This is a genomic window from Marinobacter sp. F4206, from assembly GCF_019392195.1.
GTDB lineage: Bacteria > Pseudomonadota > Gammaproteobacteria > Pseudomonadales > Oleiphilaceae > Marinobacter.
In genome coordinates, this window is sequence record NZ_JAHXKI010000006.1 from 1 (window position 1) to 57,671 (window position 57,671).

At 57.4% G+C, this 57,671-nt stretch carries 48 protein-coding genes and 1 riboswitch (1 of these 49 running past the window's edge); of the genes, 18 read left to right on the plus strand and 30 right to left on the minus strand.

Translation table 11 applies throughout. The features are described from left to right. From KZO34_RS17360 to KZO34_RS17395, 8 genes are all read right to left on the minus strand, one after another. Positions 1-1,124 (minus strand): ATP-binding protein (locus tag KZO34_RS17360; protein WP_219478143.1); only part of this gene is annotated, 1,124 nt, incomplete at its 3' end. A 53-nt stretch (positions 1,125-1,177) separates the two neighbouring features. Then, entirely contained in the window at positions 1,178-2,272 is a 1,095-nt protein-coding gene (gene aroB / locus KZO34_RS17365) for a 3-dehydroquinate synthase (RefSeq protein WP_219478145.1), read from the minus strand. Continuing rightward, positions 2,265-2,831, minus strand: coding sequence for a shikimate kinase AroK (gene aroK / locus KZO34_RS17370; RefSeq protein WP_219478147.1), 567 nt, complete (start codon positions 2,829-2,831; stop codon positions 2,265-2,267). The genes aroB and aroK overlap by 8 nt, the downstream gene beginning before the upstream one ends. 137 nt (positions 2,832-2,968) lie before the next feature. Further along, positions 2,969-5,032 (minus strand): type IV pilus secretin PilQ, encoded by a 2,064-nt coding sequence (pilQ, locus tag KZO34_RS17375; RefSeq protein WP_219478149.1) that lies wholly within the window; start codon positions 5,030-5,032, stop codon positions 2,969-2,971. A 65-nt stretch (positions 5,033-5,097) separates the two neighbouring features. Beyond that, the gene (locus KZO34_RS17380) at positions 5,098-5,646 is read right to left on the minus strand and encodes a pilus assembly protein PilP (protein ID WP_219478152.1); all 549 of its coding nucleotides are present in this window, start codon (positions 5,644-5,646) and stop codon (positions 5,098-5,100) included. A 2-nt stretch (positions 5,647-5,648) separates the two neighbouring features. Next, positions 5,649-6,260: a type IV pilus inner membrane component PilO gene (locus tag KZO34_RS17385; RefSeq protein ID WP_219478154.1), complete on the minus strand. Its 612-nt coding sequence runs from the start codon at positions 6,258-6,260 to the stop codon at positions 5,649-5,651. Then, complete coding sequence (locus KZO34_RS17390) at positions 6,260-6,823, minus strand: PilN domain-containing protein (protein ID WP_219478155.1); 564 nt, start codon at positions 6,821-6,823, stop codon at positions 6,260-6,262. Before KZO34_RS17390 ends, KZO34_RS17385 begins: the two co-directional genes overlap by 1 nt. Beyond that, complete coding sequence (locus KZO34_RS17395; RefSeq protein ID WP_219478156.1) at positions 6,823-7,887, minus strand: pilus assembly protein PilM; 1,065 nt, start codon at positions 7,885-7,887, stop codon at positions 6,823-6,825. Before KZO34_RS17395 ends, KZO34_RS17390 begins: the two co-directional genes overlap by 1 nt. Before the next feature lie 195 nt (positions 7,888-8,082). On the opposite strand from KZO34_RS17395, the gene KZO34_RS17400 reads away from it, so the two are divergent. Beyond that, complete coding sequence (locus KZO34_RS17400) at positions 8,083-10,581, plus strand: penicillin-binding protein 1A (protein ID WP_219478157.1); 2,499 nt, start codon at positions 8,083-8,085, stop codon at positions 10,579-10,581. 85 nt (positions 10,582-10,666) lie between these two features. On the opposite strand, the gene KZO34_RS17405 is transcribed toward KZO34_RS17400, so the two are convergent. Both KZO34_RS17405 and rpmE read right to left on the minus strand, forming a co-directional pair. Then, a complete protein-coding gene (locus KZO34_RS17405; protein WP_219478158.1) occupies positions 10,667-11,932 on the minus strand; it encodes a malic enzyme-like NAD(P)-binding protein in 1,266 nt (421 codons plus the stop codon). A 216-nt stretch (positions 11,933-12,148) separates the two neighbouring features. Continuing rightward, positions 12,149-12,373 carry a 50S ribosomal protein L31 gene (gene rpmE, locus KZO34_RS17410; protein WP_218637502.1) on the minus strand — a complete coding sequence of 75 codons (225 nt, stop codon included), beginning with the start codon at positions 12,371-12,373 and terminating at the stop codon, positions 12,149-12,151. A 263-nt stretch (positions 12,374-12,636) separates the two neighbouring features. Here rpmE and KZO34_RS17415 point away from each other — a divergent pair, with 263 nt between their 5' ends. From KZO34_RS17415 to hslU, 5 genes are all read left to right on the plus strand, one after another. Further along, a complete protein-coding gene (locus tag KZO34_RS17415; RefSeq protein ID WP_219478159.1) occupies positions 12,637-14,811 on the plus strand; it encodes a primosomal protein N' in 2,175 nt (724 codons plus the stop codon). Between the two features lie 119 nt (positions 14,812-14,930). Beyond that, entirely contained in the window at positions 14,931-16,616 is a 1,686-nt protein-coding gene (gene argS, locus KZO34_RS17420) for an arginine--tRNA ligase (RefSeq protein WP_219478160.1), read from the plus strand. A 9-nt stretch (positions 16,617-16,625) separates the two neighbouring features. Further along, on the plus strand, positions 16,626-17,261 hold the full coding sequence (locus tag KZO34_RS17425) for an SPOR domain-containing protein (RefSeq protein ID WP_219478162.1): 636 nt from the start codon (positions 16,626-16,628) through the stop codon (positions 17,259-17,261). A gap of 112 nt (positions 17,262-17,373) precedes the next feature. After that, positions 17,374-17,904, plus strand: a complete 531-nt coding sequence (gene hslV / locus KZO34_RS17430; RefSeq protein ID WP_219478164.1) for an ATP-dependent protease subunit HslV — start codon at positions 17,374-17,376, stop codon at positions 17,902-17,904. 12 nt (positions 17,905-17,916) lie between these two features. Beyond that, positions 17,917-19,245 carry an ATP-dependent protease ATPase subunit HslU gene (gene hslU, locus KZO34_RS17435; protein WP_219478167.1) on the plus strand — a complete coding sequence of 443 codons (1,329 nt, stop codon included), beginning with the start codon at positions 17,917-17,919 and terminating at the stop codon, positions 19,243-19,245. A gap of 45 nt (positions 19,246-19,290) precedes the next feature. Here hslU and KZO34_RS17440 read toward each other — a convergent pair whose 3' ends face one another. The 3 genes from KZO34_RS17440 to KZO34_RS17450 form a co-directional block, all read right to left on the minus strand. After that, a complete protein-coding gene (locus tag KZO34_RS17440; protein WP_219478169.1) occupies positions 19,291-20,532 on the minus strand; it encodes a patatin-like phospholipase family protein in 1,242 nt (413 codons plus the stop codon). Positions 20,533-20,650: 118 nt separating this feature from the next. Further along, positions 20,651-22,957 (minus strand): phosphoenolpyruvate--protein phosphotransferase, encoded by a 2,307-nt coding sequence (ptsP, locus tag KZO34_RS17445; RefSeq protein WP_219478171.1) that lies wholly within the window; start codon positions 22,955-22,957, stop codon positions 20,651-20,653. A gap of 15 nt (positions 22,958-22,972) precedes the next feature. Continuing rightward, on the minus strand, positions 22,973-23,503 hold the full coding sequence (locus KZO34_RS17450) for an RNA pyrophosphohydrolase (RefSeq protein ID WP_219478173.1): 531 nt from the start codon (positions 23,501-23,503) through the stop codon (positions 22,973-22,975). Positions 23,504-23,676: 173 nt separating this feature from the next. On the opposite strand from KZO34_RS17450, the gene KZO34_RS17455 reads away from it, so the two are divergent. After that, a complete protein-coding gene (locus KZO34_RS17455; protein ID WP_219478175.1) occupies positions 23,677-24,333 on the plus strand; it encodes a histidinol-phosphatase in 657 nt (218 codons plus the stop codon). Between the two features lie 20 nt (positions 24,334-24,353). Here KZO34_RS17455 and KZO34_RS17460 read toward each other — a convergent pair whose 3' ends face one another. The 3 genes from KZO34_RS17460 to KZO34_RS17470 form a co-directional block, all read right to left on the minus strand. Continuing rightward, on the minus strand, positions 24,354-25,550 hold the full coding sequence (locus KZO34_RS17460) for a class I SAM-dependent rRNA methyltransferase (protein WP_219478176.1): 1,197 nt from the start codon (positions 25,548-25,550) through the stop codon (positions 24,354-24,356). 120 nt (positions 25,551-25,670) lie between these two features. Beyond that, positions 25,671-26,063, minus strand: a complete 393-nt coding sequence (gene gcvH / locus KZO34_RS17465) for a glycine cleavage system protein GcvH (protein ID WP_219478178.1) — start codon at positions 26,061-26,063, stop codon at positions 25,671-25,673. Between the two features lie 47 nt (positions 26,064-26,110). After that, positions 26,111-27,001 (minus strand): LysR family transcriptional regulator, encoded by an 891-nt coding sequence (locus tag KZO34_RS17470; protein WP_219478180.1) that lies wholly within the window; start codon positions 26,999-27,001, stop codon positions 26,111-26,113. Between the two features lie 130 nt (positions 27,002-27,131). Here KZO34_RS17470 and metE point away from each other — a divergent pair, with 130 nt between their 5' ends. Continuing rightward, a complete protein-coding gene (metE, locus tag KZO34_RS17475) occupies positions 27,132-29,411 on the plus strand; it encodes a 5-methyltetrahydropteroyltriglutamate--homocysteine S-methyltransferase (RefSeq protein ID WP_219478181.1) in 2,280 nt (759 codons plus the stop codon). Here the strand turns inward: metE and cpdA are convergent. The 4 genes from cpdA to thiC all read right to left on the minus strand — a co-directional run bounded on the left by cpdA (position 29,405) and on the right by thiC (position 33,628). Beyond that, positions 29,405-30,211 carry a 3',5'-cyclic-AMP phosphodiesterase gene (cpdA, locus tag KZO34_RS17480; RefSeq protein WP_219478183.1) on the minus strand — a complete coding sequence of 269 codons (807 nt, stop codon included), beginning with the start codon at positions 30,209-30,211 and terminating at the stop codon, positions 29,405-29,407. The two genes, metE and cpdA, sit on opposite strands and share 7 nt — an antisense overlap. A 204-nt stretch (positions 30,212-30,415) precedes the next feature. Then, positions 30,416-30,901, minus strand: coding sequence for a DUF1249 domain-containing protein (locus KZO34_RS17485; protein WP_219478186.1), 486 nt, complete (start codon positions 30,899-30,901; stop codon positions 30,416-30,418). Next, positions 30,898-31,518, minus strand: coding sequence for an NUDIX domain-containing protein (locus KZO34_RS17490; protein ID WP_219478188.1), 621 nt, complete (start codon positions 31,516-31,518; stop codon positions 30,898-30,900). The genes KZO34_RS17485 and KZO34_RS17490 overlap by 4 nt, the downstream gene beginning before the upstream one ends. 232 nt (positions 31,519-31,750) lie before the next feature. After that, the gene (gene thiC / locus KZO34_RS17495; RefSeq protein WP_219478189.1) at positions 31,751-33,628 is read right to left on the minus strand and encodes a phosphomethylpyrimidine synthase ThiC; all 1,878 of its coding nucleotides are present in this window, start codon (positions 33,626-33,628) and stop codon (positions 31,751-31,753) included. Positions 33,629-33,721: 93 nt separating this feature from the next. Beyond that, a riboswitch (TPP riboswitch) is annotated at positions 33,722-33,841 on the minus strand. Positions 33,842-34,022: 181 nt separating this feature from the next. On the opposite strand from thiC, the gene KZO34_RS17500 reads away from it, so the two are divergent. After that, complete coding sequence (locus tag KZO34_RS17500) at positions 34,023-35,405, plus strand: TolC family outer membrane protein (protein ID WP_219478191.1); 1,383 nt, start codon at positions 34,023-34,025, stop codon at positions 35,403-35,405. Between the two features lie 32 nt (positions 35,406-35,437). On the opposite strand, the gene waaA is transcribed toward KZO34_RS17500, so the two are convergent. Beyond that, positions 35,438-36,691, minus strand: coding sequence for a lipid IV(A) 3-deoxy-D-manno-octulosonic acid transferase (gene waaA, locus KZO34_RS17505; RefSeq protein ID WP_219478193.1), 1,254 nt, complete (start codon positions 36,689-36,691; stop codon positions 35,438-35,440). A 123-nt stretch (positions 36,692-36,814) separates the two neighbouring features. Here waaA and lpxL point away from each other — a divergent pair, with 123 nt between their 5' ends. From lpxL to KZO34_RS17525, 4 genes are read left to right on the plus strand one after another with little or no spacing between them, the layout of a single operon-like run. Beyond that, positions 36,815-37,762 carry an LpxL/LpxP family Kdo(2)-lipid IV(A) lauroyl/palmitoleoyl acyltransferase gene (gene lpxL / locus KZO34_RS17510; protein WP_219478195.1) on the plus strand — a complete coding sequence of 316 codons (948 nt, stop codon included), beginning with the start codon at positions 36,815-36,817 and terminating at the stop codon, positions 37,760-37,762. Between the two features lie 41 nt (positions 37,763-37,803). Then, positions 37,804-38,790 carry a mitochondrial fission ELM1 family protein gene (locus KZO34_RS17515; protein ID WP_219478197.1) on the plus strand — a complete coding sequence of 329 codons (987 nt, stop codon included), beginning with the start codon at positions 37,804-37,806 and terminating at the stop codon, positions 38,788-38,790. Then, entirely contained in the window at positions 38,787-39,902 is a 1,116-nt protein-coding gene (locus KZO34_RS17520; RefSeq protein WP_219478199.1) for a glycosyltransferase family 4 protein, read from the plus strand. The genes KZO34_RS17515 and KZO34_RS17520 overlap by 4 nt, the downstream gene beginning before the upstream one ends. Continuing rightward, entirely contained in the window at positions 39,899-40,960 is a 1,062-nt protein-coding gene (locus tag KZO34_RS17525) for a glycosyltransferase (protein WP_219478202.1), read from the plus strand. The genes KZO34_RS17520 and KZO34_RS17525 overlap by 4 nt, the downstream gene beginning before the upstream one ends. A 22-nt stretch (positions 40,961-40,982) precedes the next feature. Here the strand turns inward: KZO34_RS17525 and KZO34_RS17530 are convergent, their stop codons facing one another. After that, positions 40,983-41,771 (minus strand): glycosyltransferase family 2 protein, encoded by a 789-nt coding sequence (locus tag KZO34_RS17530; protein ID WP_219478204.1) that lies wholly within the window; start codon positions 41,769-41,771, stop codon positions 40,983-40,985. A 132-nt stretch (positions 41,772-41,903) separates the two neighbouring features. On the opposite strand from KZO34_RS17530, the gene KZO34_RS17535 reads away from it, so the two are divergent. From KZO34_RS17535 to KZO34_RS17545, 3 genes are all read left to right on the plus strand, one after another. Continuing rightward, positions 41,904-43,319, plus strand: coding sequence for a mannose-1-phosphate guanylyltransferase/mannose-6-phosphate isomerase (locus KZO34_RS17535; RefSeq protein ID WP_219478206.1), 1,416 nt, complete (start codon positions 41,904-41,906; stop codon positions 43,317-43,319). After that, positions 43,316-44,221 carry a lysophospholipid acyltransferase family protein gene (locus KZO34_RS17540; RefSeq protein WP_219478208.1) on the plus strand — a complete coding sequence of 302 codons (906 nt, stop codon included), beginning with the start codon at positions 43,316-43,318 and terminating at the stop codon, positions 44,219-44,221. The genes KZO34_RS17535 and KZO34_RS17540 overlap by 4 nt, the downstream gene beginning before the upstream one ends. 63 nt (positions 44,222-44,284) lie before the next feature. Continuing rightward, complete coding sequence (locus KZO34_RS17545) at positions 44,285-46,303, plus strand: O-antigen ligase family protein (protein WP_219478210.1); 2,019 nt, start codon at positions 44,285-44,287, stop codon at positions 46,301-46,303. 102 nt (positions 46,304-46,405) lie between these two features. On the opposite strand, the gene KZO34_RS17550 is transcribed toward KZO34_RS17545, so the two are convergent. From KZO34_RS17550 to KZO34_RS17565, 4 genes are read right to left on the minus strand one after another with little or no spacing between them, the layout of a single operon-like run. Continuing rightward, entirely contained in the window at positions 46,406-47,431 is a 1,026-nt protein-coding gene (locus KZO34_RS17550; protein ID WP_219478212.1) for an alpha-2,8-polysialyltransferase family protein, read from the minus strand. A 34-nt stretch (positions 47,432-47,465) separates the two neighbouring features. Continuing rightward, the gene (locus KZO34_RS17555; protein ID WP_219478214.1) at positions 47,466-48,542 is read right to left on the minus strand and encodes a CDP-glycerol glycerophosphotransferase family protein; all 1,077 of its coding nucleotides are present in this window, start codon (positions 48,540-48,542) and stop codon (positions 47,466-47,468) included. After that, positions 48,543-49,661, minus strand: coding sequence for a glycosyltransferase family 4 protein (locus KZO34_RS17560; protein ID WP_219478216.1), 1,119 nt, complete (start codon positions 49,659-49,661; stop codon positions 48,543-48,545). After that, complete coding sequence (locus tag KZO34_RS17565) at positions 49,658-50,332, minus strand: 3-deoxy-D-manno-octulosonic acid kinase (protein ID WP_257900511.1); 675 nt, start codon at positions 50,330-50,332, stop codon at positions 49,658-49,660. Before KZO34_RS17565 ends, KZO34_RS17560 begins: the two co-directional genes overlap by 4 nt. Before the next feature lie 196 nt (positions 50,333-50,528). Between KZO34_RS17565 and KZO34_RS17570 the strand changes: the two genes are divergently transcribed. Then, entirely contained in the window at positions 50,529-51,566 is a 1,038-nt protein-coding gene (locus tag KZO34_RS17570) for a glycosyltransferase family 9 protein (RefSeq protein WP_219478220.1), read from the plus strand. Between the two features lie 48 nt (positions 51,567-51,614). On the opposite strand, the gene KZO34_RS17575 is transcribed toward KZO34_RS17570, so the two are convergent. The 3 genes from KZO34_RS17575 to glnE form a co-directional block, all read right to left on the minus strand. Further along, positions 51,615-52,019, minus strand: a complete 405-nt coding sequence (locus KZO34_RS17575) for a DUF6165 family protein (protein WP_219478222.1) — start codon at positions 52,017-52,019, stop codon at positions 51,615-51,617. A 90-nt stretch (positions 52,020-52,109) separates the two neighbouring features. After that, positions 52,110-53,036: a branched-chain amino acid transaminase gene (locus KZO34_RS17580; RefSeq protein ID WP_219478224.1), complete on the minus strand. Its 927-nt coding sequence runs from the start codon at positions 53,034-53,036 to the stop codon at positions 52,110-52,112. Positions 53,037-53,116: 80 nt separating this feature from the next. Further along, positions 53,117-56,020, minus strand: a complete 2,904-nt coding sequence (glnE, locus tag KZO34_RS17585; RefSeq protein ID WP_219478226.1) for a bifunctional [glutamate--ammonia ligase]-adenylyl-L-tyrosine phosphorylase/[glutamate--ammonia-ligase] adenylyltransferase — start codon at positions 56,018-56,020, stop codon at positions 53,117-53,119. Between the two features lie 80 nt (positions 56,021-56,100). Here glnE and KZO34_RS17590 point away from each other — a divergent pair, with 80 nt between their 5' ends. Beyond that, positions 56,101-57,258 (plus strand): potassium channel family protein, encoded by a 1,158-nt coding sequence (locus KZO34_RS17590; RefSeq protein WP_219478228.1) that lies wholly within the window; start codon positions 56,101-56,103, stop codon positions 57,256-57,258. A 7-nt stretch (positions 57,259-57,265) separates the two neighbouring features. On the opposite strand, the gene KZO34_RS17595 is transcribed toward KZO34_RS17590, so the two are convergent. Continuing rightward, positions 57,266-57,671, minus strand: partial view of a CYTH domain-containing protein gene (locus tag KZO34_RS17595; RefSeq protein WP_219478230.1) — the final stretch only. The gene runs 458 nt beyond the window's last position; 406 of the gene's 864 nt are visible here — the last part of the coding sequence; its start codon lies beyond the right edge, outside the window; the stop codon is at positions 57,266-57,268.

A 57,671-nucleotide genomic window follows, 5' to 3' on the forward strand; every position in this document is an offset into this window, starting at 1 on the left:
TCAGGCTCAGGCTCAGGCTCAGGCTCAGGCTCAGGCTCAGGCTCAGGCTCAGGCTCAGGCTCAGGCTCAGGCTCAGGCTCAGGAAGAGTATCGTCGGCAGCGGCCGCCAAGCCTACCTCTTCGACAGCCGCGCGCTCTTCAACGGGCTCGCTTTCCGCAGGGGACTCCGGGCCCACCGTTATGCTTTTGCGGACTGGCTCCTTTTTCGATGATTTCGAAGCGTCGGCCGAGACCGATTCATCGTACTGCATGGAGACAAACCACCAGGAACCGGCGAGCAGTGCCAATGCCAGCATCGGCCAGCCGAGCTTTCTCAACGAGGACGCAGAACGCCGCCCGACCCCGGGCACTGCTGAAACCATGTCCAACCAAACCCCTGGCGTGATCCGCTTGAGCCGGCCAAAACTGCCCTGGCTCAGAGCGTGAATCATGGACACATTGGCGTGATTCAACAATTCACCGGACTTACCGCCCGCCAGCTGGATTCTGGGCTCCAGGTAGGCCACCACCTCTTCCCTGGTCAAAGGGCGGAGGTGGATCTGGTGCACATTGGCTGAGACCGGATCCAGCGCCAGGCGACCAACCAGGTCATCACTCCCTGAAAACACCGGCACCGCAGCCGAGGCTCGTTCCGACGCCAGAAAACCTGCAAGGATGAGTTTCAGCAATTCCGTCGGCGCACGATCTGCATCGTCTATCAGCAAGACAATCCGCTGCCCTTTTCGAGCCCGCGACTCGGACCAGTGAAAAAAGCTGTAAACTGCCTCACGGGGGCTTTGCTCAGCGCGAGACGATGACGGCGCCAAGGACTTGAGGGCGATTGCAAGCGACCTGGAACTGGCGAGCGCAGAAGCTGGGATTCGATGAAAATCGAGACGAGCCGACTCACTTCGGACAAGCTCTGCCAACAGCCGGGTCTTGCCGGATCCCGGCGCCCCGGTCAGAAGCAGTGCCATATCGCCAAAACCGCAGAGGTGGCGCAGTGTTTCCAGGGCGTGGTGGCGCATCGCGTCCGGAAAAAAGGGCGTTTCCATTTCCAAAGGATTGGCCCGCAACCCATACCGCTGCTGCAGGCGAGGAAAAAGCCCGCCACCATCCAGACTGTTCAAGCTCTCTTCAGTCACCACGGCTTCCCTGTTGTTAGACCTGACCCTCTCCGAGCCACCAGTAACGGGCTTTAACCAGAACGGCAGAACCCGGCAAGAGTTGCAGCAAGGTTGTCGGCCGTCGCATCGCTCGTTACGACGGCATGACCAATGCCATCGAGAAGCACAAGGCGCAGCTTGCCATCAACGTTCTTCTTGTCCACCGCCATCAGCTCCATAAAATCACCCGGCGCCATACCCTCTGGTGGCAATTCGGGGAGGCCCGCACGGCGAATCAGAGCTGCTGCCCTGTCACACTGTTCGCGACTGATCATCCCTTCACGAGCCGAGAGGTCGGCAGCCATGATCATCCCGGTCCCTACGGCCTCGCCATGCAGCCAGTTGCCATAGCCGGCATAGGTTTCGATTGCATGACCAAAGGTATGACCCAGATTCAATATCGCCCGAAGCCCACCCTCACGCTCGTCACGGGCCACCACGTCCGCTTTGCAGACGCAGGAACGGTAAATGGCCTCCGCAAGTGCGGACGCTTCTACTGCCACAAGCCGGTCCATCTCCGTTTCAAGCCAGCCCAGGAACCCGATATCTCGAATCAGCCCATACTTGATCACTTCGGCAAGACCGGCCGATACTTCCCTGGCCGGAAGCGTAGTGAGACTGTCGGTATCGATTAAAACAGCCTCAGGCTGGTGAAACGCACCCACCATGTTTTTCCCAAGCGGGTGATTGATGCCGGTCTTGCCTCCCACTGACGAGTCCACCTGGGACAGCAGCGTCGTTGGAATCTGAATAAAGGGCACCCCCCTTTGGTAACAGGCCGACGCAAAACCGGTCATGTCTCCGACCACACCTCCGCCCAGCGCGACGAGGGTGGTTTTCCGGGTATGCCTGTTCTCGAGCAAACCGTCAAAGATCTTGTTGAGGGTTTGCCAATCCTTGTATTTTTCACCATCCGGCAATACCACCGTGTCGATTGCCTTTCCAGGAAAGCAGGCAAGGGCGCGTTTGAGATAGAGTGGCGCCACGGTCTCGTTGGTGACGATCATCACCTGGGAGCCGGTCACGAAGGACGAAAGATCATAACTGCCGAGAAGCCCGTGACCGATGATAATCGGATAACTGCGCTCACCGAGCTCTACAGTAAGCTCATGAAGTACCTTAGACATGATTCCGTCCTTCCTTGCGTACTTGCCTCTTGTGGCGAGGGGTTCGGGGATTCATTCTGTTGACAAGCTGCCGGACGACGAGCCGTGGGCTTTTCCGATCCGTGTGCATCGTGATGTCTGCAAGTTCTGAATACAAAGGGTCCCGGATCGAAAACAGCTTACGCAGCACCGCCTCAGGATCATCATTCTGCAGTAACGGGCGGTTGCGGTCTTTTCGGGTGCGTTCGACCTGCTGTTCGATTGAGGTCTTGAGATAAACCACGACCGCATCCTGCTTGAGCAACCGGTGATTTTCCGGCCGCATCACTGCACCACCGCCAGTCGCGAGCACCGTTTTCGGCTCGGAAGAAAGCTCTTCCAGCATCGCAGTTTCACGTTGCCGAAAGCCTTCTTCCCCCTCCACATCAAAAATCCACGGAATGTTTGCGCCACAACGCTCCTCAATGATGCGATCAGAGTCCAAAAAACGATAGCCCAGCTCTTTGGCAAGCATCCGGCCAATCGTACTCTTTCCGGCTCCCATGGGGCCGACCAGGACAACGCGTTTGGGCAAAGACATAACTTCCGCTCGATTGTGTTCAGGCGGGTGAGAATATCACAGCGCCACTGATTCCATAAATTTCACTGGCGCTATACCGACTGAGGGACACAAAAAAGCCGCCGGTGTTAAGCGGCGGCTTTTTTGTCAGCGCTGAATCACTGAATCAGGTCGTTCTTGATGATCTTGGGAGTGATGAAGATCAACAACTCACTGCGCTCATCAATGTGCTCTGTACGCTTGAAGAGACGACCAAGGTAAGGAATATCACCAAGGAACGGGGTCTTCGTGGTCTGGGTAGCGACCTCGGACTGGAAAATACCGCCCAACACGACCGTCTCGCCATTGCCAACCAGCACTTGCGTTGTCACTTCGTTCGTGTTGATGGAAGGAATACCGGCCGTTACCTCACCGCGAGAATCCTGATTCACCACCAGATCCATAATAATCTTGTCATCCGGAGTGATTTGCGGCGTCACTTCCAGTGACAGCACGGCTTCCTTGAAGGAAACAGAGGTTGCACCGCTGGAAGAAGCCTCCTGGTAAGGAATTTCTTCACCGGACTTGATGGATGCCGTTTGACGGTCTGCGGTCACAACCCGCGGCTGCGATACCACTTCCGCCTGACCATCGCTTTCCAGAGCTGACAGTTCGAGATCCACCAGGAAATCGTCGCTGCCCCAGCCGATGGCGAATGAGGACGCACCTTCGCCGGTTACACCCAGATCGACCGCCAGTGCGCCCGGGAAGGTGATGGTATTGTTGGTACCCCCGGCAGCCTGACGAGCTTCTTCAACGGCCCCTTGCGAACCGCCAACAGAAAACACGTTATCACCACTTACGTTATAGGCCGCACCACCCCAACGGATACCGAGGTCTTCCGCGACGTTGGTCTGGGCGCGCACGATTCGGGCCTCAATGGAGACCTGGCGCACGGGTACATCCCAAGTGGAGACCAGGCGACGGATCTCTTCAAGCTTTTCCGTGGTTTCGCGCACACTGATGGTATTGGTGCGAACGTCGGAGGAGACGAAGCCGCGGTCCGAGATCAACTCTTTATCGGCCTCGATCAAAGCAACAACGTCGGCGGCCTTGGCGTAATTCACCTGGATGATATCCAGGCGCACCGGCGCAAGTTCAGCAATCTGCTTGGTGGTCTCGAGTTCAAGTTTCTCGCGAGCAGCAATTTCGTCCGCTGGCGCAACCAGCAGCACGTTACCGATCTGACGCTTGTCCAGCCCCTTGGTCTTGAGAATAAGATCAAGCGCCTGGTCCCAGGGCACATTTTGCAGGCGAAGGGTGATGCTTCCACCCACTGTATCACTGGCCACCAGATTCAGGCCGGTGAAGTCGGCAATCAACTGCAGAACCGACCGGACCTCGATGTCCTGGAAGTTCAGGGAAAGCTTATCGCCGGTGTACGGGAACTTCTCCTCTCGACGCGCCTCGGCTTCCTGCTCGGTCAGCTTCTCGACGCTCACCGTGAACTGACTGCCGGACTGATACGCGATGTAGTCGTAATTACCCTCGGGGCGAATCTCGACAACGGCATTACCATCCTGCACAAAGGTATCGATGCGATTAACCGGGGTTGCGAAATCGGTTACATCGAGACGGCGACGGAGGTTCTCCGGAACCGCCACACCGGACATGGTCAGGCGAATTTTGCCACCAAGTTCAGACAGATCAACGGGCGTGCTCTCGCTACCGAGATCCACGACCACTCGACCCTCGCCATCCTTACCTCGACGGAAATCGACGCCCGCCAACGTGTCCGGGCGAGTAGACCTTGAAGGCTGCGCGGAAGTCGTTCCAGTAGACTGCATAGTCTGCTGCACACTTCCCTCACCGCCAATGGTCATAACCAGGGAGTTACCAGAGCGAACTGTGTCGTAAGGCACAAGCTCAACCAGGTTGAAGATCAGTCGCGTCCGATCCTTGGTCTCAACGACGGTCATGCTCTGCGCGTTACCAGACCCCAGCGGCATGCTGCGACTGTCCAGGCCGCTGGTGGTGTCACTGAGATCAACGGCAATCCGGGCTGGACGCTCGATGGTATACCCCGTTGGTTCCGGCGGCTGGCCATCGAAGGCAAGCGTCACTTCCAGGCGATCTCCCGGTAGCGACGAAAATGACACGTCTTCCAGCGTGACCGCATTGGCCAGGCCGGACAACAACCCAAAAGCAATCACGCCGACGTATACATTGAGTTTCTTAAACATCGCTAGCCTCGACCCCAAACTTTTTTGTTCGTGCATGTTTCTTTCATTCTTCATACTGCCGCTCCTTAGCCTTCTTCCTCGTTCAGTGTCAGGGAGCGCGGACGCTCAACCCATCCACCCCGGCCATTCGGAACGATCTCAATCAGTTCTATGCGGGTTTCATTCACGCCGACAATCCGGCCGTAATTTTGCCCCATATAGTTACCGGTACGAACCCGGTGTATACCGCCGGCCCCATCCTGGATCAGTGCAAACAGGTTACCGGACGTACCCTGCAGCGTTCCCACCATATCCAGCTCTTTCAGATCGAAGTTTTCAAGAACCTCTCGAGGCCTGTCCAGGTTCGGCTCCACGTCACTCACCGGCTGCTCGTCAACCATGGTGAGCTGAACGTCGACAGGTGGCTCGAACGGCGCCCGACGATCGGCGGCCGAATAGCTGAACGCTTCATAGGCCTTGAACTCCGGTAACGGCTCGACGTGACCTCGAGGCCGGTCCCGCGTATCCGCCATGAACTTGTCGAGATCCGAGAAACCACTGCCCTGGGAACAGGCTGTCAGTAGAGATACCAGACACACACTCAGCCAGGCCTTTCCCGCATGCTTTGCTGCCATGCTCATTCTCCAGCCCGGTAGCGGTAGGTACGGGCAAGAACTTGCATATCAAGCTGCTCTCCGTCTCCGCCAGTTGGTTTAATGGTTAAGTCGTGCAGCGTCACGATCCGCGGAAGGCTTGCGACACTGCTCACGAAGGATGCCAGCTCGTGATAGGAACCGGACACCCGGATATTAATTGGAAGCTCGGCATAGAAATCGCGCTGCTGCTCAGGCTGGAGCTTCACCTCACGCAATGAAAGACCGCTACCCAGAGCGGTATTGGTAATATCTTCCAACAGGCCGGGAACTTCCGTCTCACTGGGCAGCTGACGCACCAGAGCCCCGAACGTTTCCTCCATTTCAGCCATCTGCGCCTTGAAGACGTCAAGGTTAGCGACCCGATAGGCCTTCTCCTCGTATTTCTTGCGCAAATCCTGTTCAGTCTTCTCCACCCGATCCAGCTGGATGTACTGATCCTTGATAAAGAACCAGTAACCACCACCAATAATCAGACCGAAAATGATGAGTACGACAATGGCTTTGACCGGTGCCGGCCAGATCCCTGCGTTGTTGACATCCAGATCATTGATGTCGAATTCATTCAGGCTTTTGAGAGAGTCCGCGAGGCTCATTACTTATCCTCCCCTTCGGGCTCGGGCGTTTTCTGTTGCACCGACAGGTTGAACTGGCTGTATCCGGCACGACGGTTGTCGGCTTCCGATACGTTGGAAAGGCTCGGATCGGCAAACCAGTCAGACTCCTCGAACTGACGCATCAGTGTAGAGATTCTGCTGTTGGACTCCGCCATGCCGACGATGGATACCCGGTCCCCCGATTTCTTGAGATCCGTGTAGAACAGACCGTCTGGCAATGTACGAACCAGCTCATCGAACACTCGTACGATCACCGGCCGCTTGCCCTGCAGATCCTGAATCACTTTCATGCGGGCCAGCAGCTCATCGCGCTTGCGCTTGAGGCTTTCGATTTCCCGAATCTGTTCATCCAGTTTCTTGGTGGCGGTCTCGATGTAGGCATTCCGCGACTGCTGATAGGCAATGCGACTGTCCATATCAGTCTTCCAGAGGAATACCAGGCCGGCCGCGATAATCGCCGCACCCAAGATCATGACTACAAACTGTTTCTGCTTTTCTGCCCGGAGCTCTTCGCGCCAGGGCCTAAGGTTGATATTCGCCATCAGTCGAAGCTCCTCATTGCCAGGCCACAGGCAATCATCAGTGAGGGGGCATCGTTACTGAGCGAAGACGCATTGACCCGTGATCCCACCGCCATGTCCGCAAACGGATTTGCGACAAGGGTGGGCGTTCCTGTTTTTTCCTCGACCATTTCTGTCAGCCCCTGTATCGAGGCAGTACCACCTGCCAGAACCACATAGTCGACAGCATTGTACTGACTGGCACCAAAAAAGAACTGCAGCGCCCGGGCAACCTGCTGAACCACCGCTTCCCGGAATGGCGTTAGCACCTCGGACTCGTAATCATCAGGCAACCCGCCCTGCTTCTTGGCAAGCCCCGCCTCTTCCAGTGACAGGCCATAACGGCGCTGGATCTCCTCGGTAAGCTGCTTGCCTCCGAAGATCTGCTCCCGGGTATAAACGGTCTTGCCTTCGGCAAGCACACTGAGCGTGGTCATGGTGGCGCCGACATCAACGATGGCAACCACCAGCTCTTCGCCCTGGGAATCGAGCTGAGGCTCGATCAGGGAGAAGGCCCGCTCCAGCGAGTAGGCTTCGACATCGACGATCTTTGCGGTTAGAGAGGCAATCTCCAGAGCGTCTTCCCGGATATCAACGTTCTCCTTACGGCACGCTGCCAGAAGAACATCGACCTGGTCCGGATTGTTTTCCGACGGTCCCTGAACCTCAAAATCTATCGCGACTTCGTCAAGCGGATATGGAATGTACTGATCCGCTTCAAGAGCGATCTGATCTTCCATTTCAAACTCGTTGAGGCCGCCATCCATTTGGATAGTCTTGGTTATCACAGCCGAACCCGACACCGCGACCGCGACCTGCTTTACGCCGGTACGCGACTTGGAGGCGACGCGCTTCAGCACCTCACCAACGGCTTCGACATCCGTGATGTTTTTCTCAACGACGGCGTTGGCCGGCAACGGCTCTACCGCGTAGCTCTCGACCTTGAAGCGGTCGCCCTGCTTTGACAGCTCCAGAAGTTTGACCGAACTGGAACTTACGTCCACGCCCAGCACTGCACTGGATTTCTTTCCGAACAATCCGAACACGCGCTCACCCTTTACCTGGTTAGATGCACCCGGTTAAGTTACTTATGTGTTTTTTATTTAAGAGAATTTCTTCAGATTTCCGTCTACAATGCCCTTTCTTCTTTAATTGAGAAGCATTGCAGCGGTGAAGCGACTCATCCTTCCTAAAGCAATTTCTCAAATGATAGACCTATATCCAACAGTTGTCAGAAAAAAATGTCTCATTTGTTGCGCACATCTCGCCTTTTTGCATGGTTCTTTCTCACCGGACTGAGCGTCACTGTAATCGTCACCTCAGGATTCTATCTTTATCTTCGCCCCGGACTTCCACCGGTGGAGCAACTGCTCGATATCAAGTTGCAGACGCCTCTTCGGGTGTATAGCAAAGACAGCAGATTAATAGCAGAATTCGGTGAAAAGAGAAGGGCACCGATCACAATCGAACAGATCCCAACAATTCAGTTACAAGCCTTTTTGGCGGCTGAAGACGCGCGCTTCTATGAACACTTCGGGGTCGACATCAAAGGCCTGGCGCGGGCTGCAATCGAACTGATCTCCACCGGCTCAATCCAGTCCGGCGGCAGCACCATCACAATGCAGGTTGCAAAAAATTACTTTTTGTCACGCGATAGGACCTTTATACGGAAGTTCAACGAGATACTTCTGGCTCTTCAGATAGAGCGTGAACTCGACAAAAACCGCATTCTGGAGCTCTACCTCAACAAGATCTACCTGGGGAATCGCGCCTACGGAATCGCAGCTGCTTCGCAGGTGTACTACAACAAGCCCGTTGTCGAACTCTCACTGGCTCAAATGGCAATGCTTGCCGGCCTGCCCAAGGCTCCATCGGCATTCAACCCGCTTGCCAACCCCGACCGGGCACTCATCCGGAGAAACTGGATCCTGGGCCGGATGCGAGACCTCAACTACATCACCAATGACGCCTACGATCTTGCCGTCACCGCGCCACTGACCGCCGGGTACAACGCAACGGATGTCGAAGTGGATGCCGACTATGTGGCGGAAATGGCACGCTCTGCCATTGTCCAGCGTTTCGGCGATGGCGCCTATACCGACGGATACACGGTGACCCTCACCGTGGACAGCCTCAAGCAACAGACGGCTACAGATGCGCTCCGGGACGGACTGGAGGCCTACGATCGCCGGCATGGTTTTAGGGGACCGATCGGACAGATCGACCAGGAAACCCTCGAAGAGAGCACACCCTCTGATCTCGTACTCAACTACCCCAGGGTCGCATCACTCATCCCGGCACTGGTAACCGGCATCAAGGACGAAACTCTGAGCGTGCAGGTTCATGCCCGGGGCATCGGCGATGCGGTGATGCCCTTTGACACCATGACCTGGGCACGGCGATACAAGACGGAAGACCTCCGAGGACCCGAACCGGAAAAGCCGTCGGACGTTCTCGCCGTTGGCGATGTCGTTTATGTTCACAATAATGAGAAAGCACCCGGCGGGGAGGGATCGGAAACGCTGCCGACCGTTGCTCTCGCACAAGTACCCCGCGCTGAAGGCGCGCTTATCTCGCTGGACACTGACACGGGAGCGATTCAGGCGCTCGCGGGCGGCTACAGTTTCCGGCAAAGCAAGTACAATCGTGCAATCCAGGCCAAACGGCAGCCAGGTTCGACATTCAAGCCCTTCCTGTACCTGAACGCCCTGGAAAACGGGATAACGCCGGCGACCATATATAACGATGCGCCGATCGTGTTTGACGACTCCGAGCTGGAAACCGCCTGGCGCCCACAGAACTCATCCGGCCAGTTCTATGGCCCCACCCGACTCCGCGAAGCCCTTTACCGGTCCCGGAACATCGTTTCCATCCGGCTACTCAGGGATGTCGGCATCCAGAAGACGCTGGACTACCTGGAACAACTGAAGATCCCGGTAGACAACATGCCGGACAACCTCTCGCTGTCTCTCGGAAGCGGCCAACTGACCCCAATGGAACTGGCCAGAGGCCTCGCCGTTATTGCGAACGGTGGCTACGACGTCCAGCCATACCTCATTGAGCGCATTGAGGATGTCAACGGCGAAACTGTCTACCAGGCACCAGACACCATACTCTGCGACCAGAACTGCGACGAGACAGCGGAATCGACAGCGCCAACACCTGTCGAATCACTCAATGCAGATGCCGAGTCTGAGCAGAAAAACAAACCCGCCGCCAACGAGTCGACGCCGGAAGTTCGAGTGATGCGACGCCTGGCGGATGAACGCTCGGTATACATCCTTCACTCCATGATGCGGGACGTTATCCGCCTCGGCACAGGACGACGGGCGCTAGCCCTCGGGCGTACCGATATAGCCGGCAAAACCGGCACGACCAACGAACAGAAAGACACGTGGTTTGCGGGTTTCAACCATGAAATCGCCACCACGACCTGGGTTGGCTTTGATCAGCCTGCCCCGCTGGGACGACGGGAGTTCGGCGCCAGCACTGCCCTGCCGATCTGGATCGACTACATGGAAGTCGCACTTAAGGGGACGCCACCGGCCACGATGCCGCGCCCCAACGGAATTGTGAACATACGGATCAATCCGGAAACCGGCAAGCGCGCACGGCCGGGAGAAGATGGTGTCTTTGAGGTCTTCAAGGAGGAAGAAGCTCCGGCCCCGCTCGCTGCAGAGGATGAGGACGACCGCAACGGCAACGGTAATGGCGACGGCCTCTCACGCCAGATATTCTGAACCTTTGGCGCGCGATAGAATATTGAAGACGGACACAAAAAAACCGGCGGGATCACCGCCGGTTTTTTTATACCTTGAACGACGCTTAGATAATGTCGTCCATGGACTTCAGCGGATAGTGCGCCGGATAGGGGTTACGGGCAACCCCGGAATCCACCGCTGCGCGAGCAACCGCCGCAGGCACCACTTCCAACAGACGAACGTCCATCGGCTTGGGAATGATGTACTCCTTGCCGAACTCGAAGCTCTCCACCCCGTACGCCTCGCAGATTTCCTGAGGCACTGGCTCTTTGGCCAACTCGCGAATGGCGTTTACCGCCGCCACCTTCATCTCTTCATTGATCGCAGTAGCACGAACATCCAGCGCACCCCGGAAGATGAACGGGAAGCCGAGTACGTTGTTTACCTGGTTCGGATAGTCGGAACGGCCGGTCGCCATAATGAGGTCATCACGGGTGGCCAGCGCCACTTCCGGACTGATCTCCGGATCCGGGTTTGAACAGGCAAACACGATCGGGTTCGGAGCCATCTTTTTGAGCTGGTCTGCAGTCAGCAGATCCGGACCCGACAGCCCGAGGAATACATCCGCGCCATCAATCGCGTCATCCAGGGTGCGCCTGTCGGTATCATTGGCGAACATCGCCTTGTACTGGTTCAGATCATCACGACCAGAGTGGATCACACCCTTACGGTCGAGCATGAAGATGTTTTCAGAGCGAATACCGCAGCTGATCAGCAACTTCATGCAAGCGATAGCTGCCGCGCCTGCACCAAGGCAAACAACTTTCGCTTCTTCAATTTTTTTGCCCTGCAGCTCAAGGGCATTGATCATACCGGCTGCAGTTACGATGGCGGTGCCGTGCTGGTCATCGTGGAAGATGGGCACATTGCACTTTTCAATCAGCGCACGCTCAACCTCAAAGCATTCCGGTGCCTTGATGTCTTCCAGGTTGATACCACCAAAGGTATCAGCAATACGCTCGACCGTTTCAATAAACGCCTGCGGGCTTTCGGAATTGACTTCGATATCGAAGACATCAATTCCGGCAAAGCGCTTGAACAGTACGCCCTTGCCTTCCATAACCGGCTTGCTTGCCAGCGGACCCAGGTTGCCCAGACCAAGAATCGCGGAACCGTCAGAGATTACAGCTACCAGGTTGCCCTTGGCAGTGTACTTGTATGCGTTCTCCGGGTCCTTTGCGATCTCGCGGACCGGTTCTGCAACCCCGGGGCTATACGCCAGAGAGAGATCGCGGGAGGTCTTGGTCGGCTTGGTGATTTCAACACTCAGCTTACCAGGCCGCGGCTTGGCGTGATATTCAAGGGCTGCTTCTTTCAGATCTTGAGACATTGCCACTGTTCCGTTTGTCACGTTTAAAGGTAATGAACCGCAAAGCACTGCTCAGCGGAGCGCGCCATTATGGCGCGACGGCCCCCAAACGACAAGTGGCAGCCGGCCATTTTGTGAACAGTCAATAGTGCAAATTGCGTATGTATCATTTGGCGATAAATATGATTTCCGGCACAAAAAAAGCGCCCGAAGGCGCTTTCTTTCCGACCATAGCGATCAGTCTTTCTTGCCACCAGCGATGCGGCCACCGAAACGCTTCTGGAAACGGTCGATACGACCACCGGTATCCATAACCTTCTGCTTGCCCGTGTAGAACGGGTGGCACTGGGAACAAACATCCAGCTGCAGGTCATGTCCGATTGTGGAACGGGTCTTGATTACGTTGCCGCAAGAGCAGGTCGCGGTGACGTCTTCGTACTTGGGATGGATACCTTCTTTCATGGCGAACCTCGTTAGGTCATGCCGCTACATGGTCACGGGGCTTTCGACTGCCCGGGTGCCAGGCACCGCATGTTTGAATCAATTGAGAAGACGGGGCACAATCATGCCCTGCCGGAAACAGACCGCGAATCTTACTTGCAAATCCGACAACAGGCAAGCACCGCGGGGATTTCCGCCCCTCCTGCACCAGCAACGGCCACGCAAAGCTGGGCATATAAAGGATACGCAAATACCGTGACCCCCGACCCTCACTGGAGCAATCTGTGTCGTCCATTGCACGAATCGCCCTGAACCGCCCACTGAGGCGGCTTTTCGATTACCGGATTCCCGAGGGCATGGACCTTGTTCCGGGGCAGAGAGTCCGGATACCGTTTGGACGCCAGCAGGCGACCGGCCTGGTCGTGGAAACTGGCGTGCAGCCGCCAGCGAACATCACCATCAAGCCGATTATCTCGGAACTGGAAACCTGGCCGGCACTACCCGAGGAGACCTTCAAGCTTCTGTCCTGGGCGAGCAGTTACTACCAGCACCCGCTTGGGGAATGCCTGTTTACCGCGCTGCCTGCGTCATTGAGGAAGGGGCGTCCGGCCAAAGAAAAGGCGGAACAGTGGTGGACAGCCAGAGGCTCGGCCGAGGAACTCCCGACCAACGCCCACAAACAACGAGCCCTGATGAGCTGGCTAGCCGAACGAGAAGAAGGGGCATCAGATCGCGACATTGTCCGGGCTGGCTACACCCGGGCCCAGATCAGGGCACTGCAGAACAAGCACCTGATCCACCCCGATATACGACGCCCCCGACCTGACGCAGTCACAGACGCAAACCCTGGCGGGAGAACCCCCACACTGTCAGCGGCACAAGCCCACGCCGCCAGCAAGCTCTCCACCCCCAGCGAAGGATTCAGCGCTTCACTGCTTTATGGCATCACCGGAAGCGGAAAAACCGAAATTTACCTTCACTACCTGAAAAAGAACCTCGAACCGGACCAGCAGGCTCTCGTCCTGGTGCCGGAAATCAACCTGACTCCGCAAACGGTAGCCCGCTTTCGCCACTACTTCGGCCACCGCATTGTGGTCTGGCATTCGGCACTCAATGATAGCGAACGACTGTCCACCTGGCTGAAAATTCGCAACGGCGAACCGATCATCCTGATCGGCACTCGCTCGGCCGTCCTCCTCCCCTTCACCGGGCTAAAGACCATCATCGTGGACGAGGAACACGACAGCTCCTACAAGCAGGGCGAGGGGTTTCGCTACTCCGGCCGGGACGTGGCCGTTTATCGGGCGCACCTCAACGCCTGCCCCGTTATTCTCGGCTCCGCCACCCCCTCTCTGGAGTCATATCACAATGCCCTGCAGCAGAAATACCACCTCATTCGACTGGAAGAGCGAGCCGGCAACGCCCAGCCGCCGGAGATCAGTCTTCTGGACATTCGCAGCCGGCCATTGGAAGGCGGCATGTCGCAGCCTGCCCTTGACGCTATCCGGAAGACACTGGAAAACGGACATCAGGCCCTGGTATTCGTCAACCGCCGCGGCTTTGCGCCGGTAATGATGTGCTTCGACTGCGGTCATATGGTGGAATGCCCCCGCTGCGACACCCGCCTGACCTACCATCGTCGCGACCGTGCGATGCGCTGCCACCACTGCGATTACCAGACGGCGGCCACAGAGCAATGCCCCAGCTGCAAGAGTGACGCCTTCAAACCCGTCGGCCAGGGCACCGAAAGAACCGAAGACATCCTCGCGACAACGTTTCCCGAGACACCGATTGTGCGGGTCGACCGGGACAGCACCCAGCGCAAGGGCAGCATCCAGAGCATTCTGGACACGGTCAACACTGGCAAGCCCTGTGTATTGGTCGGCACCCAGATGCTTGCCAAAGGCCACGATTTTCCCGGGGTCACCCTTGTTGTCGTGGTGAATGCCGACGGCGGTTTGTTCAGCGTCGACTTCAGGGCCCCGGAGCAATTGATTCAGACTTTGCTCCAGGTCAGTGGAAGGGCTGGACGAGGCAAAGCGCGCGGAAAAGTACTGGTCCAAACCTGCCACAGCGATCACCCGCTGCTGCGCAGCCTGTGCGACGGGCGCTATCTGGATATGGCCGACCAGCTTTTGACAGAGCGAGAGGCCGGCCAATTCCCGCCTTTCCGTGCCATGGCCATCTTTCGGGCAGAAGCCGATTCCATGGAGCAAGGCCTTGCATTGCTGGACTCCATCAAACCACTGGCCCAGGCCCCGGGAATTGATGCCTGGGGGCCATTACCGGCTCTCATTGCCCGACGGGCCGATCGACACCGATCTCAACTGATCCTCAACGCGGCGAGCAGAAAACAGCTGAACCTTTTGCTCAAAGGTATATGCGAGCAACTGGACCAGCGAAAAATACCGGGAAACGTCAAATGGGTGATTGATGTGGATCCCCAGGAAACCGGCTGACCTTGAGGTACGAGCTTTTTGCTTACACCCCAACTTTCCGCGATAATACCCGCCTTCTGTTTCCAACGGGCGCCCCTGCCCTGATTCCAATTCTCCAGTAACCCGAGTCATCCGACAGCATGAAAGAGACCGTTTCCGATCTGCTCCAGTCCGCGCTGGCCGCTCTCCAGTCCGAAGGAACCCTGCCTTCCGACCAGACGTTCACGCCGCAAGTAGGCAACACCAAGGACAAATCCCACGGCGACTATGCCTGTAACATTGCCCTGGTGGCGGCGAAGGCAGCCGGCTGTCCGCCCCGAAAACTGGCTGAAGCACTGATCGAGAAGCTGCCGGAAAGTGACGCTGTCCAGAAAGTCGAGATTGCCGGCCCCGGCTTCATCAATTTCTTCATGAGTACCGCCAGCGCTTTCGAGGTCGTCAACACCATCCTCGACCAATCGGACCAGTTTGGCCGCAACAACAATGGCCAGGGCGAAAAGGTGCAGGTGGAATTCGTCTCTGCCAATCCAACTGGCCCTCTGCACGTCGGTCACGGTCGTGGCGCCGCGATCGGCGATTGCCTCTGTCGGCTATTGGAAGCCAATGGGTACACCGTTACCCGGGAGTTCTATTACAACGACGCCGGCGCCCAGATCAATAACCTCGCCCTCTCGGTCCAGTCCCGCGTGAAAGGGCTGACCCCGGAGGACGAAAGCTGGCCGGCGGATGGCTATCGGGGCGACTACATTGTTGACGTGGCCAACGCCTACCTGGCCGGCGAAACCGTGACCGCCGACGACCGGGAAGTAACCGCCAAGGCAGATCCGGACGACCAGGACGCCATTCGGGAGTTTGCCGTCGCCTATCTGCGCCGGGAACAGGATCTGGACCTGAAAGCCTTCGGCGTACACTTTGACGTCTACTTTCTTGAGTCGTCGCTTTACGAAGAAGGAAAAGTGGAAACAGCCGTCAATCGCCTGCGGGACAATGGCTACACCTATGAACACGATGGCGCCCTGTGGTTGAAGACCACTGAGTTCGGCGACGACAAGGACCGGGTGATGCGCAAGAAGGACGGTGGGTACACCTACTTCCTGCCCGACGTTGCCTATCACCTGGACAAGTGGCAGCGGGGATTCACCACCGTCATCAATGAACAGGGCGCAGACCACCACTCCACCGTCACCCGGGTTCGGGCCGGACTGCAGGCGCTCAATGCCGGCATTCCCAAGGGCTGGCCCGACTATGTCCTGCACCAGATGGTGATGGTGACCCGGTCAGGCCAGGAAGTGAAAATCTCTAAGCGGGCCGGCAGTTATGTCACCGTCCGGGATCTGATCGACGAAGTTGGCCGGGACGCGACGCGGTTTTTCCTCGCTGCCCGGCGCGTTGACTCACAATTGACCTTCGATATCGATCTGGCCCGCTCCCAGACCAATGAAAATCCGGTGTATTACATCCAGTATGCTCATGCCCGAATCTGCAGTGTTCTTCGGAAACTGGCTGAGGAAGGTACGGAGCGGGGGCGCAACCAGTGCCTCGGCGACCTGTCGCTGCTGACCCTCGATGAAGAAAAAGAGCTGGCCAATCAACTCGCCAAGTACCCGGAACTGATTGCCAATTCCGCGGCCCAGCGGGAACCGCACCATCTGACGCACTATTTGCGGGATCTGGCTGGCCAGTTCCATACTTATTACAACGCGCACAAGGTGCTCGTTGAAGATACCGCTGTTCGAGATGCCCGCGTCAGCCTCTACCTTGCGATCCGCCAGGTGATTGCCAACGGGCTCGAGCTGCTGGGCGTCAGCGCACCAGAAGAGATGTAAGTAACGACCATGTCCCGAGATTACGCCCGGAAAAACCGCTCGGCCTCGCCTGCAGCGACGCCGCAAAAAAAGCAGAGCAAACCATCTCGCAGTCCGAAAAAAAGGTCCGGGCCGGCGACGCCTGCACGGTCTCAGCACGGGGGCTTGTCGGTTAAATGGATTCTTTCGCTGGCGGCCGTGGGTGGCTTCATTGGCTTCATTGTCTACCTGAATTCCCTGCCCACCGGCAGCGCGCCGCAACCGGCTCAGAACCCGACCGCTCAAACGGAAAGCAGTCAGCCTGCGACGACCGCCAAAGCCGAGGATAAAAAGCCGGGCTTCCGGTTCTACGAAATGCTTCCGGAGTCGGAGGTGGTGCCGCCCAAGGTTGACGAGTACACACCGGGCCCTACGAAGCAGGATTTCAACTACCTGGTACAGTCCGGCTCCTTCCGTAGCAAGCAGGATGCTGAACGCCAACGAGCTGAGATTGCCTTCCAGGGCCTTCGTGCCTCAGTTCAACGCATTGACCTGGACAGCGGGTCCATCTGGTACCGTGTCAACGTGGGCCCTTTCACCTCACGGAGTCAGATGAATTCAGCCATCGACAAGCTGGTATCGATCAATATCCAGCCGCTGATTCGGAAAATTCCGAAAGAAGGTTAACCGATTCCCCCGGGAGAGCTTTTCGCGCTGGCGGCTGGCTCTCCACTTGAATTCTCTTCCCACGCCTCCATAACTGCCCAATACCGATTTCAATCAGGCAATTGGAGCCCAAATGACTACCATACTTTCGGTCCGCCGCGATGATGAAGTTGCCATGGGTGGCGACGGCCAGGTTTCCCTGGGCAACACGGTAATGAAGGGCAACGCCCGCAAGGTTCGTCGCTTGTACAATGGCAAGGTGATCGCGGGTTTCGCCGGCGGCACCGCCGATGCGTTTACCCTGTTTGAACGATTCGAGGCGCAGCTGGAGAAGCACCAGGGCAATCTGACCCGGGCGGCGGTCGAGCTGGCGAAGGACTGGCGAACGGACCGGGCCTTGCGAAGACTGGAAGCCCTTCTTGCGGTAGCCGACAAAACGGCATCATTGATCATTACTGGTAACGGCGATGTTATCGAACCCGAGCAGGGCCTGATTGCCATCGGTTCCGGCGGCCCCTATGCCCAGGCTTCTGCACGAGCCCTGCTGGAAAACACCGAACTCTCGGCCCACGAGGTTGTGGAGAAAGGCCTGGATATAGCAGCCGACATCTGCATCTACACCAACCACAACCGCACCCTCGAAGTGCTGTCCACCAACGAGTGATCCGGAGCGACCATGTCTGCAATGACACCCCGTGAGATTGTCCACGAGCTGAATAAACACATCGTGGGTCAGGAAGAAGCCAAGCGGGCGGTGGCCATCGCCCTGAGAAATCGCTGGCGCCGGATGCAGCTTGATAGCAGCCTGCGCGACGAAATCACGCCAAAGAACATTCTGATGATTGGTCCCACCGGCGTCGGTAAAACGGAAATTGCACGACGGCTGGCAAAACTGGCTGACGCCCCGTTCCTGAAGGTGGAAGCCACCAAGTTCACCGAGGTTGGCTACGTTGGCCGGGACGTGGAATCAATCATTCGGGATCTGGCTGACATGGCCATCAAGATGCTGCGTGAGCAGGAAATGAAGCGGCATGAACACCGCGCCCTCGATGCTGCGGAGGAACGTATTCTGGACGCCTTGCTGCCGCCGGCCAGAGACTTCAAAGAGGACAGCCAGCGCAGCGAGGATTCCTCCACCCGCCAGCTGTTCCGGAAGAAACTGCGCGAAGGCGAGCTGGACGACAAGGAAATCGAGATCGACCTGAGCAGCAGTGGTGCTGGTGTCGAGATCATGGCGCCCCCGGGTATGGAGGAAATGACCAACCAGCTCCAGAGCATGTTCTCCAATCTGTCTTCCGACAAGCGGAAAACCCGGAAGATGAAAGTGAGCGACGCGTTCAAGCGGGTTAAAGACGAGGAAGCGGCCAAGCTCGTTAATGAAGAAGAGATCAAGCAGAAGGCCATTCAGGTGGTCGAGCAGAATGGCATTGTCTTCATTGACGAAATCGACAAGGTCGCCAAACGCTCCGAAAACACCTCGTCCGACGTGTCCCGTGAAGGCGTTCAAAGGGATCTGTTGCCCTTGATCGAGGGCAGTACCGTGAGCACCAAGTACGGTTCGATTCGAACAGACCACATTCTGTTTATTGCCTCCGGGGCGTTTCACCTGTCAAAGCCTTCCGACCTGATTCCCGAGCTTCAGGGCCGGTTGCCGATTCGGGTGGAGCTTGAGGCGCTAACACCGGAGGACTTCAAGCGCATCCTGACCGAGCCGGATGCTTCCCTGGTTCAGCAGTATGAAGCCCTGATGGCCACCGAAGGCGTTAAACTGACGTTTGGCGAAGACGCCATCACCCGCATTGCGGAAGTAGCGTGGAAGGTCAACGAAACCACCGAGAATATCGGCGCCCGACGCTTGCACACCGTGCTCGAGCGTTTGCTGGAGAGCCTTTCTTTCGAGGCCGGTGATCAGGTCACCGACGGCTTTGAGGTGACGGCGGGGTATGTGGACGAGAAGCTCGGAGAGCTGTCCGAGGACGAGGATCTTAGCCGCTACATTCTGTAACTGCAATGACTCGGGGTACGTCAGCCGTGCCCCGACCCTTCGGAATTACTGGGCCTTGCCGAACAGCTGAGTCACGTTCTCAAGGCCCGATGCCAGCTTGCCCTTTTCTGCCTTCTTTTTCCGGCCTTTGGCAACGTAGAGCGGAAGCATCTCTCCATAGAGACTGGTGCTGATGGTTCGCTGCTCATCCTCAAGCCGATCCCGACGCAGCGTAATGCCATATCTCGCCAACTTTGGCTCCAGTTCGTCAGCCCTGCTCAACAGGTCACGGCGAGTCATCTGATAAGCATGCTCACACACCATCCGACGGGACTGGAAACTGAAGACATTGGAGAAGAACAGTTTGGCGTCGTCCCGGGTGGGCTCGAACAAAAGAATATCCTTGTCGGGGTAGTCCCGGGAATATTGAGCAATCCCAGATTGCATGCGGGAATAGACCATAGTTCGGAACATCTGGGACAGCAGGTTGGGCATGCCTGAACGCGTTAGCTCACCCGGCTTCATGGTACCCGCCCGAACCGCAGCACTGGCGTCAATCGGCACCTGTGGATTAACCGCAAACACCAAGTCCGCGCCGTCCTCGAACGCCACCGATGCGTGCAACCCCTTGCGCAGTGTGCCATCGACGTAATAACGGCCGTCGATATCCACCGGCACGTAAAGGCCGGGCGAAGCGGTGCTGGCCTGAATCGCCTTGGAAATGGGCACATGATCAAATCCTGGCGCACCAAAGCAGACGGCTTCGGTACTTTCCACATCGGCCGCCACTATGTAGAGGCTTCGCTTCAATTGCCGGAAATCGTTGGTTCGGCCAAGCATGGTGAATGCCCGCTTGAGATACTCGTGCAACCCCTCATTATCAAACAGGCCCGCGGGCGCCGCCTGTGCAAGAATCGTCAGCGCCTCAAGAAGACTCTGATCGTAGGGATTGTTCACGAACCGCTGAACCGCCGTGGAGACCAGGCCGGGCACAGCCAGTAAACGGCTGCCAAGCTCCTTGAACGCCGGGCGATAGAAAACTTCCGGATGAAACGGGTGAACCTCGGCCTCATTGCGGACGAAAATTCGACACAATTGCGCGGTGGTCATCTGGTTAGCCAGATTGGCCGCTACGAAAGATCCACCATTCACACCAACGTAGACGTCGATATCGTTGAAATCGAGACCATCCAGGGCCTCATCCAGCGCCCTCAGGGCCCCGATCTCATAAATCCCGCCCAGAGGCCCGCCACCACCCAGGGCAAGCCCTATGCGCGGAGCAGATTTGAGGTCGGTTGGTGCTGTCATGGTGTTTCCTTTTCCGGTTGGCATTTCGGGAAATGGTCTCCGCATGCCCAATTACTCACCAACCTATCAGCAGGTTTTAGAGTACTCACCCTATATTCGCTCAAAATGGGACAAAAGTTCAGGACAGGGCCTTCTCGGCAAAGGCAACCGTTGTTGATTTGCCCGGGCGCAGATACCGGCCAAAGCCCGCGTTGCGCAGCGCGAGGTCGACGCAACTCTTGATTACATGGGGAGAGTCCAGCAGCAGCACATCTTCCAGCAACTGCATCGCCCATTCCCGGCTGATACTTCGGATTACCGACTTTACCTTGGGCAGACTGGCCGCGTTCATCGACAGAGAATCGTAGCCCATTGCCATCAACAGCAGCGCACCGCCCGGATCACCCGCCAGCTCACCACAGATTCCGACCGGCTTGCCAACCACGTGCGCGTCTTGGGCAATACGGACCAGCGCCTGCAGCACCGCCGGGTGATACGAATGGTACAGCTGCGCAACCCGGGGGTTGTTGCGATCAACTGCCAGCAGGTACTGGGTCAGATCGTTGGAGCCCACCGACAAGAAGTCCACCCGGTCTGCCAGTTCGCGAATCTGGTAAACGGCAGCCGGTATCTCAACCATCACGCCCACTTTGGGCATATGGATGTCGTAACCTTCTTCACGTACCTCGTGATACACCCGGTAAATCAGGTGCAGGGACTCTTCCACTTCCGAGATGTTACTGATCATCGGCAACATGATCTGGAGGTTATTCAGCCCCTCGCTGGCCTTGAGCATGGCGCGCACCTGAACCAGGAAAATTTCCGGGTGATCAAGGGTAACCCTAATGCCGCGCCAACCCAGGAACGGATTCTCTTCCTGTATGGGGAAATACGTCAGCGATTTGTCGCCACCAATGTCGAGTGTCCGCATGGTGACCGGGTTCGGCGCAAAGGCCTCAAGCTGTTCGCGATAATACTCCCGCTGCTCCTGCTCGGATGGAAACCGATCCTTGATCATGAACGGGACTTCCGTCCGGTACAGACCAATACCCTCAGCCCCGTGCGAGAGAGAGCGAACAACGTCCGTCATCAACCCGGTATTCACCAGCAAGGATACCCGGTGGTGGTCCGTGGTCTCGCAAGGCAAATCCCGCAGTGCTTCCAGGCCGCGAAAGAGTTCATCCTCTTCATCGCAAATGGCCTGATAGAAAGTCCTCAAATCATCCGACGGCGAGGCAAATATCTGCCCCTCAAAGCCATCGACAACCAGCTCCTTGCCATCCAGCTGGTTGACCGGGATATCCACCAGGCCCATGACGGTGGGCACGCCCATGGCACGGGCGAGGATGGCCACGTGGGAGTTACTGGAGCCCTTGACCGACACCAGACCGACGAGCTGCCCTTTGGGGACCTCGCCCAGCATCGCCGGCGTCAGCTCTTCGCTGACCAGAACCGTGCGCGCCGGATATTCCAGATGCCGTTGCTCGCCCTCCTGAAGATGGGAAAGCAGTCGACGCCCAAGATCACGCACATCGACGGCCCGCTCCTGCAGATAATGGTCATCCATCATCTCAAAGTGGCGAATATACTGCTGAACGACCTGTTTCAGTGCACCTTGCGCCCAGACCCCTTCCCGGATCTGGTTGGCTACTTCTCCCGGCAAGGCCTCATCACCCAGCATTCGCAGATAGACGTCAAACAGCGCCTGCTCCTCAGGGCGCAACTGGGAAGCCAGCCGTTTGGCGACCCGCTCGATATCCTCTCGCACCGCCTTAACAGCACCGCGGAAAAGCTCCAGTTCCTGCTCGATATTCTCCGTCGGCTTCTCGGGCACGACATCCAGATCCGCGGCCGGATAAACCACAACCCCGTCACCGATCGCCACGCCCGGCGCCCCGGGCACACCATTAAAGCTGACATCTCTGGCCTCCTCACCGGTCAGAGATAGACCGCTGATGGCTCCAGTGGCTTCGCTGTGGGCGATAACGCCGGCCAATTGCGCAGAAACCGTGACCAGGAAAGCTTCTTCCCCCTCGTCGAAGCACCGGGAACTCTCGCGCTGCTGAACAACCAGAACACCCAACACACGGCGATGGTGAATAATCGGGACCCCCAGGAAGGACCGGAAACGTTCCTCACCGGTCTCGGGGAAATAGCGATAGCGGGGATGGGACGGTGCATCTTCCAGATTGATGGGCTCTTCCCGCGAGCCGACCAGGCCGATCAGGCCCTCGGAATAGCCGAGGCTGACCTTACCTACTGCCTCGCGGTACAGGCCCTCGGTCGCCATCAAAATATAGCGGTTAGTCGCAGGATCCAGGAGATAGACGGAGCAAACCTCGGTTCCCATGGCTTTCTGCACACGCGACACAATGACATCCAGCGCCTCCTGCAAATCGCGGGCGCCGTTTACCTCTTGTACAAGACTTCGCAGTATGCTCAGCATGGCGGGATCAATCCGTCATTTCTGGTGTTCCTTTAAGCGCCGATTCTGCTCGCTTCTGTGCCACTGATCCATGTTGTAGAACAGTCGCGGCGCAAGCTCTCTCAGCGCACGTCGATACACTTCGCGTTTAAACGAGACGACCTGGCCCAGCGGATACCAGTAACTGACCCACTGCCAGCCGTCGAACTCCGGCGAATCGGTACCGTCCACGCACACCTGCGCGTCCGGCGATAACATCCTCAGCAGGAACCATTTCTGTTTTTGGCCCACACAAACGGGGTGGGAATTATGGCGTACCATCCTCCTGGGAAGCCGGTACCTGAGCCAGCCTCGGGTGCAGCTGATGATTTCCACATCACCTGCGCCGAGACCGATTTCCTCGCCAAGCTCCCGGTACAATGCCTCTTCCGGTGATTCCTCGTGTTTGATACCACCTTGCGGAAACTGCCAGGAGTCCTGCCCAATTCGCCTCGCCCAGAGAACTTCGCCCCTGTGGTTGGCCAGAATGATTCCGACGTTGGGTCTGAAACCGTCTGAATCGATCACGGCACAGTCCTCTCAAAAGTCGGCAGACCGGTACAAAAATCAACCGGTCGGATTTGTCCAAGTTGCTCTCATTCTTGCAGAAACCCAAGGGTTCGGCAAACGAAGCCGCAATCATCAGGTCGTGATAGACTGACGCCTCCATGGCAGGCCCAGTGATCACCGGAGGTAATAGCTTGACGCTCGCAATTTTTGATCTGGATAACACCCTACTCGCTGGTGACAGCGACCACGCCTGGGGTGAGTTCCTTGTTGAAGAAGGCATTGTAGATGCCGAGGAATACCGGAAAGCCAACGATCGTTTCTACCAGGAATACCTGAATGGTGAGCTGGACATCCTCCACTATCTCGGTTTTGCCCTGCAGCCACTGGCGAACCACAACATGGATCAACTACTGGCGTGGCGGAACACCTTCATGGATAAGAAAGTCCGCCCCATGATGCAGCCGAAAGCCGCCGAACTGCTTGACCATCACCGTGACCAGGGCCACACGCTGATGATCATCACCGCCACCAATCGTTTCGTAACCGAGCTCATTGCCGAAGAACTGGGCATTGAGCACCTGATCGCCACTGAGCCGGAACTGGTTAACGGCCGTTACACGGGAGAAGTCGCCGGAGTACCCAGCTTCCAGGACGGCAAGGTGACCCGGCTTAATGACTGGCTGGAAGCCCATGACCGCGACTTGGACGGCGCCTGGTTCTACAGCGACTCCCACAACGATGTGCCGCTGCTCAGAGCGGTCGATAATCCGGTGGCGGTGGACCCGGACCCCACTCTGGAAGCCCTGGCCCGGGAGAAAGGCTGGCAGGTAATGTCGTTGAGAAGCTGACGGAGAACCTGCCCGCGCCATCAGAAGAAGCTGGTAAGGGATCTCACGAAACAGGATTTGATGTAATCGGTCTCGGGAATCCCCGGAATAACAGGGTGATCCGGGGCCTGATGCCCCTGCTCCAACAGCTGAACAAACCGGTCGATCTTGCGACCACTGCCGCGAATGATATCAGTCAGCTTGTCCTGGGACAGATGCATGGAGCAGGACGCTGACACCAGAATACCGTCCCGCTCAAGCAAACGCAGACCCAGCTGATTGAGCCGGGTATAGGCCTGCTCGCCTGCCTTCTGATCCCGGCGACGAGGAATCAGTGCCGGCGGATCCAGCACAACAATGTCGAACTTCTCTTTTTCGTCACACAGGGCTTTCAACGCCTCAAACGCATCACCTTCCAGGGTTTCCACGTTTTCAAGGCCGTTCAACCGGGCGTTATGGTGCACCGAATCGATCGCTGACGAGGAGCTATCAACACAGGTCACCTGGGTGGCGCCGGCACAGGCGGCCTGAATGCCCCAGCCGCCGACGTAACTGAAGACATCCAGAACCCGCTTACCGGGGGCATAGGCCTGCAGGCGCTGGCGGTTCATACGGTGATCGTAGAACCAGCCGGTTTTCTGACCACCGGCCAGGGGCACCTCGAATCGCACGCCATTCTCTTCCACTTCGAGCAGCGAAATCTCTGGACCATGCGCCTGCTCGACGTAGGTATCCAATCCTTCGACCTTGCGCATCTTGCCATCGTTTTTAAGGATAACGGCCTTGGGGTGGGCCAGACGCTGAATGGACCGCACAATGGCGTCTTTCAGTAGCTCCATGCCCGCCGTAGAAATCTGAACCACCACCGTGTCGTCAAAGCGATCGATCACAAGCCCGGAGAGCCCATCACTATCGCCGAACACCCAGCGGTAAAAGGGCTTGTCGAACAGCCTGTCCCGCAGGGCCAGCGCAGTCTCCAGACGCTGCTCCAGACGTTTTGGCGTCATACCGTGACTTCCGTCTCGACTGATCAACCGGCCACAGATCAGAGCATGCGGATTGACGAAAACGGTGCCCAGAGATTTGTCATTGGAGGCTTTGAGTTCGGCTTGGGCTCCTGCCTCAAACCCGGTCAGCGGTGACCGGCGGGTATCGACTTCATTGCTGTAAACCCACAAGTGGCCGGCCCGGAGCCTGCGCTCGGCGCCCTTGCGAAGATATAAAACCGGAAAATTCATAGCGACCACCTGACAGGAATGGAAATGGGGCGCGGATTATACATAACCCCGAAACAACAGCACGAAAGGGTGGGGGGGGGGGCGCCCGCCAGGCAGGCTGACCACATCTACTTCCAGAGCTTAACTCTCGGCGGCCACATGCTCCGAATAGGCCGCAGCATCCATCAGGCCTTCCAGCTCACCCTCATCAACCAGCTTTACCTTGTACAGCCAGCCATCACCGTAGGGGTCTTCATTAACCTTCTCCGGCTCGTCTTCAAGCGCCTCATTCACCGCAATGACTTCACCGGTCACCGGGCTGAACACGTCCGAAGCAGACTTGACCGATTCGGCCACGCCGGCCTCTTCGCCGCCATTGACCGTGATACCCAGGTCCGGCACGCCAATATAGACCACGTCGCCCAACTGCTCCTGGGCAAAGTCTGTAATCCCGACGGTGGCTGTGCCGTCGTCGGAGATGCGGACCCACTGGTGAGTTTCGATGTATTTGAGATCTGCAGGTATGTCGCTCATGATCGAATTCCCTGGTTGAATTTTTCCGCGCAGTTTACCGCAAGAGCCTAACGCCAGCTAACATCCCGTGCCATTGCCATGAACGATTTCAGGTAATCCACCCCCTGATCCCGCTCACGCACCCCCAGGAAAATCTGTTTTGCGATCCCCTGCTCACCCAGTTGCACCGGCTTAACCGCCATCCTGTTCGTGTACTCCGCTACCAGCCAACGTGGCAATGCTGCCACGCCGCGCCCGGCCGCGACCATCTGCAACATGATGTCGGTGGTTTCAATCGTCTTGTGGCGGGCAGGGCTGGCGTGGGCCGGCAACAGAAACCGGGCATAGACATCCAGCCGCTCGATTTCCACCGGGTAAGTGATCAGCGTCTCTTTGGCGAGGTCGTTGGGTTCGGCCCATTGAGCGCCCGCCAACGGATGACTGTCAGCCACCACCAGTACTTGCTCGTAATCGAATACCGGCTCAAACACCAGGCCGGGACGATGCAGGGGGTCCGGTGTCACCAGCATATCGATATCGTACCCGAACAGGGCACCGATCCCACCAAACTGGAATTTCTGCTTCACGTCCACATCAACCCCCGGCCAATGGCCCAGATACGGACCGACCACTTTAAGCAGCCACTGATAACAGGGATGGCACTCCATACCGATTCTCAGGGTTCCACGCTGACCCTTGGCGAGCTGCCCAATCAGTGTCTCCGCGTGCTCGAATTGCGGTAGCAGCCGACCCGCCAACGAGAGCAAATACTCACCCGACTGCGTCAGCCGCAGCTGGCGCCCTTCCCGAATCCATACAGCCGTGCCCAATTGCTGCTCCAGCTTTCGCATGGAATGGCTGAGCGCCGACTGGGTCAGGTGCAGGGTTTCGGCCGCCGCCGTCAAGGATCCTCTCCGGGCAACGGCGCTGAGGATCTCCAGGTGATGTCGTTCAATCATGGTCGGCCCGCCTCATTCAGTGAATTTTTCTCATGGTTTATTGAAATAATACCATTATTTTTCATGGAGGAGCCGGGCTAGCCTAGAACACCTCGATTCACTACCAGCAATCATCAGGAGTACCCCGGCCATGGTCATCACACACAGCCTCGGCTTTCCCCGAATCGGAACACGGCGCGAACTCAAGCATGCCCTGGAAACGTACTGGCAGGGCAGTATCCCTGAGGAACAACTGGAGCGAGAAGGTGAAGCCCTGCGCCGCAAAAACTGGGGCCTACAGGACGGACTGGACCTCGCCCCTGTCGGCGACTTCTCATTTTACGACCACGTTCTGGACATGAGCGTCACACTGGGCCACTTTCCTGATCGGGCCGGTCTTGCGGAAGGCAGCATTACCGACCGCTATTTCCGGGTGGCTCGCGGACGTTCCGGGAACGACGACAGGGGGTGCGAAATCCACGCCGGCGAAATGACGAAGTGGTTCGACACCAATTACCACTACATCGTCCCGGAATTCCACTCGGAAACCGGCTTTTCGCTGAATCCCGAACGCCTGGTGGCGCAGATCAGGGAAGCCAGAAAACAGGGCGTGGCGCCCAAGCCGGTCATCATCGGCCCGGTTACCTACCTTTGGCTGGGCAAAAGCAAAGACGACACCGACAAGCTCAGCTTACTGGACCGGTTGCTGCCTGTTTATGCTGAACTGCTGGACCGGATAACCGCCGAGGGAGTGGAGTGGGTACAGATTGACGAGCCGGCACTGGTCACCGACCTCGACGCCGACTGGCGCCACGCTTTCAATGTTGCCTACCACTCCCTGAAAACCAGCCAGGCCAAACTGTTAGTAACCACTTACTTCGGCGATCTGCGCGAAAATCTGCAACTGGCCTGTGAGCTACCGGTCTCAGGCCTGCACCTCGATGCCATCAGCGCCCCCGAGGAAGTCGCACGGATCGTGGATTGGCTAACCCCGCTCAAAGTCCTGTCGCTGGGCATCGTCGACGGTCGAAACATCTGGCGAACCGATCTGGGCCGGACGCTGGACTGGCTGGAGCCCGTGCATGACAGACTTGGAGACCGGCTCTGGCTGGCTCCCTCTTGCTCTCTCCTGCATGTACCTGTCGATGTCGACCTGGAGCAAAAACTGGACGCCGACATCAAAGGCTGGCTCGCATTCGCGGTTCAGAAATTGGACGAGCTGAGCGTACTTGCCAGGGCGCTGAATAGCGGCCGCACCGCCGTGAATGACAAACTGACAGAGAACGCCCGAGTCATTCAAAGCCGACAGGTGTCCTCGCGAGTTCACAATCCCGCCATCGCACGGGCAGTGGACAGCCTTGGAAGCCACGCAGGTCACCGCCGATCTCCCCACAGTGAACGGGTCCACGCTCAGCGGAGACACACGGTTCTGCCCGCCTTTCCCACGACAACGATTGGCTCCTTTCCGCAGACAACTGACATACGTCTGGCCCGCCAGCAGTTCCGCAAAGGTGAACTTACGGACACCGCCTACGTCGCCCGCATCCGGGAAGAGATTGCCTACTGTGTGGATCAGCAGGAAGAGTTGGGCCTCGATGTTCTCGTTCACGGCGAAGCCGAGCGCAACGACATGGTGGAGTATTTCGGTGAGCAGCTGGACGGTTACGCTTTCAGCCAGTTCGGCTGGGTCCAGTCCTATGGTTCCCGGTGCGTAAAACCCCCCATTCTGTACGGTGACATTTCCCGCCCCAAAGCCATGACCGTGGAGTGGATTCGTTATGCCCAGTCCCTCACCGGGAAACCACTCAAGGGCATGCTTACCGGCCCTGTCACCATGCTGAACTGGTCATTTGTCCGGGACGACCAACCCAGGAAAGACACAGCCCAGCAATTGGCCCTGGCGATACGGGGAGAGGTACTGGACCTGGAAAAAGCTGGCGTGAAAATCATCCAGATCGACGAAGCCGCGCTGCGAGAGGGCCTGCCCCTTCGCAGGTCCGACCGGGCCGACTACCTGGACTGGGCCGTCCATGCTTTCAGGGTTGCCGCCAACGGCGTCCGGGACGAAACCCAGATACATACCCACATGTGCTATTCGGAGTTCAATGACATCATTGATTCGATCGCACGGATGGACGCCGACGTTATTACCATTGAGACCTCACGGTCCCACATGGAACTTCTGGATGCGTTCAGAGGGTTTGAGTACCCCAACGACATCGGCCCCGGCGTCTACGACATCCACTCTCCCAATATTCCCGACAAGCAGGACATGGTGGGGCTGATACGAAAAGCTGCTGAACGGATTCCATCCGGGCGACTCTGGGTCAACCCCGACTGCGGGCTGAAAACCCGGAAATGGGAGGAAGTGGTGCCGGCACTGAGAGCAATGGTCCAGGCTGCCGGAGAACTCCGGCAAGCCGCTCAGTAACCGGAGCTGTTCTGGTCAAGCTCGAATTCGAAATCCTCGGCCCGGCGAACTTCCGTGTTGAAGTCGCCGGAAGCCATCAGTTCAAACCAGCGATAGCCCGGAGGCAGCGGTTCGACCGAAAACTGACTGGAATTCGACGTAAATTGTATGCAGGTCGATGGCGTTGCCAGCAAGCGCACGCCATCCCGGTCCAGGGCATGCTCCTGATGAATATGCCCCCACAGCACCAGCTGCACCTGGGGGTACCGGTCGACAACCGCCCAGAACGCCTCCCGATTGCGGAGACCAATCTGCGCCATCCAGTCCGAGCCAATATCCACCGGATGATGGTGCAGCGTAATCAATGCCGGGAGATCTGGATGTTCGGCAAGGGAAGCCTCCAGGAAATCGAGTTCTGACTGGGCCAGCTCGCCATAGACCTTTCCGGGCACGGATGAATCCAGAAGGATGCATTGCCAACCGCCCCGGACAATTTGCCGACGATCGGCGTGATACTCAGCAGCGACAGCCTTGAAAGCCTCCGCGTCGTCATGATTACCCGCCAGCCAGGCCGAATCACACGCGAACACCTGTAAACTTTCGCCAAACACCCGGTAAGCTTCCTCCGAGCCGTCCTGAGCCAGATCGCCGGTTGCCAGGATCAGATCTGGCTGACCATGAACCTTTAAAACCTCATCAATTACGGCCGCCAGACTCTCCCGGGTATTCACGCCCAGAAGCTCTCCGTTGGCGTTCGCCATCAGGTGGGGATCCGTCAGTTGCAGTACCCGGAACGGCCGGGGTTCATCCTTTGTGGTCATGGCGCTCTTGGTCAAATCAGTGCTCATCACTTGAACGTGGCACAAGTGTACGACGACAGCTTCCGGTTTTATCACCTTCGAATGCAACGGGAGTCACATTATGACCAGTCACCGGCGACATATTGCAATTTTTGACAACTATGACACACGTACCGGATCGCACCAGCCCACTTTAGTACTGTGTGCAAGGCCCCGGGCGTGGATTCAGTCCACGCCTTCACCGGCTGACCAGGCAGCATGCTCCATAGGCAGATGACCAAAGCGCAGGCAGTAATCGAGCCAGTCCGCCAGGAAACCATTGACCTGAACCTTCTCGTCCGGGTGATGCATAAAGCGGTTGGGGTAATCATTGACCGGGGCGATCTGACGGTCCCGGTAACAGCTGATGACCTCGGCCATGGCGGCATCGTGATAGACCCGCACGGTCATCTGCGGATTATTCAACCAACGGCCGGCATTGTGAACCTGCTCAAGCAGAAGAGTTTCGGTAAATCGTGCGGTTTGCAGGACCTTGATCTGCACCCTGCCGAGGTACAGGTTTTCCCGGTGGAGCTCAAATTCACACACAGGTTTGCCATCGACCTCAAGCTGGCGAAGTCGGCTCAAACGCTGGTAGTTGCCATCGCACAGGGCGCCTAGCTGCCTGAGGTCCGGCACATACCGCTTTGGCTTCATACCCCACTCTGTCATGACGTCGCCTCTTTCCGGAGTCTTGAACGATTCAGTTCAAGCCATTGAAGAGCAATAATAGCTGCTGCGTTGTTGACCCGGCCATCGCGGATCATGGCAATTGCCTCTTCCGCCCTGAAAACATGGGCGCGGATGTCTTCATGTTCGTGTTCAACGCCAAACAGTCCGCCGGCGTTCTGGGTGCTGATCAGCCCACAGAACAGGTGAACCAGTTCGGTGGTGCCACCCGGAGAGACCAGGTAGTCACATATTTTGTCCAGGCGACTGAATGTCAGCCCCGCTTCCTCCTGACCCTCCCGCTGCGCCACATCCTCCGGCGACTCACCAGCCTCGTTCATTCCGGCCACCAGCTCCAACAGCCACGGCGACTGGTCACGACCCAGGACGCCGAGCCGGAACTGTTCCAACAATACGACCTCGTCCCGAACGGGATCGTAGGGGAGCACGCAGGTGGCATCGCCACGAACAAACAGCTCGCGGGTGAACACCGGCATTTCCCGTCCGTCAAAACGCGGGTGGGTCAACCAGAGCTTGTCCATCCGGAAGAAGCCCTGGAAGACGGTCTCGCGTTTTTCGACTTTAACGTCGCTGGCTGAGAACTGGAACGGCTCGGTCATTTTTCACCCTGTTTCGGCAACGACTTTGAACGATAGCCGGTGGTCGTCGCTGATTGCAAGCCTCTTTGGTGCAAGACCGGTGCAGAGAATGCCCCCTCAAGCCACGCCCCTTACGGCACGACCACGTGACGCTTGAGCTCCGCCCTCCATGGCTGTGGCAGCGTTGGAAGCGTTACTCTACACCGCCCCAAATGGCGCAAACAATCAGGCTAGTGAAAAGCCAACACCAGCGTCAGACCTTGTCATAGAGCTTACTCCCGGATTCCACGAATTCGCGGGACTTCTCCTGCATGCCCGCGTCCACCGCTGACACCTCATCCAGACCATGTTCCCTGGCATAATCCCGAACCTCCTGGGAAATCTGCATGGAACAGAACTTCGGCCCGCACATGGAACAGAAGTGGGCGACTTTAGCCGACTCCTTGGGCAGGGTTTCATCGTGATAGGACCGCGCCGTGTCCGGATCCAGGCCAAGGTTGAACTGGTCCTCCCAGCGAAATTCAAAGCGGGCCTTGGAGAGTGCGTTGTCTCGAATCTGTGCGCCCGGATGCCCCTTGGCAAGGTCGGCGGCGTGCGCGGCAATCTTGTAGGTGATGATGCCGGTTTTTACATCGTCCTTGTTCGGCAGACCAAGGTGCTCTTTGGGGGTGACGTAGCAGAGCATGGCACAACCGTACCAGCCGATCATCGCGGCACCGATGCCGGACGTAATGTGATCGTATCCCGGCGCGATGTCAGTGATCAGGGGCCCAAGCGTGTAGAAGGGGGCCTCATCACAGCACTCGAGCTGCTTGTCCATGTTTTCCTTCACCAGATGCATGGGTACGTGCCCAGGGCCTTCGATCATGACCTGAACATCGTGCTTCCACGCAATCTTGGTAAGCTCTCCCAGCGTTTCCAGCTCCCCGAACTGCGCAGCATCGTTGGCATCGGCAATCGAACCCGGGCGTAAGCCATCTCCCAGGCTGAAGGACACGTCATAGGCCTTCATGATTTCGCAAATGTCTTCGAAGTGCTCGTACAGGAAACTTTCCTTATGGTGGGCCAGGCACCATTTGGCCATGATGGAGCCGCCACGAGAGACGATGCCCGTGGTCCGGCTCGCGGTCATCGGCACGTGATGCAGGCGGACGCCGGCGTGAATCGTGAAATAGTCGACGCCCTGCTCTGCCTGCTCGATCAAGGTGTCCCGGAATATCTCCCAGGTCAGATCTTCGGCCACACCACCAACCTTCTCCAGCGCCTGGTAGATGGGCACCGTGCCGATCGGCACCGGAGAATTCCGGATAATCCACTCCCGGGTTTCGTGGATATTCTTGCCGGTGGACAGATCCATGATGGTATCGGCACCCCAGCGGATGCCCCAGGTCAGTTTCTCCACTTCTTCTTCAATGGAGGAACTGACGGCCGAGTTTCCGATGTTGCCGTTGATTTTGACCAGAAAGTTGCGCCCGATGATCATCGGTTCGGATTCCGGGTGATTGATGTTGGCCGGGATGATTGCGCGTCCCCGAGCCACTTCCTCGCGCACGAATTCAGGCGTAATTTCTTCCGGCAGGTTCGCCCCGAAGGACTGGCCCGGGTGCTGCTCCTTCAGTAACCCCTTATCCCGGGCCTCCTGAAGCTTCTGGTTCTCCCGGATGGCAATGTACTCCATTTCCGGAGTAACAATGCCCCGGCGGGCGTAATGCATCTGGCTGACATTGCTTCCGGCTTTCGCGCGCAGGGGCTTTCGCTCGTCATTGAACCGGAGCGGATCGAGCTGGGGATCTTTCATCCGACGACGCGTGAATTCAGAGGTATAGCCGGGCAGGCATTCAACATCGTCGCGCTCGGCAATCCAGGCCGCCCGGACCGGCGCGAGCCCTTTGCGCAGATCAATCCGGGCCTCGGGATCGGTGTAGGGGCCAGAGGTATCGTAAACCACCACGGGAGCGTTCTCTTCTCCCCCCATTTCGGTGGGCGTATCCCCCAGTGTGATTTCACGCATCGGCACGTGAAGATCGGGACGGCTGCCCTGAACGTATACTTTCCGCGATTTTGGTAACGGTTTTATCGCTGCAGAGTCTACCTGGGCGGAATCGCTGAGGTAGGAAGGTAAATCTGTCATCATTCGCTCCCGGAACTTGGGTGGACGTCGGGTCGCGTATGACGGAGTGAAGCACCGGATTTACCTTTGAGGCAAAGGAGCACGGTTTCCAATCAGCAATGTTGTCTTAATTCCTACGCCGGTATTATCCGGATCAGGTCGCGGGTTCTGCGATGCAATCTCAGCCAGCCGCCCTCATTCAGTTCAGGCAGGCCAGCACCCCGTCAAGACGCGAATCTTTTGTAAGCACCCGAAATAGGTGCCGTTTGCAAGTGTAGAGCTGTGACTGATTATTGTCCATAATGGCCGACTAAAGCCCTATCGACTGCATGTTGCAGCGCAGCTTCTGTGGTCCGGCGGCCCAAACGGTGCTTCCGGATAGGACGGGTACGTGCACAGGTATTCAGGAGAAATAATGAAGAAACGACTGCTTTCCGGATTTATTGGCCTCTTGGTGGCGCAGCCCACCCTTGCCATGGATTTGGTTGAGACCTATGAGAAAGCGCTTTCCTACGACTCCGGCATCGCTGCCGCGCAGGCCAGCTTCGAAGCCCAGCAGGCCGCCAGCGACGTTACCCGTAGTGTACTGCTGCCCCAGATCGGAGCCTTCGGGGAAGCAAATTATCTTGATATCGACGGACCTAATCAGGATAACAGCTACGAGGAACTCAACTACGGTGTTCAGCTGACCCAGCCGTTATTTCAGGCCGATGCCTGGTTCCGCTATGACGCCAGCCAGTTCCAGACCGATTCCGCGCGTGCCCAATACAACCTTGCCCAGCAACAGCTTATCCTGGATGTTGCGACCGCCTACTTCAATGTGCTCCGTGCCCGAGACACGGTGACCACGGCGCTGGCAGCGGAAGCTGCCATCCAGCGCCAGTACGAACAAGCGCAGGAGCGTTTCGACGTCGGCCTGATTGCGATCACCGAGGTCTATGAGGCTCGCGCCAGCTATGATGACACCCGGAGCCGGCGCATTGTCGCAGAGAACCAGCTGAACATTGCGCGGGAGCAGGTCGCCCGGCTGACCGGCCAATACGAGGAGGATCTCGAGAACCTGCGTCAGAATTTCCCACTGAGCCGCCCTGAGCCAATGGATCCATCGGCCTGGGAAACCAGCGCGCTCGAGCAGAACTGGTCGATTCAATCGGCGCTGTATGACCTCAATGTCAGCGAAGCCAACCTGAAGGCCGCCAAGGCAGGTCACTACCCGACGCTTGACCTGAATGCCTCGTACGGAAAATCGAATACGGATGGCCTGGAGAATGGCGGGAGCTCGCCGTTCCAACAGTTGGATGGCACCACCACCCAGGGAGTGATCGGCCTGACGTTGAATGTCCCGCTCTATACCGGCGGTGGCACCCAGGCAGGTGTTCGTCAGCAACGCTCGCTGGTGACGGTGGCGCAGCAGTCGCTGAACACCGTGCGTCGGGACGTTCGCGTCAATACCCGCAGCCTGTTCCTGACCGTGAACAACAACATCGAGACATCGTCCGCCCTGGAGCAGACCATCGTTTCCCGGCGAAGCGCACTTGATGCCACCCGTGCCGGCTACGAGGTTGGTACACGCAATATCGTCGAGGTTCTGGAAGCCGAGCGGGCTTACTATGTGGCGCTTCGGGACTACGCCAATTCGCGCTACGACTATGTAATCAATACGCTTCAACTGAAACAGGCCGCAGGCATACTGAGCCCTCAGGACCTCATCGTGCTGAACAACTGGCTGAGTGAGAACGCCCCGGGTATCGAAGCCCTGGCAAACGAAGACAAGACCTTGGATGACCCTACCCAGTAGGCTAAGAAGGCGGGCGCTGGAATTCGCCCGCCTTATACCCTCTCGATAATTCCGTCGACGACCTTCTCCAACGCCCCCCGATTCTTGTTAACCACGGCCAGGGCGCGGTTGCCGATGGCCTTTCGCTCCCGGGCATCGCCGATAAGAGTAATAATGTGGGCCGCCAGCTCCTCCGCACTCGCAACCAGCTTAACGCCATCATCGTCCAGCAGCCGCTGATAGATGGTTTCAAAGTTGAACACATGAGGCCCTGAAAACACTGGAATGCCCCAGGCCGCGGGCTCCAGTGGATTATGACCGCCGCGCTCAATCAGCGACCCCCCCACGAACGCCATATCACTGGCACCATAAAGCATCATGAGCTCACCCATGGTGTCACCCAGATAGACCTCTGCGGAAATCGGCTCGCTTCCTTCCGATCGCCTCGCGAGCTTGAGGCCGGCTTTCTCGACCTTGTCGGCCACCGAGTCGAATCGTTCAGGATGACGGGGCACGACGATCAGGAGCGCGTCTGGATGTGTAGCCAACACCTGTCGGTGGGCCTCCAGGAGCTGGACATCCTCCCCCTCGTGGGTGCTGCCGGCGATCCATACGACCCGATCCGCCAGCTTTTCCCGAAAAGCCAGGGAGGCGTCACGGACATCCTCGGGGATATCGACGTCAAACTTCACACTGCCGGTCACCGACACTTTCGACGGCGTGACGCCGATTCGACAGAATCGTTCGGCGTCTTTATCCGCCTGGGCCGCTACCCAGCTGATGCTCTGCATAATGGGAACCGCCAGGCTTTGAATGCGCTCATAGCCGCGGGCAGAGCGCTCGGACAAACGGGCATTGACAAGAAAAACAGGCACGCTAAGCGCACGGCACTGGCGTATCATGTTGGGCCAGATTTCGGTTTCCATAATCACCAGAATGCGCGGGCGGGCACGTTTTAGAAAACGCTGGATGGAACCGGGGGTATCGTATGGTGCGTAGGCATACCGCACTTGATCGCCAAACATCTTTTGCGCCTGCGCCAGCCCGGTGTCGGTCATGGCGGTCATCAGAATGGTAATGTCCGGATCGCGTGCCAGCAGCCGCCGGACCATCGGGCCCGCGGCAATGGTTTCACCCACTGAAACGGCGTGCACCCAGACAACCGTGCCCTCCGCACGTGGCACAATCCCGAGTCGCTGGTACCAGTTCCGGCGCAGTTCCGGAGCCCGGCGGCCATGCCACCACAGGCGCACCAGAATGAAAGGCAACAGTAGCCGTATCAACTGGGAATAGATAAATTGCAGCACACAGGACTCCCGGCAAAACAGTACGGTATCATAGCCCAAAACCTATTGATTTACCTCTGGTTGATGCTGTTGACTACCCCCTGACGGCTACCGGATTCGCGAACAGGCAGGAACGTTCTTCACGTGAAAAAGAAATACCGCAAGCTTCCAAGGAATACCCATTACAGCGCCTACCTTCACCCCCGCTGGTGGCCAACGTGGATCGGGGTCGCCCTGATGTGGACCATTGCACAGCTTCCAATCCGGCTTCAGTGGTGGCTGGGAAAGACCGCAGGCTTGCTGGCCTGGCATCTGGCCCGAAGCCGGCGCCGCATAACCGAAGTCAATATTCGTCTCTGTTTTCCTGAACTTACGTCCGCCCAGCAAACCGCCCTCGTGCGCAAGTCCTTCATTGCCAATGGCATTGGCCTGGTGGAACTCGGCCTGGCGTGGTTCCGAAATCCGGCCAGGCTGAACGACATCACCACGGTTCATGGCATCGAGCATTTCGAGCATGCCCTGGACCATGGCAAAGGCGTGCTTTTGCTCGGAGGCCATTACAGTACGCTGGATCTCGGAGGAAGCCTGGTGACCGAATACATCGATGCGGATGTCATGCAGCGAGACCACAACAACCCCCTGATGAATGCCGTGATGACCCGTGCCAGGGAACGACGGTACGGCACTGTACTCGGCGCCAAGGATTTACGGGGATTGTTCCGCAGCCTGAAAAAGAACCACGCCGTCTGGTATGCCACGGACCAGGATTACGGCCGCAAGGATATCGTCTTTGCGCCCTTCTTCGACATCCCGGCCGGAACCATCACGGCGACATCACGCATTGCTGAACGCAGTGGTTGCAAGGTGGTGCCATTCAGCCATGTTCGCCGGCAGGGCCGCCCCGGCTATGACATATACTTCCACCCGGCTCTGGAAAACTTTCCCAGCGGCGACGACTTGAAGGATGCGACTCTGGTTAACCGCACGATTGAACGCGAGATCCGGCGAGCGCCGGACCAGTACCTGTGGATGCATCGACGCTTCAAGACCCGGCCCAATCCGGATGATCCCGACTTCTACGGCCGGCAATAACCTGCAGCAACGGGGAGGCCGGTAACCACTGACCGGGACCTATGTCCAAAACAATTGAGCACAAGAATCCAGCACCCGTCGTGTGGCTGCTGACTGACAACAAGCCAGGGCACAGGAATCAGTTGAAAGGCCTGGGCAACCGGCTTCGTGTGCTCGCAGGCGCAAGCCTGTACTGGGTCGATGCAAATCAGGTTACCGTGCCTATCTGGCGCGCGCTGCTGGGGATGGCTCCAGATGTCGACCAGACGCTGCCAAAACCCGATCTGATCATTGCTGCGGGAACTGGCACCCATCGCCTGCTACTGTCACTGCGCAGGGTCCGGAACGCCAAGACCCTGGTACTTATGAAACCGGGCTTTCCCCTTGGCTGGGTCAGCGCTGCCATTATGCCGGCCCACGACGGCGTTCACGCCTCTTCCCGCGTTTTGCTCACCGATGGCATGATCAATACCGTTACGCCTTTGGCCCGGATTACCGACAAGCCGGAAGCGCTGGTTCTTGTTGGAGGTCCCTCCCCACATTTTGAGTGGGATAGCGATGTGCTGCTTGGACAGATCAACCACCTGATCGGGCATTACCCGACCTGGCGCTGGACCATCAGCGGTTCGCGGCGAACGCCGGAGGACCTGATGTCCAGACTGAGAGAGCTAGCGTGCCCCAGAATCACCGTGGCAGGCCCGGAAGAGACCCACCAGAATTGGCTGAGCCACCAATTGGCCGCCTCCAGAGCCGTATGGGTGAGCCCGGACAGTATGTCCATGGTTTGCGAAGCCGTCACCTCAGGCGTACCCACCGGCCTGTTCCAGCTTACGCCGCGGCCCGGGAGTCGGGTTGGCGAGGGCGTCAATCGCCTGATCCAGGAGGGGCGGATTGCCCGCTGGAGCGATCATGCCGCCGTGATGGCAGGGAAATCACTGCAGAATGATTCGCTTTGGGAAGCAGACCGGGCGGCCCGCTGGGTTATCGCGCGCGCCCTCCTCCCCGCCGCAAAGAAATCAGAATCGGGCAACAGGAGGAAAAGCACTTGAGAATTCTCCAGGCACTGCCTGCGCTATACAGTGGGGGCGTCGAACGGGGCACCGTGGAATTCGCTTCTGACCTGGTGAAACGGGGGCACGAGTCGTTCGTGGTATCCAAGGGTGGCCCGATGGCCGAGCAGCTTCGGGGGCAGGGCTCCACCCACATTTTTATGCCCATACACCGAAAGTCTCCGGCCTCATTTGCCCAGATTCTACCCATGCGAAAACTGTTGCTGGAGCTGAAGCCGGACATCGTTCACGTCCGGTCCCGCATGCCAGCATGGATCATCCACCTGGCGCTAAAGAGCATCCCAACAGACCAGCGCCCTGCGGTTGTCTCGACTTTTCACGGCATGTACTCGGTCACCCCCTACAGTGCCATCATGACCCGGGCCGATCACCTGATTGCCGTGTCACAGTGTGTCCGGGACTATATTCTGGAGAACTACCCGGTGCCAGAGGGTAAATTGACGGTGATTCAACGAGGCGTGGACCTGAATGCCTTCTGGCAGCGGGAACTCAGCCCCCAGTGGCTTCAGCGCTGGTTCCGACAGTATCCGCAACTGGCCGATCAGAAAATCATCATGATGCCGGGCCGAATATCACGCTGGAAAGGCCAGATGGACTTCCTGGCCATGATGGCGAAACTGGTCCGTCACCGGCCGGACTGCCACGGCATTATCGTCGGCGGTGCCGAACCCGGCAAAGAGCGCTTTCTGGAGCAGCTTGAGAAGGAACGCGCGCGACTGGATCTGACCGACAAGGTCAGCTTTCTTGGCCAACGCAATGACATGACTACGCTCTACCTTCTGGCTGATGTTGTGTGCCACATGAGCACCAAACCGGAGCCCTTTGGCCGCACGGTGACCGAAGCCCTCGCTTCAGGCACGCCAGTGGTGGGCTACAATCGGGGCGGGGCCGCGGAAACCCTCCAGGCCTGCTTCCGGGCCGGGCTGGTAACGCCCGACAATACTAATGAATTCGCCGAGACCGTTTTGCGGCTTCTTGATACTGAAGCGCCGATCATCGACATTCCGTATCGGTTTCAACTGGAGGCGCAGACAGAGTCAACGCTGCAAGTGTATGAGCAAGCCCTTGAGCGGCGAAAAAACCAGCAATGACCCATCAACCCAAGCTCACTGTCACCCTTTTTTTTGCAACGCCCGGAACAACCTGGGGCGGCATGGAAAAGCACACGGCCGATCTGGCCCGGGCATTGGCCAGCCGTGGACACAGCGTCCATGTGATTGGTCATGAACATTACCGTCAACACTTTCCGGACAGTGTGCACTTTCATGCCGCGCCGGTTCAGCTCGGGCGTCGCAATCCCTGGCTTCATTTCTCCCTGAAACAACGCCTCCGGAAAATTGCGCCAGACATCCTTCACGCCCAGGGCAACAAAGCTGCGCAGCTGGTCGGCAACATCAAACAAGGAGCCGGATGCGCTCGTGTGGGCACCGTTCATGGCAGCAAGTCCAGCCACAGGGCGTTCCGGAAACTGGACACGGTCATTGCCGTCAGCCCGCAGATTTTTGACGGCCTTGATCATCCAAACAAGCACCTGATCTTTAATGGTATTTCGACGCCCTCCGAAAGCCACCCAATAAAAGATCAATGCCGCGTCCTGCCAGCTGGAGTCACCAACGTCGTTGCAATCGGGCGCCTTGAACCGGTCAAAGGGTTCGCGACTTTGATTCGGGCGTGGGCGATACTATCCGGAGAAATCCCGGACGCTCACCTCACCATCTTCGGCGAAGGCACCCTGCACTCAGAGCTTGAACGCCTCGTTGCCAGCCTGGGCCTGGAAAACCGCGCAACCCTGGCCGGGTTTTGCGACGACCTGGCGCCCGTATACCGGCAGGCAGACCTTGTGGTCATCAGCTCCGAGCGGGAAGGCTTTCCCTATGTACTGATTGAAAGCCTGCTGGCCGGCTGCCCGATCATATCGACCCCGGTATCCGGCCCTGCATATATGCTTCCGTCACAGGCCATATCCCCGGATTGGGAGCCCAACAGTCTTGCCAACATGCTCCAAAACGCACTTGCCAATCTATCTTCACTGAAAGAGGCCGAAGCCGCCGCCATGGCCTTTGCCCGGGACGAGCTCACCCTTGAGTGCATGACCGTTGAAACAGAACGGCTGTATCGAAATACTCTGTCCGCCAAAGCAACAGAGTGACCCTAAAGTTCACCTGCCAAGTTCAGTGCTCCCTCTCAAGCCGCTCCAGAAGCTGCAACTCCTTCGCCTTCGCCAGGCGCATGAAGTTACGGTTGGCCGCCGTGATTGAAACACTAAGACCGAACCAACCGTTCAGGAACTGTCTGTGTAGCAGATAGTACTTCAGGAACTTGAGCGGAAACTCCACAAACAGGCGAACTCCGGATATGCGCCGCCCGCTGGCAGCCAGGAATCGGGCCTGCTCCGTTGAGAGCTGACAGTATTTTTGTTCCATCTGCGCCAGTGAGATAAGGGTCCGATGCAGAACATCCCCTTTTAGCTCAAGCACGCGCCCCACCCGTACCTGCGGGCGATCATTATTGCTGTCCGGCTCCGCCTCGATAACTGCGCGTTTCCGATTGTACAGGCGAAGGATCTTTTTGGTTTTGTCGTGACGGAACGGATGCCCGGGCAAAGGCTGGGACAATACCCAACGCATTCGAAAACCAGCCACATCGTCGGGAACGGGTCTGGAGAAAAGATCCCTGATGTTGGCGACCAGCTCGTCCGAGAGCACTTCATCAGCGTCCAGGTCCAGCACCCAGTCGTTGCGACACAGGCTGGCAGCATACGCCTTCTGGCAGGCGAACCCCTGCCAGTCGTGATGAACAAAGCGGGCGCCCACCTCTTCTGCTATTTCCCTGGTTCTGTCGGTGCTTCCGGAGTCAACCACAATGATCTCGTCGACCCAGCCGACTACCCTGGCCAACGACTCAGGTAGCCTGACTTCCTCGTCCTGGGTGATGTAGTAAACTGAGAGTGGCAGCTTCATCGTGGCTCCTGATGCCGAGGTGCGGGATTTCGGTTTGTGGCGGGGCAATATTATGATACCCCTGTGGTAAGATGGCGCCCCTAAAATGGAACTTTTGCATGGCGTTCTCACATTCAAGCACGGAGTAAATCCATGATTCACCCTGTCATTATGGCCGGCGGCACCGGTTCCCGGCTCTGGCCCCTGTCGCGACAACTGAATCCAAAGCAGTTTCTGAAGCTGACGGACAGCCCCCTGTCCATGCTGCAATCAACTGTCGCCCGGCTTGAGGGCATGGACGCTGAAAAACCGCTGCTGATCTGTAATGAGGAGCACCGGTTCCTGGCCGCCGAGCAGATGCGGCAATCCGGTATGGAAGATGCCCGGATCATCCTTGAACCGTGCGGACGAAACACGGCGCCTGCCATTGCCCTGGCGGCGATTCAATTGTGCGAGCACGCCAGCAATGACAACCCGCTGATGCTGGTTCTGGCCGCCGACCATCTCATCCAGGATACCGAGGCATTCCAGCAAGGGGTTGCCAAGGCGATTCCACTGGCGGAACAAGGCAAACTGGTCACTTTCGGTATCGTGCCGAGTCACCCGGAAACCGGCTATGGCTACATTCATAGGGGAACCGAGCTGGCAAACGATTGCTACTCCGTAGACAAATTTGTTGAAAAGCCGGACCTCGACACGGCCAATACCTACCTGGCCTCCGGCGACTACCTCTGGAACAGCGGAATGTTCCTGTTTTCCGCCCGGGACTACCTGAAAGAACTGGAAACCCATCGTCCTGACATTCTCTCCGCCTGCAGGTCCGCGATCGCGGACCCAAGCGAAGACCTTCACTTCACTCGGGTAAACCCTCAGCTGTTTGCGGAGTGTCCCTCCGAATCGGTGGATTACGCCGTCATGGAGAAAACCGACAAGGCGGCTGTCGTCGCTCTTGATGCGGGCTGGAGCGATATTGGCTCCTGGTCAGCCCTCTGGGACGTCAGCACCAAGGATGAAGCCGGCAACAGCCTGACCGGCGACGTCATTGCCCGGGATACCGCCAACACTCTGGTTCGCGCCGACAGTCGTCTGGTCGCGACAGTTGGTGTCGACAACCTGGTCATCATCGAAACCAAAGATGCACTTCTTGTCGCGCACAAAGACAAGGTGCAGGACGTGAAAACCGTGGTCGAACAGATTCGCAATGATGGTCGCCACGAGCACATGAACCACCGGGAAGTCTACCGCCCCTGGGGCGTATACGACTCCATCGATAACGGTGCCCGTTACCAGGTCAAACGCATTACCGTGAAGCCGGGCGCCAAGCTGTCGGTCCAGATGCACCATCATCGCGCTGAACACTGGATCGTGGTGAGTGGCACCGCACGGGTGACCAATGGCGAGAAAACCTATCTGGTCACGGAAAACCAGTCCACCTACATTCCGGTTGGCCAGGTGCATTCACTGGAAAATCCGGGGGTGATCGACCTTGAGTTGATTGAGGTGCAGTCTGGCTCTTACCTGGGCGAAGACGACATTGTCAGGTACGAGGACCGGTACGGACGTAAATGAGCAAACTCAAGTACTTCATCATCGCCGGCCTGCTGAGAATGGCCGGCGGCTTATCGTTGGCCAACGCCCAGAGGATCGGAAAATGGCTCGGCCTGCTGATCTGGAAACTGCCGACCAAGTCCCGACAGGTGACCGACACCAACCTGTCTATCTGCCTGCCCGATCTGAACGAAGCGGAACGTGAGGCGACGTCCCGGGCCTCCATGATCCAGACCGGTCAGACCATGCTCGAGGTTCCGCTGATGTGGGAATGGCCCGTGCAGAAATGCCTGGATCTGGTCAAAGAAACCGAAGGCCTGGAACTCATTGACGAAGCCCTGTCTGGAGAGGAGGGACTGATCCTTCTTGCCCCTCACCTGGGAAACTGGGAGCTGGCCGGGCTCTTCTTTTCGTCCCGGTACAAGATGGCAGCCCTGTACAGTCCGCCCAACATGCCCGAGTTCGAAGATTACATGATCAAGGTCCGCGGGCGCCTTGGTTCGGAACTCGTTCGCGGAGACCGGCGCGGGCTGGCGAGACTGGCATCAATACTCCGGGAAGGTGGCGTCGCTGGGATATTGCCGGACCAGTCGCCCAGGGGCAAAGGCAACGCCTTTGCGCCTTTTTTTGGCATGGAAGTAAAAACCATGACCCTGGTTTCCAAGCTGATCCAGCGAACAGGCGCCAACGTTCTTATCACTTTCGCCGAGCGTCTTCCGAACGCCCGCGGCTTTCGGATTGTTGTCAGAAGAACGGAAGCGGGCCTGGGGGACAAGGATCCGGTTGTCGCAACAACCGCCCTGAACCGCTCGATCGAGCACTGTGTTCTCGAAATCCCCGAACAATACCAGTGGGAATACAAGCGCATGCGTCACCGCCCCCCAGGAGAGACCAACCCCTATAATCCCGACCGGGTATGCTGATGCAGTGATCGATGTGCAACACCAGATCTGTTTATTCACTTTTAACTCTCGGATTTTCCTGACATGACCGTGTCCACCCGGACTTTACCACTCGCCTTGCTTATGGCCGGACTTGGCGGAGCCCTTCTGTCCTCGAGCATCCTGGCTGGCGCCACTCTGCTTCTGGCAATTGCCGGCGGTGTGTTCATCGCCCGTAAATCCCCGTACAAGGCAGGCTGGGATACGCCGAAAGAGCTGCGTTTACTGCATTTCGCGTTCTGGTTTTTTGTCCTGGTCAGCGCCTGGTCGTGGATGCTCGAGGGTTTTGATTACGAGGGTGGCAAGACCCTCGGCAGCCATGCACGATTCCTTGTTTTCTGGCCACTGGTCATCGCGCTCAGCTACATCCGATTAAGAGCCCAAACGATGTTTATCGCGATCGGTCTTGTCTCCCTGTCGGCTCTCATTGCCTTTGCGTCAGCGCTTGCAGACCAGTCCTGGTCCATTGACCGCATTCTGAACATGCGCTTTGGCGGCGGCATCAATCCAATCAGTTTTGGCAACCTGGCACTACTGGGCAGTGTAATGACGCTGGTCGGCGCTTCATTCTTCCTGCGGACCGGGCGAAAAATACCGGCAGCCTTTTTCGTCGTGGTTGGCGTGTTGGCGGCTGTTATATCCATGCTTTCCGAAACCCGGAGCAATCTGGTGGCACTCCCCTTTCTTCTGCTCGTTTGCCTCCCTCTTGTTGGTGGAAAAGCACGAATGGCCGGCCTGATACTGATACCCGCCATTCTTGGCTTGGCAATTGTATCCGGCGACCGCATGTCCCATTCCATCGAGGCACTGATGAACGGGAGCGCGCTCGATAATGGCATCGAGATACGCTTCGAGGTCTGGGGGCTGGCGTGGGAGATGTTCAAGGACCATCCATGGACGGGCGTCGGGCTGGGCGGCTACACCCACGCCATCGAATCCGCTGTCGCTAATGGAACCGCGCCTCAATACCTGCTCACCTGCTGTTCAGGACACGCCCACAGCGACTTCTTCAATAATGCAGCCACCAGTGGCATTCCCGGCATCCTGAGCTGGGCCCTGTTGATCTTCATACCGCTGACGATATTTGTCCGGCATCTTTTCAGTCGGCATCTCCCCGCCGCGCACCTCGCCGCCGCAGGCGCCTTGGTCAGTACCGGCTATTTTTTCTTTGGCCTGACGGAAGCCACGTTCAATCGTAACCTGTTCCTGACCTTTTACCTGCTTTCCGTCGCGGCCATTGCCTCGGCCCTGTTTTATGAGCTCAGCGCCTCCTACGTTCGGCAGCGAAACCGCAAGGTGTCCGCGACCATTATTACCAAGAACGAAGAAGCGCATATTGCCGACTGCCTGAGGTCGGCGCGACTGGTCGCAGACGAAGTTATCGTGCTGGACAGCGGAAGCTCAGACCGAACCGCAGAAATCGCGAGGGAGTACGCCGACATCGTCGAGGTCACCGATTGGCCAGGCTTCGGGATACAGAAGCAACGGGCCCTGGAGAAAGCCACCGGGGAATGGGTGCTGTCACTGGATGCCGATGAGCGTGTGACGCCGGAACTGGCCCGGGAAATCAATCACCACCTTGCCGATCCTGACGCCGATGCCTACAAACTGCCCTGGGCCGTTACGATCTATGGCACACGTCTCGACTTCGGTCGCAGCGGCCGTGCGCCCCTTCGCCTGTTCCGGCGCGAGGGCGTGAGCTTTTCCGATGCCCTGGTCCATGAGCGCATCCTGATACCGGAAGGCCGGAAAATAAAAACCCTGCGAGGTCGACTGACCCACTACACCCATCGGGATTTCGGTCACTCCCTGGAAAAAAGCGCCAAATACGCCTGGCTTGGCTCACTGGAAAAACACCGCAAGGGCAAGAAAACCCGCACAATGGTATACCCGACCCTGAGGGGCCTGATGACCTTTGTTCAGGTGTATTTCATCCGTTTTGGCTTTCTTGATGGCGCAGTCGGGTATTTAACGGCGGTGACCTATGCCCAGGTCACGTTCAATAAATATGCGGGCTTATGGACGCTGTCGCGGGACAAAAACATTGCCAGTGCAGATGAATGATATGTTCGCAGTTGCTTCGGCGCTGCTTTCCAAGAGCGGACTCAGGCGCCTGAACAACCGATCAAACCTGAAGGCCAGCCAAAAACTGCAATAGAGAGACCTCTATTTCGGCACCACGAACGAATGTAAACCCGTTGTCTGAACACCGATACCATGCAGCATCTCGACTATCTCATCGTAGTAGGGAAGGCTGGAAGCAAGGATCTTGTCATCTATCTGAAAAACCTGCATCTCAGGAAAAATCTTCTTGATCGTGAACAGAGCAGTTGAGGCGAAACTGTAGAACCCAAGGTAGGACTCTCCTGACATGGCTACCTCAACTTCAATTGGGCGTCCGGCTTGCCGTATTTCCACCGGAAATGCTCCAAGTACCCTCTCAAGCTCCCCAGGAACTTCCTTTCTGTGCAGGAAATACAGGATTCGGGCATTTTTGTGCCGCTGGACTACAAGCTGAATCTGCATCTTCAGTCGCTCCAGCCGCTCCTCCCCTCCAAAGGGCTGCCCCAAAAAGGCCACTACCGGCCTGTTTCCCGAATTTGAGACATCGGTTTTGAACGTCCGTCGAAACAAGGGAAAATCGTGAATTTCGATACTAATTCGCTCGGAATCAGGCAAGGGGAAGCAAGTAAAAAAGGCGACGGTACCAGTATCGCGTTCAGCAGTAAGCTGAATTCCCATGGCAGCCAGCACCCTTCTCTTCCCACTCGAAATTCGCGGATGGAAACTTTCATCGTGAATGGCGTGGTAATACTTCACGGTCGCCAGACCATCATCCACAAAGATGACCTGGGCGCTATCCAAACCAAGATAGAAGATCTCGTGAACCCAGCTGTTCTTGTTCCCGATGAAGAGACGAGCTATCAAACAACCTGACAGCCGCCGAAAAATGGAGCCAAGCCTGAAATAAAACGACGTCTTTCCCAAGAAGACAGTATCTTGACCTTTCCAGCCCAAAGAATCCGCCAGGAAAGCCATCTGAGACTCTGTCTCTTTGTTGTCAGGCCTCGCCACAATCAACACACAGGAGTCACTCGCACATCCATAATGCTCGCGAGCCTCGGAACAGCCGATGAGCTGCAACGGTGTACTGGCAACGAAAACATTGATGCAACCCTGGTTGCGGTTCAAGCTCGCGTACTCCTGAGTCACGAGGTGAAATCGTTCATTGGCTGCTTACCGACTGCTTTTTGAGCTCCCTTCGCAAGCGACGCCTCACCTTGACCTTCCTGAGTAAGTTCAGAGGCTTTCGCCTTAATCCCGCCTGTTTGTTAACCAGGAAATCATCCACCGCATCCAGAACACGACCACTGGAATGGCCATCGCGGAAACTGTGCAATTCATCGCACAATTTCCGAGTCTCATCCATCAACTCCCCCGGGTATTTAAGCGCTTTTTCCAGAGCGGGTTCTACATCCCTAACGTTGTCCACATCAATGAGGTAGGGGCCCGGCATTTTCGTCCTGAAAGTCACCACAGGACGATCCAGGAACATGAACTCGAACATGATGGATGAGGTATCGCAGAGCATCACGTCGGCTTGCGGCAGTATGGGCAAAAGATCCTCGTCACTTTCGACAAAGCGAAGATTCTCTCCGGCCAGGCTGCGGTATTGCTCGACGACTGACGCTTCCATTTTGGGGTGAAGCGTAACAATAAATTTCCATCGCCCACTTGATGCAAGTTCTGCTATTTTTTCCACCAGAGCTGGCGCCGATGTCACGGATCGGCTGAAGGTCGATGCGTAGAACACGACAGGCAGTTCACCCTGTCCACGCGCACGCGGTCCTTGAACCTGTTTCTGCAACAAAGAATCCAGTTTCGGCCAGCCGGTGTGGGCAACCGCAAAGTGCTGGTGTAATTCAGCCAGCTGCTGGAATTTGGCGGTATCCGTCTCTGCGTGAGTGCAGTAGAGATCAAACCATCCCCGAATACGATAGTGGTCGCTTTCAGCCTCACTGTTGTGACCACGCTTGTTGCGCGCCATTCCGTGAAATACTTCGACCTTGATACCCGGAAAAAAATAGGGAACCCAGTCGCCAGGCACGAAGGTCGCATCAGCGTTAAATTCCATCACCTCTTTTACGGTCTTGAGGTGACGCTCATCCGGTCCCAGAGGCTCTGCCGTGCATCCCGCTACGAACCAGGCCGCTTCCCCACCCCGCCGACGAATCTCTTCCTGGAGCGGACGAAGAATCGAGTAGGAATAGGGCTGATTTACAAAAAAAAGGTATCGGCGCATTCACTTCCTGCCTGTCAATGACTTGTAAAGCTCGCCGGTTTCAAGGACGGTTTGCGAGGTGTGAAACGCGTTCGCAATACGGTTCCTGGCAGCCTGCCCAAGCTCCGCCAACAGCCCTCGATCACGGTAGAGAGACTCAATAGCCCGGGCCAGTGCGGCACTGCTCTTTGGCTCGACAACCAGACCGCTCACACCATCTTCAACCAACTCAGGCATTCCACCCACCCCGGTCACAACCGGCGTAACACCATAGGCCATGGACTCAATCACCGCCCGAGGCAACCCTTCACGTTCCGTGGACGGCAGCACAAATACATCACTGGCAGCTGCAATGGCAGGCGCATCGTTTCGGTAACCAGTAAAATGGATTCTTTCGGAGCGAGGCGAGTTGGCAACCAGTTCTTTTATTGCATCATTCTTGTCAACGTCGCCTACCAGTAGCAGATGAACCTCGACATCCTTCGGGAGGTCTCCTACAGCATTCACCAGCACATCAAATCCCTTTCTGGGAGAGTTTCGCCCAGTGCAACAGACAACAAAATCCCCTTCCTGTACCCCAAACTCACTCAGGTCCGCAGGCTCTGCCTGATACCAGTCCAGATCATGGCCCTTGTAGATCCGCTGGAGTTTCGAATCCGGAATCCGCATCCAGAGAAACGTCAGGCTCGCCAGATAATCTTTGATGGCATCGGCAACGCAGACAATCTTGCTGACCCGGGGATGGAGGAACGTTATCCAGGATTCAGGGTTCAGAAAACTGATGTTCCCGATAACCCCACGATAGGCAACGATCCTGATATCGGTCCCTTTGGACGCTTTAATGCCGCACGCCAGGGCTCTGGGGTTGTAGGCGTGGATAATTTCGTAGTTTTTCTTCGCGAGCTGCTCCCGAATCGCGGCTATTCCGGCTTTGTCGAAGCGACTTTCCAACGCCATGGGCTGCGCGACCATTCCTTCATCAACGAGGCGCTGATAGTTCCGGCCTTTGGGATTACACATGACATCGACGTCAAAGCCTGCCCTCTTCAACCCGATAAACAGCTCCGTCTCCGGGCGGTCGCAGGCATCTGTCAGGCACAGGATGGCAGGCAGCGAGGTATTTTCCTGATGATTGGTCAAGCGGAGTGACTCCCATTGTATCCGTTCATAAAAGCATCCCAGACGCCTTTCTGTGCGGCTTCACCTGCCACTTTTCTCAAGGATCTGGCAAATCGTTCAAGGTTGGCGTTCTTCCAGCTGGAAGCCGATCCGGGTGGTCGAATCTGTCCTTTGTCGAAGTCGATCAGATAGAAAGTTTCTCCCCTGACCAGAACGTTGAAACAGTTCAGATCGGCGTGATGAACACCATGGTCGTGGAAGCGCCGAATGGTCTGACCCAGCGCATACCAGTCAGCGGCCTGTAACGTCGTTATCAACTCGGCAAGAGGAACCGTCTCGTCCAGCCGCTCAATGATAATGGCCGCCCGATAGTGCACCGGTGACACCTTCCGGTACCAGGCAGCCACTGCTCTGGGAACCGGAAGTCCCATCTGGTCAAGTTGATTCAACAGCCGGAATTCTGAGAACGAGCGCACGTCCCGTTCACGGGTGAAGGCATAGGCCTTCTCGGATAGCTTGGCTACGAGGCCACCACGGCGGTACTCCCGCAACACAAGCCGACTTCCATCGGCATCGATAAACCAGGCGCCCCCACGGCCACCACTGCTGACCGGTTGGGCCCGTTTTCCCCAGTATTCGGGACTGAACCAGTCGACGGTGACTCGTCCCTCATAATCCGGATGTATGAGCAATCCTGAGCCCTCTTGTCGTTCACAGATTTCAGACTCGACCATGGATCCCCGTACGCCAGAACATGAGAGCAGCCAACAGACCAGGCAGGTATCGGGACGTCTGCCGGTGAGTGATATAGAATGGCGGCCAGTTTACCAATGATTAGCTGCAAAGCTCTACAAACCCGTTCTCGAACATGCCATGGATCCCTGTTAAATGAAGTCGATCTGCATTCTCCGCCTGTCCGCCATTGGCGATGTCACGCACGTCGTTCCTGTGGTCCTGAGCCTCCAGGAACAGCTTCCGGGTGTAAAAATCACCTGGGTGATTGGCAAAATAGAAGCCAAGCTGATCGGTGACCTTCCCGGCGTCGAGTTCGTCATTTTTGACAAGAAGGCGGGCCGCCAAGGCTACTCGGAGCTGCGCCAGAAAATGAAAGGGCGCAGGTTTGATGCTTTGCTGCATATGCAGGTCGCCTTCCGAGCCAACCTGGCGTCCGCGTGCATTCCTGCGAAAATCCGGGTGGGCTACGATACAGCGCGGAGTAAGGACCTCCACAGCCTGTTCATCAACCGACGTATCAAGCCCGCTCAACATCAGCACGTCCGCGATTGCCTGGCGAGCTTTCTGGAACCACTCGGACTTGACCCCGCACCTCCACGCTGGATGATTCCACTGACCGACAGCGACCACGCCTTTGCCCGACAGCACCTGGCCGAGGACCGCCGGAATCTCGTGATCAGCCCGTGCGCCAGCCACACCCTGCGCAACTGGCCGGCAAGGCATTATGCCCACTTGGCCGACCACGCCATCCGAACCCACGGAATGAAGGTGATTCTGGTAGGCAGTCCGGCACCTTTCGAAGCCGATTATTGTGCCGCTATCGAATCCGAGATGACGGAAAATGCTCACAACATCTGCGGCCAGGACACCCTGAAGCAGCTCACCGCCCTGATGACACACGCCGATCTGGTGGTCGCTCCCGACACCGGCCCGGCCCACATAGCCAGTGCCGTGGGCACCGATGTCCTCGGGCTGTTCGCCGCCAGCAATCCCGACCGCTCAGGGCCTTACAACTCACTGCAGTGGTGCGTCAACCGTTACCCCGAGGCACTAAAGCAGTTCACCGGAAAGACGGTCGATGAGGCCAGATGGGGTGCCAAGGCAGAGTTTGAAGGGGCGATGGAACTGGTCACTGTGGAAGATGTGACCGCAATGCTGGATCGCTGGGTTGAGAGCAAAGCCAACCGCTGATACGGGTCCGTCGCGAACGGCTGACCCGCAACAGGGCATCGGAACCGATTACTTCTTCGCGGTGTAATCCTGGTAGGATTTCTCTTCCACGAACCGGGAACCGAGGGCAAGGTTAACGTCTTTCTTGATCGCGGCGCGCTTGTCGTTCGTCACGTAAACGGCCCGGGCCAGTTCGATGAAGCGGGGCCCGAAATCCTGCTCGGCTTCCTGATCCCGAATGTCGTCCTCGATCTCCCAGAGCGCCTCATTCACCGCCTTGAGCTGCTTTCTCAGGTCCGAGATCGCGGCTTGGTCCTTGACGGCTTCGTTCCAGGTGGCGCTGAGCTCATCCAGTTCCAGACGCACGTTTCTAACCTTTGCCTCATCCTTGATGCGCTCGGATTTGATTTCAAGGATCGTAATCTTGTCGAGGACCTCGCCGAAGGAGACGGGGACTTTAATGACGTCTGCCATGTGCTATTCCTGAAAAATTAAGTGGGTTTAAACAACAAGGCCGCCTGACTGCTCTTACGCAGAAGGCGGCCTGGGCACTTTGTTCGCCGATCAGCCGCTAACCGGCGTCAACCAGCCTTTGTGAGCGTCCAGCTTGCCCTTGACCGCATCGAAGTACATTCCCTGCAGCTTCTCGGTTACCGGACCGCGTTTGCCGGCGCCAATCACCCGGCCGTCTAGCTCGCGAATCGGCAGTACTTCTGCGGCGGTGCCCGTGAAGAAGGCCTCTTCAGCGATGTACACCTCATCCCGGGTGATCCGGCGCTCTTTGACCGGGATGTTCAATTCGCTGGCAAAGTCGAGGATGGTCTGGCGGGTAATACCCTCGAGGCAGGAGGTCAGCTCTGGCGTATGCAGGACACCGTCGCGAATGATGAAGATATTCTCGCCCGAGCCTTCGGCAACATAGCCCTCGTTATCGAGCAGCAATGCTTCCTCACAGCCACTGGCAATCGCTTCGTTCAGCGCCAGCATGGAGTTGATGTAGTTGCCGTTTGCCTTCGCCTTGCACATGGTGATGTTGACGTGGTGACGGGTGTAGGACGAGGTCCGCACCTTGATCCCTATCTCCTTGGCTTCCGGCGACATGTAAGACGGCCAGCTCCAGGCGGCGACCATCACATGAACCTTCAGGTTGTCGGCCCGAAGTCCCATGCCCTCAGATCCCAGGAACACCATGGGCCGGATGTAAGCTTCATCAAGGTTGTTGTCCCGAACGGCCGCGCATTGGGCCGCGTTGAGTTCATCCTTGCTGAACGGCATCTTCATGTTGAGGATGTGGGCAGAGCGGAAGAGCCGATCGGTATGGTCTTCCAGACGAAAAATGGCAGGACCGTTCGCGGTATTATAGGCCCGCACACCTTCAAAACAGCCCAGGCCGTAATGCAGGGTATGGGTCAGCACGTGGGTTTTGGCTTCCCGCCAGGGAACCATTTCACCATCCAGCCAAATAAGGCCATCGCGATCAGCCATCGACATTCTTCGTTGCTCCTAAAAAAAGCGGTTTTCGGGGAACCGGCATTCTAGCAGGAAATTTCAAAAGAAAGAAATTTAGCAAGCTAATTAACCATGATTCGCTGCCACATAGCCCGGATGTAATCCCGCTCATCCGGAAAGGCATCCGCTTCGACCTGACTGTTGAGATTCTGCAGCGCCCGCCGATGAATGGTCGAACGCAGGGCAATAAAGGCATCACGTAATCTTTCCGTGTCCTCGACCGGCATGACCCCTACTCGCCCCAACTCTTCCATCTGTCGAATGTTGTCTGACCACTGGGTCAGCTCGGGATGCTCTGAGCTGTAGGCCAGCATCAGGTACTGAACCATGAATTCAATATCCACAATCCCGCCCGTGTCATGCTTGATATGAAACACCTCCTGCTGGCGATGCTCCGGCGTTCCCAGGCTTGCGCGCATCCGCTCCCGCATGTCCACCACTTCGGCCCGGAGCTTATCCCGATCCCGTGACTGGCACAGGATGTCGTGGCGAATCGTTTCAAACGCCTCCAGCGTCTCACGACAACCGGCCACACCTCGGGCCCGGGCGAGCGCCTGGTGCTCCCAGGTCCAGGCATCATTCCGCTGGTATTTTTCGAACGCCTGAAGCGTGCTGACCAGCAGCCCCGAGTTGCCCGACGGCCGCAGTCGCATATCCACTTCGTAGAGCAAACCTGCGGGGGTCTGGGTATTTAGAATATGGACAATCCGCTGCCCCAGGCGGGTATAGAATACTGCGTTATCGATCGTCTTCTCGCCATCCGTTGAAAGCTCGGGATCCGCATTATGCACGAAAACCAGGTCGAGGTCGGAGGTGTACCCCAGCTCAATCCCGCCCAGCTTTCCGTAACCGATAATCGCGAAGTCGGTCTCACAGGCAGACCCATCCGCCCGTTTCGGGTAGCCATGGCGGCTCACCAGATTGGAAAACGCCACGTCAACAACGTGATCAAGCACCACCTCCGCAAGCCAGGTCAGGTAATCGCTGACCTTCATCAACGGCAATGTTCCTTTCAGTTCAGAGGCCGCCAACCGCAGGATGTGGGCCTTCTTGAAGTGACGCAGGGATTCCATCTGCTCTTCAAGGTCTTCGAAGGGGATCCTCATCATTTGCTGTCGCAAGTCATCCTGTAACTCCTCCTTGGCCGGAGGATGGTAGAGGCTTTCGGCGTTCAGAAGCTCATCCAGCAACAGCGGTGTTTCCGCCAGCTGCCGTGCAATCCAGGGACTCTCGCTACACAGTTTGACCAGCTGGGTCCGCGCCCCGGGGTTCTCCAGCAAAAGCACCATGTAGGCGGTACGGCGAAGTATTGCGTCGACCAGTTGCAGCACCCGGGACAGAGTCTCCGACGGGTTTTCGACCTGCGTCAGGGCTTCCAGTAAAACCGGCATAAACTGGTTGAGGCGCGTGCGCCCCTGCGTCTGCATGGTCTGAACGGTTCGGTTTTCGCGCAGGTCCTTCAGCGCCTGACAGGTTGCCTCTGCATCTTCATAACCATGGTAAGTCAGCCATCGGGCGGAAGCGGCATCGTCGATTTCCGCCAGCCAGAGTTCATGCCAGCCTTCTTCAAGTCCCGCCGCACCCGACTGATCGTCATCCTCGGTCGCAATGATGTTCGCAAAATGGGTTGCCACCCGTTGCCGGTGTTCTTCCAGGGCCGCCTCGCAGGAGCTCCAATCATCGTATCCCATGATCATGGCGATTCGGGCCTGGCTCAGGTCGTCGGCGGGCAGCAACTGGGTTTGCTTGTCTTCCATGCCCTGCAACGCATGCTCAAGATTGCGCAGGAAGACATACGCCTCCCTCAATTCCTCCACCACCTGGGGGGGCAATAGCTCGAGCGCTTCCAGCTCCTTCAGTATCAGCAGCAGTTCACGCTGCTGGAGTTCCCGGTCGCGGCCACCCCGGATCAGCTGAAAGGCCTGCACCACAAATTCGATCTCACGGATGCCGCCGCTGCCAAGCTTGATGTTGTTCTCAAGCCCCTTGCGGCGCACCTCCCGACTGATCATCGCCTTCATGCTACGCAGTGATTCGAACGCACTGAAGTCAATGTATTTGCGATAGACAAAAGGCCGGAGGCTCGTCATCAAAACCTGGCCGGCGGATTGGTCTCCCGCCACCACACGGGCCTTGACCATGGCGTAGCGCTCCCAGTCCCGCCCCTGATCTTGATAGTAGGCTTCAAGGGCGGCGAAACTGAGCGCAAGGGCGCCACTCTGACCATAGGGCCGAAGCCGCATGTCGACACGGAAGACAAAGCCATCGGCGGTTATCTGGTCCAGCGCCTGGATCAAGCGCTGCCCCAGGCGAATAAAAAAGGTCTGATTATCCAGAGAACGCGGACCGCCCCGGGTTTCTCCATTGCCCGGAAAGGCAAAGATCAGATCGATATCCGAGGAAACATTCAGTTCCCGGCCCCCCAGTTTACCCATACCCAACACGACCATCTTCTGAGGCGCGTCTTTGCCGGTAGCCGGGTCCGCTCCCCAAGGCGTGCCGGACTGCTCGCAGGCATCTTCGTATAACCAATCAAGAGCGCCCTGAATGCAGGTGTCCGCGAAGGCACTGGTTGCAGCAATCGTTTCGTCCAGATTGGCCCAACGCAGCAGGTCGCGCCAAATGATCCGGAACTGGGCCTCGCGACGAAACCGGCGCAAAGCGGAATGCAAAGAAGACTCATCCTCCACCGTGGCAAGATACTGCTGCCAGCGATGTGCCAAAAACTCCGGCGTCGTGGGCTCGCTAAGCGGGCGAGCGTTCAGGATGACCTGAACCTGCTCTGGGTGACGCTCAAGCGTCTGTCTCAGGAAAAGGCTGCGAGCCATGGCATTGGCCACAACCTCCTCGGACATTCCCGCCGTCGTTCTCAGCCAGGCCGGAATGCCTTCGGGGAACACCGAATCCCAGCAGGAGGCGACCTCTTCGGCCAAGGGAGTCGGAAGGGAGCTCCACGGCTCGGACATAATGCAAACCCCTGTCTCTCTGTTATATTTCCGGTACTGTATAACGAACTCAACCTCGACTGAACAGGCCGGATCCCCGGATGCAGAGAAACCGCCGCCCGCTAAACCCGGAACACCAGCAGACTCACCTTCCCATGGGGGGGCTCATCCGGCATAGGATGAAACGCCTGTTCCTGATACTGGCCGGCCTCCTGTTCACTCAGATCCTTGTCATCTGGACCGTCGAGGATCTCAATCTGTTCGAATCAGTGTGGATTACCATGACCACGGTATCCACTGTCGGTTATGGGGATTTTGCACCCAAGACACTGGTCGGGCGACTCAGCACCATTCTGATCATGTTCGTCGGGGCAATCACGCTGCTGACACTGATCGTCAGTGACTTTATCGAGTACCGGTTCTATCGCCGGGAACGCATTCTTACCGGGAGGTGGATCTACAAAATGAACGACCACATCGTCATGATCAACACGCCTCAGAGTGGCGGCGAGCAGTACTTCATGCGTTTTGCCTCACAGGTCCGTTCGGTACCGGGCTACGAGACAATACCGATCATGCTGCTGACCCGAAAGTTCCCGAACGGCCTGCCTACCGAACTGTCCGATGTCGGAATGGTCCACTATCACGGCTCCGGCTTCGATCCACAGGCATTAAAGGCGGTTCACGCCGGCGGTGCGCGACACATCATTGTCCTGGCCGCCGACGAATGCGACCCGTATTCGGACAGCCTGACGTTCGACATCGCCCACCGCCTCAGCGAGCGCAACCTGGGCGGCCGAACCACCGTGGAGTGCGTCTCCGATGACAATCGATCGCGCTTCAAGGCACTGGGTATCCGAACCATCATCCGACCGGTACGAACCTACCCGGAAATCATGGTGCGCTCGGTGGTTGCCCCCGGGTCGGAAAAGGTTCTGGAAGATCTGTTCAACTACGAGCACGACCACCCCCACCGCTACGATCTGGTGCTCGACGATCTGAACTGGGCAGACATTGTCAGCGCACTGGTTCGCCATGGGATTGGTACCGCACTGGCGTACATCGATAACGACGATGAGGTGATCTGCCACCCGCCCACGACAGAGGAAATCGAAGGCAGGGGGCTGATCGTCCTGGTTAAGTCCGCTGATACGCCGAGCGTTGAACTGGTTCAGGAAGCACTGGACAGGTACCGGGCCTTCATCGCCAGCTGGCATGAGAAAACCAAACCGACGGCGAACTCGTCGACGTCACCCTGAACAGCCCTCAGGCCGAAATCAGGGCAGTTTGGAGCTGGCCCAAAGCAGGGCTCTCAAGCATTGCTTCAATGGGCTTGCGGTCCTTAAGGGATTGCAAGATCTCTTCCCACTGGGTAGCAGCTCCTCCCTGCCGGGCCGCCAGCGCGACCTGCGTCAGGTCAACCTGATCCATGGGGAAAGGCTCCCCGGTCAACCAGCACAGACTCAGCCCATGAAGAAACCCGGTCACGGAAAGGGCCTCTGAGCCATTTGTCTGGACAACCGGGCCCGGGGCATAAAGCTCAGCCTGATAGTAGCCCTGCTCGGCCTTGCTCACCAGGTTGAGAAACACCGGAACCCGCCCGGCCAGTTTTTTGGCCCAGCCAATCAAAGATCTCGGATTGCCGCCTTTCAGCTCAAACTCCACCTCGTTT

Excerpts from the sequence above, each read along its gene's own strand:
- aroB (WP_219478145.1), bottom strand. The coding sequence starts at position 2,272 with ATGTCTAAGGTACTTCATGAGCTTACTGTAGAGCTCGGTGAGCGCAGT.
- aroK (WP_219478147.1), bottom strand. The coding sequence starts at position 2,831 with ATGTCTTTGCCCAAACGCGTTGTCCTGGTCGGCCCCATGGGAGCCGGA.
- pilQ (WP_219478149.1), bottom strand. The coding sequence starts at position 5,032 with ATGTTTAAGAAACTCAATGTATACGTCGGCGTGATTGCTTTTGGGTTG.
- KZO34_RS17380 (WP_219478152.1), bottom strand. The coding sequence starts at position 5,646 with ATGGCAGCAAAGCATGCGGGAAAGGCCTGGCTGAGTGTGTGTCTGGTA.
- KZO34_RS17385 (WP_219478154.1), bottom strand. The coding sequence starts at position 6,260 with ATGAGCCTCGCGGACTCTCTCAAAAGCCTGAATGAATTCGACATCAAT.
- KZO34_RS17390 (WP_219478155.1), bottom strand. The coding sequence starts at position 6,823 with ATGGCGAATATCAACCTTAGGCCCTGGCGCGAAGAGCTCCGGGCAGAA.
- KZO34_RS17400 (WP_219478157.1), top strand. The coding sequence starts at position 8,083 with ATGTCTCATTTGTTGCGCACATCTCGCCTTTTTGCATGGTTCTTTCTC.
- KZO34_RS17405 (WP_219478158.1), bottom strand. The coding sequence starts at position 11,932 with ATGTCTCAAGATCTGAAAGAAGCAGCCCTTGAATATCACGCCAAGCCG.
- rpmE (WP_218637502.1), bottom strand. The coding sequence starts at position 12,373 with ATGAAAGAAGGTATCCATCCCAAGTACGAAGACGTCACCGCGACCTGC.
- argS (WP_219478160.1), top strand. The coding sequence starts at position 14,931 with ATGAAAGAGACCGTTTCCGATCTGCTCCAGTCCGCGCTGGCCGCTCTC.
- KZO34_RS17425 (WP_219478162.1), top strand. The coding sequence starts at position 16,626 with ATGTCCCGAGATTACGCCCGGAAAAACCGCTCGGCCTCGCCTGCAGCG.
- hslV (WP_219478164.1), top strand. The coding sequence starts at position 17,374 with ATGACTACCATACTTTCGGTCCGCCGCGATGATGAAGTTGCCATGGGT.
- hslU (WP_219478167.1), top strand. The coding sequence starts at position 17,917 with ATGTCTGCAATGACACCCCGTGAGATTGTCCACGAGCTGAATAAACAC.
- KZO34_RS17440 (WP_219478169.1), bottom strand. The coding sequence starts at position 20,532 with ATGACAGCACCAACCGACCTCAAATCTGCTCCGCGCATAGGGCTTGCC.
- ptsP (WP_219478171.1), bottom strand. The coding sequence starts at position 22,957 with ATGCTGAGCATACTGCGAAGTCTTGTACAAGAGGTAAACGGCGCCCGC.
- KZO34_RS17460 (WP_219478176.1), bottom strand. The coding sequence starts at position 25,550 with ATGAATTTTCCGGTTTTATATCTTCGCAAGGGCGCCGAGCGCAGGCTC.
- gcvH (WP_219478178.1), bottom strand. The coding sequence starts at position 26,063 with ATGAGCGACATACCTGCAGATCTCAAATACATCGAAACTCACCAGTGG.
- KZO34_RS17470 (WP_219478180.1), bottom strand. The coding sequence starts at position 27,001 with ATGATTGAACGACATCACCTGGAGATCCTCAGCGCCGTTGCCCGGAGA.
- metE (WP_219478181.1), top strand. The coding sequence starts at position 27,132 with ATGGTCATCACACACAGCCTCGGCTTTCCCCGAATCGGAACACGGCGC.
- cpdA (WP_219478183.1), bottom strand. The coding sequence starts at position 30,211 with ATGACCACAAAGGATGAACCCCGGCCGTTCCGGGTACTGCAACTGACG.
- KZO34_RS17485 (WP_219478186.1), bottom strand. The coding sequence starts at position 30,901 with ATGACAGAGTGGGGTATGAAGCCAAAGCGGTATGTGCCGGACCTCAGG.
- KZO34_RS17490 (WP_219478188.1), bottom strand. The coding sequence starts at position 31,518 with ATGACCGAGCCGTTCCAGTTCTCAGCCAGCGACGTTAAAGTCGAAAAA.
- thiC (WP_219478189.1), bottom strand. The coding sequence starts at position 33,628 with ATGACAGATTTACCTTCCTACCTCAGCGATTCCGCCCAGGTAGACTCT.
- KZO34_RS17500 (WP_219478191.1), top strand. The coding sequence starts at position 34,023 with ATGAAGAAACGACTGCTTTCCGGATTTATTGGCCTCTTGGTGGCGCAG.
- KZO34_RS17515 (WP_219478197.1), top strand. The coding sequence starts at position 37,804 with ATGTCCAAAACAATTGAGCACAAGAATCCAGCACCCGTCGTGTGGCTG.
- KZO34_RS17525 (WP_219478202.1), top strand. The coding sequence starts at position 39,899 with ATGACCCATCAACCCAAGCTCACTGTCACCCTTTTTTTTGCAACGCCC.
- KZO34_RS17530 (WP_219478204.1), bottom strand. The coding sequence starts at position 41,771 with ATGAAGCTGCCACTCTCAGTTTACTACATCACCCAGGACGAGGAAGTC.
- KZO34_RS17535 (WP_219478206.1), top strand. The coding sequence starts at position 41,904 with ATGATTCACCCTGTCATTATGGCCGGCGGCACCGGTTCCCGGCTCTGG.
- KZO34_RS17540 (WP_219478208.1), top strand. The coding sequence starts at position 43,316 with ATGAGCAAACTCAAGTACTTCATCATCGCCGGCCTGCTGAGAATGGCC.
- KZO34_RS17545 (WP_219478210.1), top strand. The coding sequence starts at position 44,285 with ATGACCGTGTCCACCCGGACTTTACCACTCGCCTTGCTTATGGCCGGA.
- KZO34_RS17555 (WP_219478214.1), bottom strand. The coding sequence starts at position 48,542 with ATGCGCCGATACCTTTTTTTTGTAAATCAGCCCTATTCCTACTCGATT.
- KZO34_RS17570 (WP_219478220.1), top strand. The coding sequence starts at position 50,529 with ATGAAGTCGATCTGCATTCTCCGCCTGTCCGCCATTGGCGATGTCACG.
- KZO34_RS17575 (WP_219478222.1), bottom strand. The coding sequence starts at position 52,019 with ATGGCAGACGTCATTAAAGTCCCCGTCTCCTTCGGCGAGGTCCTCGAC.
- KZO34_RS17580 (WP_219478224.1), bottom strand. The coding sequence starts at position 53,036 with ATGTCGATGGCTGATCGCGATGGCCTTATTTGGCTGGATGGTGAAATG.
- glnE (WP_219478226.1), bottom strand. The coding sequence starts at position 56,020 with ATGTCCGAGCCGTGGAGCTCCCTTCCGACTCCCTTGGCCGAAGAGGTC.
- KZO34_RS17590 (WP_219478228.1), top strand. The coding sequence starts at position 56,101 with ATGCAGAGAAACCGCCGCCCGCTAAACCCGGAACACCAGCAGACTCAC.